General features: G+C 73.8%; 54 protein-coding genes and 1 pseudogene (1 of these 55 running past the window's edge). 19 read left to right on the plus strand and 36 right to left on the minus strand.

What is annotated here, in order from left to right; all coding sequences use genetic code 11:
* The first annotated feature begins 117 nt into the window (after positions 1-117).
* The 3 genes and pseudogenes from G7070_RS02450 (at position 118) to G7070_RS02460 (ending at position 3,072) form a co-directional block, all read left to right on the plus strand.
* A complete protein-coding gene (locus G7070_RS02450; protein ID WP_246227243.1) occupies positions 118-513 on the plus strand; it encodes a uridine kinase in 396 nt (131 codons plus the stop codon).
* Between the two features lie 39 nt (positions 514-552).
* Positions 553-1,554 carry an NAD-dependent epimerase/dehydratase family protein gene (locus G7070_RS02455; RefSeq protein ID WP_431977964.1) on the plus strand — a complete coding sequence of 334 codons (1,002 nt, stop codon included), beginning with the start codon at positions 553-555 and terminating at the stop codon, positions 1,552-1,554.
* Between the two features lie 82 nt (positions 1,555-1,636).
* Positions 1,637-3,072: pseudogene (locus tag G7070_RS02460) on the plus strand (sugar porter family MFS transporter).
* 53 nt (positions 3,073-3,125) lie between these two features.
* On the opposite strand, the gene G7070_RS02465 reads toward G7070_RS02460, so the two are convergent.
* The 5 genes from G7070_RS02465 to fabG all read right to left on the minus strand — a co-directional run bounded on the left by G7070_RS02465 (position 3,126) and on the right by fabG (position 7,371).
* Positions 3,126-4,376: an SPFH domain-containing protein gene (locus G7070_RS02465; RefSeq protein WP_166231708.1), complete on the minus strand. Its 1,251-nt coding sequence runs from the start codon at positions 4,374-4,376 to the stop codon at positions 3,126-3,128.
* 115 nt (positions 4,377-4,491) lie between these two features.
* Positions 4,492-4,965 (minus strand): NfeD family protein, encoded by a 474-nt coding sequence (locus G7070_RS02470; RefSeq protein ID WP_206079902.1) that lies wholly within the window; start codon positions 4,963-4,965, stop codon positions 4,492-4,494.
* Between the two features lie 4 nt (positions 4,966-4,969).
* Complete coding sequence (locus G7070_RS02475; RefSeq protein WP_166231710.1) at positions 4,970-5,782, minus strand: ABC transporter ATP-binding protein; 813 nt, start codon at positions 5,780-5,782, stop codon at positions 4,970-4,972.
* Positions 5,783-5,820: 38 nt separating this feature from the next.
* Positions 5,821-6,594, minus strand: a complete 774-nt coding sequence (gene fabI / locus G7070_RS02480; protein ID WP_166231712.1) for an enoyl-ACP reductase FabI — start codon at positions 6,592-6,594, stop codon at positions 5,821-5,823.
* 57 nt (positions 6,595-6,651) lie between these two features.
* A complete protein-coding gene (gene fabG / locus G7070_RS02485; protein ID WP_206079903.1) occupies positions 6,652-7,371 on the minus strand; it encodes a 3-oxoacyl-ACP reductase FabG in 720 nt (239 codons plus the stop codon).
* A 42-nt stretch (positions 7,372-7,413) separates the two neighbouring features.
* Here fabG and G7070_RS02490 point away from each other — a divergent pair, with 42 nt between their 5' ends.
* The 8 genes from G7070_RS02490 (at position 7,414) to G7070_RS02525 (ending at position 15,663) form a co-directional block, all read left to right on the plus strand.
* Entirely contained in the window at positions 7,414-7,818 is a 405-nt protein-coding gene (locus G7070_RS02490; RefSeq protein WP_166231716.1) for a DUF3099 domain-containing protein, read from the plus strand.
* Positions 7,818-8,753: an SURF1 family cytochrome oxidase biogenesis protein gene (locus G7070_RS02495; RefSeq protein ID WP_166231718.1), complete on the plus strand. Its 936-nt coding sequence runs from the start codon at positions 7,818-7,820 to the stop codon at positions 8,751-8,753. Before G7070_RS02490 ends, G7070_RS02495 begins: the two co-directional genes overlap by 1 nt.
* Before the next feature lie 10 nt (positions 8,754-8,763).
* Positions 8,764-9,522, plus strand: coding sequence for an SDR family NAD(P)-dependent oxidoreductase (locus G7070_RS02500; protein WP_166231720.1), 759 nt, complete (start codon positions 8,764-8,766; stop codon positions 9,520-9,522).
* Positions 9,523-9,774: 252 nt separating this feature from the next.
* Entirely contained in the window at positions 9,775-10,587 is an 813-nt protein-coding gene (locus G7070_RS02505) for a putative RNA methyltransferase (RefSeq protein WP_166231722.1), read from the plus strand.
* Positions 10,588-10,907: 320 nt separating this feature from the next.
* Complete coding sequence (cysE, locus tag G7070_RS02510; protein ID WP_166231724.1) at positions 10,908-11,459, plus strand: serine O-acetyltransferase; 552 nt, start codon at positions 10,908-10,910, stop codon at positions 11,457-11,459.
* Positions 11,460-11,475: 16 nt separating this feature from the next.
* Positions 11,476-12,204 carry a glutamine amidotransferase gene (locus G7070_RS02515; RefSeq protein WP_166231726.1) on the plus strand — a complete coding sequence of 243 codons (729 nt, stop codon included), beginning with the start codon at positions 11,476-11,478 and terminating at the stop codon, positions 12,202-12,204.
* Positions 12,205-13,328: 1,124 nt separating this feature from the next.
* A complete protein-coding gene (locus G7070_RS02520; RefSeq protein ID WP_166231728.1) occupies positions 13,329-14,720 on the plus strand; it encodes an HNH endonuclease signature motif containing protein in 1,392 nt (463 codons plus the stop codon).
* A gap of 547 nt (positions 14,721-15,267) precedes the next feature.
* Positions 15,268-15,663, plus strand: a complete 396-nt coding sequence (locus tag G7070_RS02525) for a hypothetical protein (RefSeq protein WP_166231730.1) — start codon at positions 15,268-15,270, stop codon at positions 15,661-15,663.
* 20 nt (positions 15,664-15,683) lie between these two features.
* On the opposite strand, the gene G7070_RS02530 is transcribed toward G7070_RS02525, so the two are convergent.
* Complete coding sequence (locus G7070_RS02530; RefSeq protein WP_166231732.1) at positions 15,684-15,980, minus strand: chorismate mutase; 297 nt, start codon at positions 15,978-15,980, stop codon at positions 15,684-15,686.
* Positions 15,981-16,042: 62 nt separating this feature from the next.
* Here G7070_RS02530 and G7070_RS02535 point away from each other — a divergent pair, with 62 nt between their 5' ends.
* Both G7070_RS02535 and G7070_RS02540 read left to right on the plus strand, forming a co-directional pair.
* Positions 16,043-16,999 (plus strand): diacylglycerol/lipid kinase family protein, encoded by a 957-nt coding sequence (locus tag G7070_RS02535; RefSeq protein WP_166231734.1) that lies wholly within the window; start codon positions 16,043-16,045, stop codon positions 16,997-16,999.
* A 9-nt stretch (positions 17,000-17,008) separates the two neighbouring features.
* Positions 17,009-18,241, plus strand: a complete 1,233-nt coding sequence (locus G7070_RS02540; protein WP_166231736.1) for a phosphatase domain-containing protein — start codon at positions 17,009-17,011, stop codon at positions 18,239-18,241.
* Positions 18,242-18,253: 12 nt separating this feature from the next.
* Here G7070_RS02540 and G7070_RS02545 read toward each other — a convergent pair whose 3' ends face one another.
* From G7070_RS02545 to G7070_RS02595, 13 genes are all read right to left on the minus strand, one after another.
* Positions 18,254-20,143 (minus strand): penicillin-binding transpeptidase domain-containing protein, encoded by a 1,890-nt coding sequence (locus G7070_RS02545; protein ID WP_166231738.1) that lies wholly within the window; start codon positions 20,141-20,143, stop codon positions 18,254-18,256.
* Positions 20,144-20,145: 2 nt separating this feature from the next.
* Positions 20,146-21,252 (minus strand): GuaB3 family IMP dehydrogenase-related protein, encoded by a 1,107-nt coding sequence (locus G7070_RS02550; protein ID WP_166234904.1) that lies wholly within the window; start codon positions 21,250-21,252, stop codon positions 20,146-20,148.
* Positions 21,253-21,257: 5 nt separating this feature from the next.
* Complete coding sequence (guaB, locus tag G7070_RS02555; RefSeq protein WP_206079904.1) at positions 21,258-22,778, minus strand: IMP dehydrogenase; 1,521 nt, start codon at positions 22,776-22,778, stop codon at positions 21,258-21,260.
* 70 nt (positions 22,779-22,848) lie between these two features.
* A complete protein-coding gene (locus G7070_RS02560) occupies positions 22,849-23,745 on the minus strand; it encodes a DUF1731 domain-containing protein (protein ID WP_166231742.1) in 897 nt (298 codons plus the stop codon).
* A gap of 24 nt (positions 23,746-23,769) precedes the next feature.
* A complete protein-coding gene (locus tag G7070_RS02565) occupies positions 23,770-24,513 on the minus strand; it encodes an MptA/MptB family glycosyltransferase (protein WP_166231744.1) in 744 nt (247 codons plus the stop codon).
* Positions 24,514-24,518: 5 nt separating this feature from the next.
* Positions 24,519-25,175, minus strand: coding sequence for an MptA/MptB family glycosyltransferase (locus tag G7070_RS02570; protein ID WP_166231746.1), 657 nt, complete (start codon positions 25,173-25,175; stop codon positions 24,519-24,521).
* A 196-nt stretch (positions 25,176-25,371) separates the two neighbouring features.
* Complete coding sequence (gene groL / locus G7070_RS02575) at positions 25,372-26,961, minus strand: chaperonin GroEL (protein ID WP_166231748.1); 1,590 nt, start codon at positions 26,959-26,961, stop codon at positions 25,372-25,374.
* 26 nt (positions 26,962-26,987) lie between these two features.
* Positions 26,988-27,284: a co-chaperone GroES gene (groES, locus tag G7070_RS02580; RefSeq protein WP_166231750.1), complete on the minus strand. Its 297-nt coding sequence runs from the start codon at positions 27,282-27,284 to the stop codon at positions 26,988-26,990.
* A gap of 190 nt (positions 27,285-27,474) precedes the next feature.
* Positions 27,475-27,849 (minus strand): THUMP-like domain-containing protein, encoded by a 375-nt coding sequence (locus G7070_RS18235; RefSeq protein ID WP_246227245.1) that lies wholly within the window; start codon positions 27,847-27,849, stop codon positions 27,475-27,477.
* Positions 27,789-28,343, minus strand: coding sequence for a hypothetical protein (locus G7070_RS18240; RefSeq protein ID WP_246227247.1), 555 nt, complete (start codon positions 28,341-28,343; stop codon positions 27,789-27,791). Before G7070_RS18240 ends, G7070_RS18235 begins: the two co-directional genes overlap by 61 nt.
* On the minus strand, positions 28,340-28,630 hold the full coding sequence (locus G7070_RS18245) for a DUF8688 domain-containing protein (protein WP_246227249.1): 291 nt from the start codon (positions 28,628-28,630) through the stop codon (positions 28,340-28,342). Before G7070_RS18245 ends, G7070_RS18240 begins: the two co-directional genes overlap by 4 nt.
* A 2-nt stretch (positions 28,631-28,632) precedes the next feature.
* The gene (locus G7070_RS02590) at positions 28,633-29,022 is read right to left on the minus strand and encodes a hypothetical protein (RefSeq protein WP_166231752.1); all 390 of its coding nucleotides are present in this window, start codon (positions 29,020-29,022) and stop codon (positions 28,633-28,635) included.
* Positions 29,019-29,417, minus strand: coding sequence for a hypothetical protein (locus G7070_RS02595; RefSeq protein WP_166231754.1), 399 nt, complete (start codon positions 29,415-29,417; stop codon positions 29,019-29,021). The genes G7070_RS02590 and G7070_RS02595 overlap by 4 nt, the downstream gene beginning before the upstream one ends.
* Positions 29,418-29,639: 222 nt before the next feature.
* Here G7070_RS02595 and galE point away from each other — a divergent pair, with 222 nt between their 5' ends.
* Positions 29,640-30,662, plus strand: a complete 1,023-nt coding sequence (galE, locus tag G7070_RS02600; protein ID WP_166231756.1) for a UDP-glucose 4-epimerase GalE — start codon at positions 29,640-29,642, stop codon at positions 30,660-30,662.
* A gap of 63 nt (positions 30,663-30,725) precedes the next feature.
* On the opposite strand, the gene G7070_RS02605 is transcribed toward galE, so the two are convergent.
* Together G7070_RS02605 and G7070_RS02610 are read right to left on the minus strand one after the other, a co-directional pair.
* Entirely contained in the window at positions 30,726-32,468 is a 1,743-nt protein-coding gene (locus G7070_RS02605; protein ID WP_166231758.1) for an NAD-dependent malic enzyme, read from the minus strand.
* Positions 32,469-32,478: 10 nt separating this feature from the next.
* Positions 32,479-33,117: an arsenate reductase/protein-tyrosine-phosphatase family protein gene (locus tag G7070_RS02610; protein ID WP_166231760.1), complete on the minus strand. Its 639-nt coding sequence runs from the start codon at positions 33,115-33,117 to the stop codon at positions 32,479-32,481.
* A 149-nt stretch (positions 33,118-33,266) separates the two neighbouring features.
* Here G7070_RS02610 and G7070_RS02615 point away from each other — a divergent pair, with 149 nt between their 5' ends.
* Together G7070_RS02615 and G7070_RS02620 are read left to right on the plus strand one after the other, a co-directional pair.
* On the plus strand, positions 33,267-33,788 hold the full coding sequence (locus G7070_RS02615) for a YveK family protein (RefSeq protein ID WP_166231762.1): 522 nt from the start codon (positions 33,267-33,269) through the stop codon (positions 33,786-33,788).
* A gap of 23 nt (positions 33,789-33,811) precedes the next feature.
* The gene (locus tag G7070_RS02620; protein ID WP_166231764.1) at positions 33,812-34,936 is read left to right on the plus strand and encodes a CpsD/CapB family tyrosine-protein kinase; all 1,125 of its coding nucleotides are present in this window, start codon (positions 33,812-33,814) and stop codon (positions 34,934-34,936) included.
* A 1,212-nt stretch (positions 34,937-36,148) separates the two neighbouring features.
* On the opposite strand, the gene G7070_RS02625 is transcribed toward G7070_RS02620, so the two are convergent.
* The 15 genes from G7070_RS02625 to glmS all read right to left on the minus strand — a co-directional run bounded on the left by G7070_RS02625 (position 36,149) and on the right by glmS (position 51,909).
* Positions 36,149-37,138, minus strand: coding sequence for a hypothetical protein (locus tag G7070_RS02625; protein WP_166231766.1), 990 nt, complete (start codon positions 37,136-37,138; stop codon positions 36,149-36,151).
* 535 nt (positions 37,139-37,673) lie between these two features.
* Positions 37,674-38,828 carry a glycosyltransferase gene (locus G7070_RS02630; RefSeq protein WP_166231767.1) on the minus strand — a complete coding sequence of 385 codons (1,155 nt, stop codon included), beginning with the start codon at positions 38,826-38,828 and terminating at the stop codon, positions 37,674-37,676.
* 19 nt (positions 38,829-38,847) lie between these two features.
* Positions 38,848-40,161, minus strand: a complete 1,314-nt coding sequence (gene tviB / locus G7070_RS02635) for a Vi polysaccharide biosynthesis UDP-N-acetylglucosamine C-6 dehydrogenase TviB (RefSeq protein ID WP_166231768.1) — start codon at positions 40,159-40,161, stop codon at positions 38,848-38,850.
* A complete protein-coding gene (locus tag G7070_RS02640) occupies positions 40,158-41,363 on the minus strand; it encodes a glycosyltransferase (protein WP_166231769.1) in 1,206 nt (401 codons plus the stop codon). The genes tviB and G7070_RS02640 overlap by 4 nt, the downstream gene beginning before the upstream one ends.
* A complete protein-coding gene (locus G7070_RS02645) occupies positions 41,360-42,352 on the minus strand; it encodes an MraY family glycosyltransferase (protein ID WP_166231770.1) in 993 nt (330 codons plus the stop codon). The genes G7070_RS02640 and G7070_RS02645 overlap by 4 nt, the downstream gene beginning before the upstream one ends.
* Positions 42,349-44,271, minus strand: coding sequence for a polysaccharide biosynthesis protein (locus tag G7070_RS02650; RefSeq protein ID WP_206079905.1), 1,923 nt, complete (start codon positions 44,269-44,271; stop codon positions 42,349-42,351). Before G7070_RS02650 ends, G7070_RS02645 begins: the two co-directional genes overlap by 4 nt.
* A 146-nt stretch (positions 44,272-44,417) precedes the next feature.
* A complete protein-coding gene (locus tag G7070_RS02655; RefSeq protein WP_166231771.1) occupies positions 44,418-44,918 on the minus strand; it encodes an NUDIX hydrolase in 501 nt (166 codons plus the stop codon).
* Between the two features lie 3 nt (positions 44,919-44,921).
* Entirely contained in the window at positions 44,922-45,482 is a 561-nt protein-coding gene (locus tag G7070_RS02660; protein WP_166231772.1) for a hypothetical protein, read from the minus strand.
* Between the two features lie 90 nt (positions 45,483-45,572).
* Positions 45,573-46,538, minus strand: a complete 966-nt coding sequence (locus tag G7070_RS02665) for a DMT family transporter (protein WP_166231773.1) — start codon at positions 46,536-46,538, stop codon at positions 45,573-45,575.
* Between the two features lie 9 nt (positions 46,539-46,547).
* Positions 46,548-47,591: a tRNA (adenosine(37)-N6)-threonylcarbamoyltransferase complex transferase subunit TsaD gene (gene tsaD / locus G7070_RS02670; RefSeq protein WP_166231774.1), complete on the minus strand. Its 1,044-nt coding sequence runs from the start codon at positions 47,589-47,591 to the stop codon at positions 46,548-46,550.
* Positions 47,588-48,031 carry a GNAT family N-acetyltransferase gene (locus G7070_RS02675; RefSeq protein WP_166231775.1) on the minus strand — a complete coding sequence of 148 codons (444 nt, stop codon included), beginning with the start codon at positions 48,029-48,031 and terminating at the stop codon, positions 47,588-47,590. Before G7070_RS02675 ends, tsaD begins: the two co-directional genes overlap by 4 nt.
* The gene (tsaB, locus tag G7070_RS02680) at positions 48,028-48,672 is read right to left on the minus strand and encodes a tRNA (adenosine(37)-N6)-threonylcarbamoyltransferase complex dimerization subunit type 1 TsaB (RefSeq protein WP_166231777.1); all 645 of its coding nucleotides are present in this window, start codon (positions 48,670-48,672) and stop codon (positions 48,028-48,030) included. Before tsaB ends, G7070_RS02675 begins: the two co-directional genes overlap by 4 nt.
* Positions 48,669-49,640, minus strand: coding sequence for a tRNA (adenosine(37)-N6)-threonylcarbamoyltransferase complex ATPase subunit type 1 TsaE (gene tsaE, locus G7070_RS18250; protein WP_246227251.1), 972 nt, complete (start codon positions 49,638-49,640; stop codon positions 48,669-48,671). The genes tsaB and tsaE overlap by 4 nt, the downstream gene beginning before the upstream one ends.
* Before the next feature lie 80 nt (positions 49,641-49,720).
* Complete coding sequence (locus G7070_RS02690; protein ID WP_166231779.1) at positions 49,721-50,068, minus strand: holo-ACP synthase; 348 nt, start codon at positions 50,066-50,068, stop codon at positions 49,721-49,723.
* On the minus strand, positions 50,065-51,909 hold the full coding sequence (gene glmS / locus G7070_RS02695; RefSeq protein WP_166231781.1) for a glutamine--fructose-6-phosphate transaminase (isomerizing): 1,845 nt from the start codon (positions 51,907-51,909) through the stop codon (positions 50,065-50,067). Before glmS ends, G7070_RS02690 begins: the two co-directional genes overlap by 4 nt.
* On the opposite strand from glmS, the gene coaA reads away from it, so the two are divergent.
* The 3 genes in view from coaA to G7070_RS02710 are tightly spaced (at most 52 nt apart) and all read left to right on the plus strand, a layout consistent with a single transcriptional unit that may run on beyond the window.
* Positions 51,908-52,897 (plus strand): type I pantothenate kinase, encoded by a 990-nt coding sequence (coaA, locus tag G7070_RS02700; protein ID WP_166231783.1) that lies wholly within the window; start codon positions 51,908-51,910, stop codon positions 52,895-52,897. The genes glmS and coaA overlap by 2 nt on opposite strands.
* Positions 52,898-52,949: 52 nt before the next feature.
* Entirely contained in the window at positions 52,950-54,281 is a 1,332-nt protein-coding gene (locus tag G7070_RS02705; RefSeq protein WP_166231785.1) for an SWIM zinc finger family protein, read from the plus strand.
* A protein-coding gene (locus G7070_RS02710) for a DUF7824 domain-containing protein (RefSeq protein WP_166231787.1) crosses the window boundary here: on the plus strand, positions 54,278-56,613 show its 5' portion. The gene runs 856 nt beyond the window's last position; the window shows 2,336 of its 3,192 coding nt (coding positions 1-2,336); its start codon is at positions 54,278-54,280; its stop codon lies off the right edge, out of view. Before G7070_RS02705 ends, G7070_RS02710 begins: the two co-directional genes overlap by 4 nt.

The raw sequence follows: 56,613 nt of genomic DNA on the forward strand, positions 1-56,613 counted from the left end.
GGGGCGCTGCCCCTGCGGCTGGACGACTTCTACCGCGACGCCGACGCGCCGGGGCTGCCGCACGCCCACGGCATCGTCGACTGGGACGACCCGGCCACGTGGGACGGCGACGCCGCGGTGGCGGCGCTGCGGTCGCTGCTGCGCGACGGCCACGCCGAGGTCCCGACGTACTCGATCGCGGAGTCGCGCCGCACCGGCTCCCGGACGCTCGACCTGCAGGGACGCCCGCTCATCATTGCCGAGGGCATCTTCGCCCTCGACCTGCTGCCCCTGGCGCTCGCCGCCGGCCTGCCGGTGACACCGCTCTACCTCGACCGCGACCGGACCCTGGTGGCCGCGCTGCGGCTGCGCCGCGACCTGGCGCAGCACCGCAAGCCGCCTGCGGTGCTGCTGCGGCGCGGCTGGGCGCTGTGGCGCGCCCAGCCCGCCCAGCGGGAGCGCGCGGTCGCCGCGGGCTTCGCGCCGACCTCGATGCGGGCGGCCACCCGGACGCTGGCCGGCGGGGCCGGCTGACCACCGGCCAAGACGGGAGCGCGGCCCCGGCCGGGCACCCTGGCACAATCTCCGCCATGCGCATCCTGCTCACCGGGGAACCGGGACCATCAGCCGTGCGGTCGTGAGCCGGGCCCTCGCCGACGGGCACGAGCTGACGGTGCTCAACCGCGGCACCCGGGAGGCCCTGCCGGCGGGGCCGAGCACCTGGTCGCCGACGCCCACGACGAGGCGGGCCTGCGCGCCGCGCTCGGCGGGCGGGAGTTCGACGCGGTCGTCCAGTTCGTCGCGTTCACCCCCGACCAGGTCGAGCGCGACCTGCGCGTCTTCGACGGCCGGGTGGGCCGCTACGTCTTCATCAGCTCCGCGTCCACGTACGCCAAGCCGGTGAGCCGGCACGTCATCACCGAGGACACCCCGCAGTCCAACCCGTTCTCGCAGTACGCGCGCGACAAGATCGCCTGCGAAGAGGTGCTGCGCGGCTCGGACGGCTCGCTGCCCTGGACGATCGTGCGGCCGTCCCACACCTACGGCGAGCGCGGCGTCCCGGTGAACTTCCACTTCGGCGAGCCGTGGGCGGTGCTGCAGCGGATCCGCGACGGCAAGCCGGTCATCGTGCAGGGCGACGGGGAGTCGCTGTGGACGTTCACCTGGAACGAGGACTTCGCGGTCGGGCTGGTCGGCCTGCTGGGCAACCCGGACGCCGCGGGCCGCGCCGTCCACATCACCTCCGACGAGTCGATCACCTGGAACCAGGCGTTCGCGACGATCGGCGCCGCCCTGGGCGTGGCGCCGCGGCTGCGGCACGTGTCGACGCCGATGCTCGTCGCGCTCCGCCCCGACCTGGAGGCGCCGCTGACCGGCGACAAGTCGAACACCGTGGTGTTCGACAACACCCTCGTCAAGCGGCTGGTCCCGGGCTTCTCCGCCCCGACCACGTTCGCCGAGGGCGTCCGGCGGGCCTGCGCGTGGCTGGAGCAGCACCCCGAGCACCGGCGCACCGACCCCGGCTTCGACGCGTTCTGCGACGACGTGGTGGCCCGGGTCGACGCCTGGGGCTGAGCCGCGGAGGGGGTTGTGCGGAGGGTGACGGGTCCTATACTGCTCGCACCTTCTGCGACCACCCCACCGTGAGGAGGCCCCGATGGACGCGGGCAGCACGCACCACTCCGACGTACCCGAACTCGACGACGAGGGCGGCAAGGGCGTCATCAGGATCGCCGCCGTGGCGGCCCTCGGTGGCCTGCTGTTCGGCTACGACAGCGCCGTCATCAACGGCGCGGTCGCCGCCATCGAGGCCGACTTCGAGGTGAGCCCCACGGTCCTCGGGTTCGCGGTCGCCTCGGCGCTGCTCGGCGCCGCGGTCGGCGCGATGAGCGCTGGCCGGATCGCCGACCGGATCGGCCGGCTCAAGGTGATGCGGATCGCGGCCGTGCTGTTCCTGGTCAGCGCGATCGGGACCACCTTCGCACCCGACATCTGGCTGCTGGTGCTCGGCCGCGTCGTCGGCGGGCTGGGCGTCGGCATCGCGTCGGTGATCGCTCCCGCCTACATCGCGGAGACGTCGCCGGCGCGCATCCGCGGGCGGCTGGGCTCGCTGCAGCAGCTCGCGATCGTGTCCGGCATCTTCCTGTCGCTGCTGGTGGACTACCTGCTGGCGAGCCTGGCCGGGGGCGCCAACGCCCCGCTGTGGTTCGGCATGGACGCGTGGCGGTGGATGTTCCTCATGATGTCGGTGCCCGCCGTCGCGTACGGCCTGCTGGCCACCACGATCCCCGAGTCGCCGCGCTACCTGGTGGCGACGCACCGGATCCCCGAAGCCCGCGCGGTGCTCACGCAACTGCTGGGCGAGAAGAACATCGAGATCAAGGTCGAGCGGATCCGCGCCAGCCTCGAGCGCGACACCGAGCCGTCGTGGCGCGACCTGCGCTCCCCCGCCGGGCGGGTCTACCCGGTGGTGTGGATCGGGCTGCTGCTCAGCGTCTTCCAGCAGTTCGTCGGCATCAACGTGATCTTCTACTACTCCAACATCCTGTGGGAGGCGGTCGGCTTCAGCGAGGACCAGTCCTTCCAGACCAGCGTGTTCACCTCGGTGGTGAACATCGCCACGACGCTGGTGGCGATCGCGCTGGTGGACCGGATCGGCCGCAAGCCGCTGCTGATGATCGGCTCGATCGGCATGACCGTGACGCTGGGCACGATGGCCGTGATCTTCGGGACCGCGGACACGTCCTCGGGCCAGCCCGCGCTCGTCGGGGCCGCGGGCCCGATCGCCCTGGTCGCCGCCAACCTGTTCGTGGTGTTCTTCGGGATGAGCTGGGGCCGGTGGTCTGGGTGCTGCTGGGCGAGATGTTCCCCAACCGGATCCGCGCCGCCGCGCTGTCGCTGGCGGCCGCCGGCCAGTGGACGGCCAACTGGCTGATCACCGTCAGCTTCCCGACCCTGAAGGACTTCTCCCTCGGGCTCGCCTACGGCCTGTACGCCACGTTCGCGCTGCTGTCGCTGCTGTTCGTGGCGCGGTTCGTCAAGGAGACCAAGGGCCGGTCCCTGGAGGACATGGACGACGCCATCGCCGGGTAGGCGATGGCGTCGTCGGGGCGGCGGTGCCGCGGTGTCGGAGCCCGGCGTCCGGGTCAGTTCTCCGGGTCGCCCTCGGGGGCCCGGAAGTCGGGCTGGGGCGAGGGCTGCTGTGCCGGGGACTGCGGGTCCTGGTGCAGCCGGGCCGGCTCGGGCGCGACGTCGTCGACCGGGTCGTCGGCGATCAGGTCGGCCACCGGGTCGGCGGCCTCGTTCCGGCCCGGCGTGAGCGCGTTCCGGGCACCGTTGTCGCCGTGCTCGAGGCGCGCGGCCTCCTGGATGGCCGCCTGCACCTTGGCCTGCGACTGGTCCTCCTCGGCCTTCTTGGCCTGCGCGATCTCCGCGAACACGTCGACCCGCTCCGGGGCGGTGAACTTGCCCGAGGCGGTCGAGGTGAAGTTCTTCACGGCGTCGCCGACCGAGCCGCCGCCCAGCCCCTTCAGGGCGTCGTTGAGCTCGCTGGGGATGATCCAGACCTTGTTGGCGTCGCCCTGGGCGAGCTGCGGCAGCATCTGCAGGTACTGGTAGGACAGCAGGGCCTGGTCGGGCTCGGCGGCGTGGATGGCGCCGAACACCGTGGTGATGGCCTGCGCCTCGCCCTCCGCGCGCAGCATCGCCGCCTGCCGGTCGGCCTGCGCGCGCAGGACCGCGGACTCCCGCTCGCCCTGGGCGCGCAGGATGCTGGACTCGCGGTCGCCGGACGCCGACAGGATCTGCGACTGGCGCTGGCCCTCGGCCAGCAGCACCTGGGCGCGCTTCTCGCGCTCGGCGCGGGCGCCCTTCTCCATGGCGTCGCGGATGGTGGCCGGCGGCTCGATCGAGCGCAGCTCGACGCGGTTGACCTTGATGCCCCACTTGCCGGTGGCCTCGTCCAGGACCGAGCGCAGCTTCTGGTTGATGTCCTCGCGGCTGGTGAGGGTCTCCTCCAGGTCCATGCCGCCGATGATGTTGCGCAGCGTCGTCTGGGTGAGCTGCTCGATCGCCTGGATGTAGTTCTGCGCCTCGTAGGCGGCGCGGACCGGGTCGACGATCTGGTAGTAGATGACCGAGTCGATGCCGACCATCAGGTTGTCCTCGGTGATGACGCCCTGGGGCGGGAACGGCACGACGGCCTCGCGCATGTCCATGGTGTAGGCCACCCGGTCGATGAACGGCACGATGAGGTGCAGGCCGGGCTCGATCGTGCGGTGGAACTTGCCGAGCCGCTGGATAATGCCCAACTGCTGCTGTTGGATGACGCGGACCGACAGCGCCAGGGCCACGACCGCGACCACGGCGATGATGATGGCGAGGATCAGAAAGGGCATCGAAGCCTCCTTGAAGGACTGGTGCCTTCACCCTATCCACGTGGGCGAAGCGGCGCGGCGGAGGACGACGAACGCCCCCACCGCGTCGGGCGGCGGCCGCCCGGGGCACGCGGGGTCAGGACTGGTCGCGGCTCAGCGGCTTGTGCCGCGGCAGCACCAGCACGGTGAGGCCGTCGACCTCCATGACGTCGACCTCGACGCCGCCGGGGATCGCCTCGCCGTCGTAGCTGCGCGCCGACCAGGTCTCGCCGTTGACGTTGACCTCGCCGTCGGCGGCCGTGATGGCGCCCACAGACTTGCCCGTGGCCCCCAGCAGCTGGTCGAAGGTGCTGCGGTAGCCGGGCCCCTTGTGCAGGCGCTTGAGGATCTGCGGGCGCAGCAGCCCGAGCAGCGCGACGGCGACGACCACGGCGACCAGCACCTGCAGCCACAGCAGCGCCGGGAAGAACAGCGCCACCCCGGCCCCGGCGAGCGCGCCGCCGGCCAGCATCAGCAGGGTCATGTCGAGGGTGAGCATCTCCGAGACGGCCAGGCCGCCCGCGGCCACGAGCCAGATCACCCAGAAGTTCGCCTGGAACCACTCCAACATGGCACTACTCCTGTCCGGACGTCGTCGGATGGACGCGGCGGGCGCGGGCCGACCAGCGGCCGTCCTGCTGCGTCACGACCAGGGGCAGGTCGAAGGTCTCCGAGAGCCTGTCGTCGGTCAGTACCTCGTCGATGGGCCCCGCGGCGACGACGCGGCCGCCCTTGAGCAGCAGGGCGTGCGTCATGCCGGCCGGGATCTCCTCGAGGTGGTGGGTCACCAACACGGTCGCCGGGGCGTACTCGTCGGCGACGATCTCGCCCAGGGTCTCGACCAGCGACTCGCGTCCGGCGAGGTCGAGGCCCGCGGCCGGCTCGTCCAGCAGCAGCAGTTCCGGGTCGGTCATCAGGGCCCGGGCGATCTGGACGCGCTTGCGCTCCCCCTCGCTCAGCGTGCCGAAGGTGCGCTTGCCCAGCCGGTCGATGTGGAGCTGGTGCATCAGCTGCCCCGCCCGCTGGAAGTCGGTGGCGTCGTACTGCTCGGTCCACCGCCCGACGACGGCGTAGCCCGCCGACACGATCACGTTGCCCACCGACTCCGAGCGCGGGATCCGCTCGGCCAGGGCGGCCGACGTGACGCCGATCCGGGGACGCAGCTCGAACACGTCGACCGCGCCGAGCACCTCGTCCAGGATGGAGGCCATGCCCGAGGAGGGGTGCATGTGGGCGGAGATGATCTGCAGCAGCGTGGTCTTGCCCGCGCCGTTGGGGCCGATGATCACCCAGCGGTCGGATTCGTCGATGACCCAGTTCACCTGGTCGAGCAGCGTCGCGCCGCCCCGGACGATGCTGACGTCAGCGAGCTCTACAACCGGTGCCATGCCTCCAACCTACCGGGCGCGACGCGCGCGCACCGCGCTCACGCGCCCGTGGAGTGCAGCCCGCCGTCCACGTGGATCATCTCGCCGGTCGTCGCGGGGAACCAGTCCGACAGCAGGGCCACCACGGCCTTCGCGGTCGGGGTGGCGTCCGCGGCGTCCCAGCCGAGCGGGGCGCGGTCGGCCCAGATCTCGTTGAAGGACGAGGAGCCCGGGATGGCCTTCTTGGCGATGGTGTCCACCGGGCCCGCCGCCACGATGTTCGACCGGACGCCCTCGGGCCCCAGGTAGCGGGCCAGGTAGCGGCTGGCGGACTCCAGGGCGGCCTTGGAGACGCCCATCCAGTCGTAGGCCGGCCAGCTGACGCGGGCGTCGAAGGTCAGGCCGACGACCGAGGCGGAGCCGCCGAACAGCGGCTTGCACGCCATGGTGAGCGCGACCAGCGAGTACGCCGAAATCTGCATGGACGCCGACACGTCGTTGAACGGAGTGGACAGGAACGCCCCGCCCAGCGCCGTCTCGGGGTTGGCGAAGGCGATCGAGTGCACGACGCCGTCGAGGCGCTCCACGCCGTGCTCGCGGAGCTGGTCGGCCAGCCCGGCCAACTGCTCGTCGTTGGTCACGTCGAGGTCCAGGACGGCCGGCACGGGGTCGAGGCGCTTGACGATGCGGTTGGTGAGGCTGAGCGCGCGCCCGAAGTTCGACACGAGCACCGTGGCGCCCTCGGCCGCGGCGATCTCTGCGACCTTGTAGGCGATGGACGACGTCATCGTGACGCCGGTGACCAGGACGGTCTTGCCCTCGAGGATTCCCATGGCTGTGCTCCGGTTCAGGTTGTCTGGGTGTGCGGTGGGTCTGGGTGCGCGGGGCGGTCAGTGGCCCATGCCGAGGCCGCCGTCGACGGGGATGACCGCCCCGGTGACGTAGCCCGCGGCGTCCGAGGCCAGGAAGGCGACGACCGAGGCGACCTCGGCCACCTCGCCGAGGCGTCCGGCGGGGATCGCCGCCCGGTAACCGGCGACCGTCTCCTCCGGGAGGACGTCGGTCATCCGGGTCTGGATGAAGCCCGGCGCGACCACGTTGGCGGTGATGTTGCGCCCGCCCAGCTCGCGGGTGAGCGAGCGGGCCATGCCGACCAGGCCGGACTTGGTGGCGGCGTAGTTGACCTGGCCCGGCGAGCCGTACAGGCCAACGACCGAGCCGATGAAGATGATGCGGCCCCACTTGCCGCGCAGCATGCCGCGCGAGGCGCGCTTGGCGACGTTGAACGCGCCCTTGAGGTTGACGTCGACCACCTGGTCGAAGTCGTCCTCGCTCATGCGGAGCAGCAGGGTGTCCTTGGTGATGCCGGCGTTGGCCACGACCACCTCGACGGGGCCGTTCGCCTCCTCCGCGGCCTTGAAGGCGGCGTCCACCGACGCGGCGTCCGTCACGTCGCAGGCGATGCCGAGCGCGCCCTGGGGGGCCTCGCCGCTGGTGCTGGCCGCGGCCACCTTGTGGCCCTGCCTCAAGAACTCCTCGACGATGGCGCGCCCGATGCCGCGGGCGCCGCCGGTGACCAGGATGCTGCGTGGTTGTTCCGTCACCCGCACACCGTAGCGTGAGGGCTTCAGTAGGCGAGTTAGGCTGACTGCATGGCAGGACGGGGCGCGGGGGCACGCCCGTCGGTGATCACCGACGCGCGGATCGGGACCTCGCTGTCCACCGAGCAGCGGACGCGGCGGTACCTCATCACGATGGGCATCCGCGTGGTGGCGTTCTTCGCCGCCGTCGTGGCGCCGTTCCCGTGGAACGTGGTGCTGTTCCTGGCCGCCGCGATCCTGCCCGGATTCGCCGTGCTGCTCGGCAACGCCTCCGACAACCACGCGCCGCCGGTGGCGCGCCCGCTGGAGGGCGAGCAGCGGCTGGAGCTGACCGCCGGGGACATCGTGCAGGGCAGCGTCGAGGACGAGGACGCCCCCGAGGGGGACCCCCGCGCGGCCGGGGAGGCGACCGGCGCGAACCGCCCGGACGACGACGTGGAAGGCAGGGACGGTTGATGGGGCGGGTGTGGTTGCGCTGGCTGTTGCTGGCGGCGTTCGTGGTGGCGATCGGGTTCACGTTCGTGAGCCTGGGCAACTGGCAGTTGGACCGCCTGGACCAGCGTCGGGACCGCAACGCGAACGTGGTGGCGCACGAGCAGGCGGCGGTGCTGCCGTTCGAGCAGGCCTTCGACCACCCGATCACCGAGACCGACCAGTGGCAGCGGGTGCAGGTCACCGGCACATTCCTCGCCGACCGGCAGCTGCAGGTCCGCTACCGCTCGCTGGGGGACCAGACCGGCTGGGAGCTCGTGACGCCGCTGCAGACGGCCTCGGGGCAGACGGTCCTGGTCGACCGCGGGTTCATCGTCCGGCCCGCCGCCGAGGACTTCCCGCGCGTCTTCCCGGCTCCCCCGTCCGGCGAGGTCACCGTCGTGGGTTACGTGCGCCGCAACGAGCAGGGCAAGCCGAACGCCACCACCCCGACCGAGAACACCGTCCGGCTGATCAACTCCGACGCCATCGCGCCCTGGCTGGGGCGTCCGCTCGTCAACGGCTACATCAGCGCGCTGACCGTCGACCCGCCGCAGTCCGAGGGGTTGGCGCCGATCACCCCGCCGGCACTGGATGAGGGACCCCACCTGTCGTACGCCCTGCAGTGGTTCTCGTTCGCCGCCATCGCCGGCTTCGGGCTGGTGGTGCTGATCCGCAACGACGTGCGCGACCGCAAGCGGGCGGCCGCTCGGGCCGCCAAGGAGGCCTCCGCCGGTCGGCGGTCGGACGCGGACCCGCGCGACGGGCAGCGGGTGGACGCCGACCCGCACAACGGGCGACCCGCCGGGGACGTCGTGGCCGCCGGCGAAGCCTCCGACGCCGGGTCGCCGGAACGCGAGCGCGACGACGCGCGGGTGGCTAGCCTCGAAGAGGATCCCGCACGACCCCGCACGCACTAGGAGGCACCCCATGGATCTCGGACTCTCCGGCAAGGTCTTCGTCGTCACCGCCGCATCCGGCGGACTCGGCCGCGCCACCGCCGATCAGTTGGTCGCCGAGGGCGCCCGGGTCGTGCTCGTGGCCCGTCGCCCCGAGCCGCTCGAGGAGGCCGTCGCCGCGCTCGGCGCCGACGCCGCGGTCGCCCTGCCCGCCGATCTCAGCGACCCCGACACCTCGGCCCGCGCCTGCGCCCTGGCCCTGGAGACCTGGGGACGCCTCGACGGCGCCATGATCAGCGTCGGCGGCCCCGCCAAGGGCGAGGTGCTCAACACGCCCGACGACACCTACCGGTCGGCGTTCGACACCGTCGTGGTGGCCGCGGTGCGCGCGGCCCGCGACGTGGTCGCGGCCGCCACGGGGCCGGTGGCGCTCGCCTTCGTGCTCTCGACGTCGGCCAAGGAGCCGCTGGCGGGGATGGCGCCCTCCAACGTCACCCGTCCCGGCCTCGCGATGCTGATCCGCGAACTCGCCGACGAGTTCGGGGCGTCCGGCTCGCGCGTCGTCGGAGTGATGCCCGGCACCGTCCAGACCGACCGGATCAACTGGCTCGCCGCCCAGACGCCCGATCCGGAGGCCGCGATCACGGACATGGGCGCGGCCGCGCCGATGGGACGCGTCGGGCAGCCGTCCGAGTTCGGCAAGGTGGCCGCCTTCCTGCTCTCGGACGCCGCCTCGTACGTCACCGGCTGCCTGGTCCCCGTCGACGGCGGCCGGCTGCGCGGCCTGTGAGCGCGGCCCCGGTTCTCGTCCCGGTCCTGTCGAGACGCCATCCGCCCGTGGCGCTGCGCCCGGTCGGCATCCTCGCCGGGCCGCAGGCGGCCGCCGCCGCGCCGGCCTACTGGGTGCCGCCGCGACCTCCGTCGGCTACGGAACGACCACGCGGCTCGAGGTGTCCACCCCCGCGACCACCGTCGGGGGCGGGGTGACCACACGGCTCGAGGCGTCCACCCCCGCGACCGCCGTCGGGGGCGGGGTGGCGGCGTGACGCTGGCCGCGGCGTCCGGGCTGCTGATGTGCCCGACCTGCCGCGAGCCCCTGACGCTGGCCGACGGCGGGGCGGCCTGCCGCGCCGGGCACCGGTTCGACGCGGCCCGGCAGGGCTACCTGAACCTGCTGGGCGGCCCGCAGCCCGCCAACGCCGACACCCCGGCGATGGTCGCCGCCCGCGAGCGCGTCCTCGCGTCGGGTGCGTTCGACGCCCTGGACGCCGCGCTGGCCCGGCGCGTCCGGGAGCCCCGCACGATCCTCGACGTCGGCGGCGGCACCGGGCACCACCTGGCTCGGCTGCTCGACCGCTCCCCCGCCGCCCGCGGCGTCGGACTGGACGTGTCGGTCCCCGCCGCCCGGCGCGCCGCGCGCGCCCACGAGCGGGCCGCCTCGGTCGTGGCGGACGCCTGGGGGACGCTGCCGCTGCGCGCCGGACGCTTCGACGTCGTCACCTGCGTGTTCGCGCCCCGCAACTTCCCGGAGTTCGCCCGCGTCCTGGGCGACGCGGGCCTGCTGCTCGTGGTCACGCCCGATCCGGCCCACCTCGCGACGATCCGCGAGCGCTACGGGCTGCTGGGCATCGACGCCGACAAGGACGACCGGCTGCTGCGGGCGGCGTCCGGCTGGTTCGAGCCGGTGGCTCGCCACCGGGTGCGCGCCCGGATCGACGGCGACGCGTCCCTGACGTCCGACCTGATCGGGATGGGGCCCAACGCCTTCCACGGCGTCCCGAGCGAGGTGGAGGCCACCGCGACCGAACTCGCCGTGAGCGTGTGGGTGCTGCGGCGACCGAGCGCGCACGGCTGACGGACACGGCGTCGGGAGCCGCGTGGGCACCCCCGCCCGGGGCCATCGAACGCATCCAGACGGACGCCGCCCGCGCTGGGGTGCGAAATCCACAGCAAGTCCCGCCAGCCGGTGCATCGCGGGCGACCCGCGCCGACCTTCGGCGCAGTGGGGGGATGCCACCGCCCGCTCGGGTCGGCCCACGGCGTCCGGGCGAACCCCTGCCGCGACTGCGCCGGTCGGCCGAGCCGACGGCCCGACCGGCTGAGATGCGCGGCGGCGTCTCGACGCGTGCGGGTAGGTTGCCGGGAGAGAAGGCGCCACGATCGATGGGACCCAACATGACCACCTCACCTCTGCGTTCGGTGTGGCAGCGCGTCGACGAGGACCTCGAGACTGCGCTGCGCGAGGACCCGGCAGCGGTCAACAAGCTGGAGATCGCCCTGCTGTACCCCGGCGTCCACGCGGTGTGGGCCTACCGGCTGGCGCATTGGCTGTGGACCCGCCGGCCCACCCTGCGGCCGCTGGCGCGGCTGATCTCGCAGGTCGCCCGGTTCGCCACCGGGGTCGAGATCCATCCCGGCGCCGTGATCGGACGCCGGTTCTTCATCGACCACGGCATGGGCATCGTCATCGGGGAGACCGCCGAGGTCGGCGACGACGTGCTCATGTACCACCAGGTCACCCTCGGCGGGCGCAGCCGCGGCCGCTTCAAGCGCCACCCCACCATCGGCGACCACGTCCTACTCGGCGCGGGCGCCAAGGTCATCGGCCCCATCACCGTCGGGGCCGGCAGCAAGGTCGGCGCGAACGCGCTGGTCGTGCACGACGTCCCTGCGAACTCGGTTGTGACCGGGGTGGTCGCCAACACCCAGTCCGACCCGGTCGCCTGAACTCCGTGGAGCCCTGATGAAGCCCTTCCTGCACCTGTCGATCCGCGACCACGACGGCGCCGCGGCGGCCGAGCTCGACGCCCTGCGGCTGCTGGGCGGCCTGGGGCCGTCGGAACTGGTCCAGGCACGGGTCGAGCAGGTGCGACTCCCCCGGCTGCGTCCGGACGACTACGCCGGGCTCATCATCGGCGGCGGCCAGTTCAACACCTCGGACGAGCTGAAGACCGACGTGCAGAAGCGCGTCGAGGAGGATCTCGGCCACGTCGTCGACGTGGCGATCGACCACGGCGTCCCGCTGCTCGGGCTCTGCTACGGGCTCGGCGTGGTGACCACGCACCTGGGCGGCGTCGTGGACCGCACCTACGGCGAGGGCGCCGGCGCCGTGGAGGTGACCCTGACCGAGGCCGGGCTCGCCGATCCCCTGTTCGAGGGGCTGCCCCCGATCTTCCGCGCCTTCACCGGCCACAAGGAGGCCTGCTCCGAGCTTCCCGCGGCGGGCGTCCTGCTGGCGTCCGGCCAGGCGTGCCCGGTGCAGGCGTTCCGGGTGGGTGAACGCGCGTACGTCACCCAGTTCCATCCCGAACTGGACGCCGAGCGCCTGATCGCCCGCATGGCGATCTACGCCCACGCCGGCTACTTCCACCCCGACGAGTACGGCCAGCTCTGCGCGGACGCCCGCGCCGCCGATGTCGGCAGCCTTCCCGGGCGGATGATCGGAAACTTCGTCGAGCTGTTCCGCAGCTGACTTCGGCACCGGTGGCCGCCGAGCGCGCCGTTCGTCGCGCCCTCACTCAGCAGCCCGGTCCCTGGGGTGTTCGTCACCCTGCGTCCAGTTCCTCAGGGGTCTCGGCCAGGCGCTGAGCGGGGCCCCGCAAACAACGTCCGAGCCCGACGGTCGCCACATTCCCTAGATGCGGGATCGTTTGCCGGGAAATGCCGGACAGATCCGCGGCACACCGCGATACTCCGAAACGTCCGCCCGCTGAATTGACTTTTCGTTCGGTTGGCTAGGGCGGCGGGCGGCACTGGCCCCGCGGGTCACGCGAGCGATGCGCACCGGCCGACCACGCCATGGCGCCCGACATGCTGATTCGCCCGAGGTGTGTCGGCTTCGCCTCGCGTCGGGCCGTGACGGGCGATCGCCTCAGTCGTCGCCTCGACGACGCCTTGTGTCCACCGTGGCTCGACCGCGTGCCTCCCAGCTACGTCTGAGGGGCACCCCACCGCTCGCCCCTCCCGCCGCCGCGATAGACCGCGCCCACCATGCCGGTCGGCGCCCACCCCCTGGGGCGAACCTTGCGAACCGGTCGAACGGACCGATGCGCCGCGAAACACACTCGAGGGAAGTTCGGGGACGCGCGCGCCATCACGCCCAACGCCCGAACGCGGGCCGCTGAACGCGGCGCCGAGGATGCCTTGGGCCGCCTCCCCGGGACGAGGCGTTCGACCCCCACCGCGCTGCCCACGTCGCACGATTCTCAACCTGATCTGGCTGTCGCTCGGCGGCATCCGGCTGGCCCTGGCTAGCCGATCGACCAGCCGCACCCGCAACCGTCCTGCGTGAACTGCCCCGCGCCCGCGCGCTCGACCCGGGCGCGTCATGGGGCGGTGATCGAGAGCGCCTCTTCTGCTTCGGAGTGGCCCCGTCGTCGGCCCGACGAACCGTCGGACACACTCATCGCGGGGGCGACACTCAGAGCCATTCTCTGGGGAGGTACAACGCCGAGCCGGCCCCACCTCTTTGTCGCGGAGGGCTCGCACCGAGGTTCTTCGCGCGTTCGGACGGCGCCCTTTCACCCGCCGCGATCCCACAACTCTTACAGGACAGGTGCACCAAGAAATGTCGGAGGCGACTCGTACCGTGTTTTCATGGAGACGTTGATCCGGACGCGAAGTGAGGCATTCCTGGTGAATGTCCTCTCCGGTCTGGATGACCTCGACCCTGACGGTTTGGATCGGGCGCTGCTCACCGACGCCGAACGCGTCACGCTCGCCGAGCAGGCGCTCGCCGCCGCGGGCCGGCTGCAGGCGCTGGCCGGGGTGTTGGTGGCTGAGGCTGATCGGGTCGCGGCCCCACAGACGGTGGTCGGGGTGGGCACGCTGTCATGGCTGCACGACGCGCAGCGGATGACCCGACGCGAAGCGGGCCGGCTGTTGGCCTCAGCCCAGGAACTGTCGAGCCGGCCCGTGCTGAGGGAGGCGACCCTCACCGGGGCGGCGACACCCTTGCAGGCGCGCGCGGTCACCCGGGTGCTGGCCCAGTTGCCGGAGCATCTGCCCGACCACACGATCCGTGAGGCGGAAACCATGATGGTGGGGTTCTGCGCTCAGTTCGATTCCCACGAGCTGGGTCGGCTGGCCCGGCATCTGCTCGAAGTCATCGCCCCCGAAACCGCTGAGGAGTCGTTGGAGCGACGCTTGGAGCGCGAGGCGCGGCACGCCCACGCGGTGCGGCATCTGACCTTCACCCCTGATGGGATGGGGTCGGTCCTGATCAAAGGCAGCCTGCCGACGGTGGAAGCCGAACTGTTGCGGGCGCAGGTTGAGGCGATCGCGCACCTGCACCACCGGCGTGCCCTTGACTGCGCCGACCCCCTTGTTGAGAAGGCGACCCCGGCCCAGCGCCGCGCTGATGCGCTGATCGAGCTCTCCCGCGCCGCCGCGGTGCACCAGGACGCCCCGAACCATGGTGGCGACCGGCCCCGCATCATGGTCCTGATCGACCATGACCGGCTCATCGACGACTGCCGGAAGGCGCAACTGCTCGACTCGGGTGCCGACCTCACACCCACGCAGCTGCGGGTACTGGCCTGCGACGCCGGCATCCTGCCCGTGGTCATGAACGGTGCAGGCGAAGTGCTGGACGTGGGCCGGGCGAACCGGCTGGTCACCCCCGCCATCCGCGCCGCGCTCGTCGCTAGGGATCGCGGCTGCGTGTTCCCCGGGTGTGATCGGACCGCGGCCGCGTGCGATGCCCACCACATCACTCCCTGGCAACGCGGCGGTGTGACGTCGCTTCCGAATCTGGTGCTCCTGTGTCGGCATCATCACAACACGGTCGAACCCGACCACCGGCATCCCGACACCCGCTGGCAGATCCGACTCGACGATGGCGTGCCGGTCGTGATCCCACCGACAAGGGTGGACCCACGGCAACGCCCCCGCCGCAACCACCGCCACCACAAAGCCCCACCCGGCCCCGAGCAGGGATCCGGTGCGTCGCAGCCGCCGCTCAGCGCACTGCCGCGCGGACCGGCCTAGCCGATGGCCTCCCATGGCGGACGGCGCTCACGGCCAGACCACCTTCCCGGTCTGCCCACACTGCCCGCGGGAGAACGACGTCCATGAACGCCAACCTGCCCACGTCGTGAACGCCAGCCTCCCCCCCTCACGGACTCCAGTCTTTCCACCTCGTGAACGCCAGCTTGCTGGCGTACGGTGCACGGTTCGCCACTCTTCCCCCGGGCAGATGGCGCTAGCGACGGCGAAGGCCTCAGCCCTCGATGACAGCGAACCCCGCGGACTGGTTGGCGGGATCAACCGCCGCTTGCGGGCGCCAGGCGCCCCTGGACGCCCCTCTGCGACGCAGGTCTGCCAGGCAGATCATTGTGAGTCGGTGCATGCCACAACGGGAGCCCGCGAGTCATGGCCAGGATCAGGACCGCCTCGCAGCCACCGCATGACTCAGGCCATCCGGGGCGCCGTGGCAGCGCTGGCAGGCCATTCTCTCAACCTGGCGAGGAATGTGCCTCAACCGCCGAGGAGAGCATGTCTGGACGCACCCGACCCCGGTGAGCACAATCGGCACATGCAGCGGAGAGGCGACGACGTGGTGAACAGCGCGGCGCGACGTCGGGCGCTGGCCATCGTGGTGGCTGGCGCCGTGTGGTGCGTGGGGTTGGCCGCGGTCGGTTGGGCCGGCATGGACACGCTCCCGATGCTCCCGGCCGCGGGAGTGGCGGTCGTCGCGGCCGGTTTCGCCGCCGCGCGGCTGGGCTGGCCAGCCAGCCTGGTGGTGATGTGGGCGGCCACCGTGGCCGCCGCGGTCGCCTGGTTGTGGGGCTGGACCGATGCCGGCGTCGCGGCGCTCGCGTCCGTCATGGTCGGCACCCTGTGCTGGGCGTTCTGGGCTACGAGCGCCGCGGCCCTGGCGGCCGCGCTACGGCTGAGCCGGGGCGAGTCCGCTTCGCTGTGGGCGCGCTGACCCCGGGCCGAGACGAGCCCTCAGCCCTCCTGCTCGCGCGCGATCTGCTCGTGGTGGCGGACCACCTCGGTGACGATGAACGTCAGGAGCTTCTCGGCGAACTCCGGGTCGAGCCCGGCCTCGTCGGCCAGTCGGCGCAGCCGGGCGATCTGCTCCTTCTCGCGCGCCGGGTCCGCGGGCGGCAGCCCCGTGGTCGCCTTCAGGTGACCGACCCGCTGCGTGATCTTGAACCGCTCGGCGAGCAGGCAGATCAGCGCCTGGTCGAGGTTGTCGATGCTGGCGCGCAGCGCCGCCAACTCCGCAGGGATCTCGGTCATGGACCAACCCTAGTGGCGCGGACTGCGGCGCATCCGGAGCGACCACGGGCACAATGGGAACCGTGAGCGACGCCGCAACCCGCGCCTCCGGGACGCTGTGGGCGATCATGAACCCCGCCGCCAAGGGCTACGCGGCGACGCGCCGCATGCTCGAGAGCGCGTGCCGCGACGCAGACCTGCCGGAACCGGTCATCGTCACGACCACCCCGGACGCCGACGGCTACCCCCAGGCCCGCGAGGCCGTCGCGGGCGGCGCGCGCACCGTCGTGGTCGCCGGCGGCGACGGCACCGTGCGGGAGGCCGTCCGGGCGGTCGCGGGCACCGGCGTCGAACTGGGCATCCTCCCCATCGGCACCGCGAACCTGTTCGCCTACAACCTGCGGCTCCGCACCCGCCAGCCCGGCCTGGCGGTCGACCGGGCGCTGTTCTCCCCCGCCCGCGCCGTGGACGTCGGCTGGGCGAGCTGGCGCGACGTGGACGCCGAGGGCCGCGTCGGCGCCCCGACCCCCGAGCGGCCGTTCCTCGTCATGGCCGGCCTGGGCTACGACGCCGCCACCGTCCGCGCCACCAGCCCCGAGCTGAAGCGCTACCTGGGCTGGCTGTCGTATCTGGCCAGCGGCTCGCGCCACCTGCTGTCGCGTCCGCTCGCGATGCGGGTCTCGCTGGACAACGCCCCCGGACGCCGCCTCCGCACCTGGACGCTGCTGGTCGCCAACGCCGGCCGGATCCCCGGCGGCATCGAGGTGTTCCCCGACGCGGTCCCCGACGACGGCGTCCTGGACGTCCTCGAGGTGCCGCTGCGCAAGACGGCCCAGTGGGGCGGCATCGCGTTCGCCGGCCTCACCCGGCACCGCGTGGACACCACCGCGCTGCGCTACACCCGCGCCAAGACGCTGTGGGCCGTCCCCGACGACCCCGCCCCGCTGCACCTGGACGGCGACATCGTCGGGCGCGTCGCCGACCTCCGCGTCCGGGTGCAGCGCGGCGGCCTGCTCGTCCGCACGCCCGAGACTTCCTAGACTGTCGCCGTGCCGATCGACCTTGACCTGCTGAACGCCCTCCTGCTGGGTCGCACCGACCGCGACGAGGAGGCCACCGTCCTGACGCTGCTGCGCCGGGCCTCCCCCGCAGACCTGGACCACGCGCTGGCCCACGTCGACGCCGCGGAACTCTTCGCGAGCCTCGACGACCGGCTGTTCGGACCCGACAACCGCACCGCGCTGCGGAACCTCATCCTGGAACGCCTGGAGTCGCTCAGCGTCCCCGCCCTGGCGAACGTGCTGTACGGCCTGCAGGCCGGCCACAGCGACGGCGCCGACCAGGAGACCATCGAGCGGGTCTTCCTCGGCACCCGGGGGTTGCAGCTCACCGAGCTCAAGAACGCGGTGAACGAGCGCCCGGACCACCACGACCTCGAGGCGCTGGTGTTCGGCGACGTCTCCGACGAGTCCATCCGTGCCTCGATCCTGGCGCACATCGCCGCCGAGGCCACCGGCGTCCACCCGGGCGAGGCGAAGGTGCTGTGCGACATCGACGACACCGTCAGCGCGGTGCTGCACGACCGCCGTTACCCGCGCGGCACCGTCTACCCGGGCGTCCTGGCCCTGCTGGACGCGCTGGACCGCGGCCCCACCGACGAGGCGTTCTCCCTCGGCGACCTCACGTTCGTGACCGCCCGGCCCGGCGACGTGTTCGGGCTGATCGAGAACCACACCCGCGCCACCCTGCGGCGCGCGGGGATCGCGTCGCACAGCGTCCTGACGGGGACGTTCGCCGCGCTGGCCAGCCACGACCTGATGGCGGCCCGCAAGGTGGCCAACATCACGCACTACCACGAGCTGTTCCCCGAGTACCGGCTGGTGTTCGTGGGCGACTCCGGGCAGGGCGACGTCACGGTCGGCGAGCTGATCCGCGAGCGGTTCCCGCACGCGGTGGACGCCGTCGTCATCCACGACGTCGTCGACACCCCGCCGGAGGTGCGCGAGCGCTGGGCGGCCCAGGGCGTCGAGGCGTTCGACACCTACGTGGGTGCCGCCGCGCTGCTGCACCGGCGCGGCCTGATCTCCGCGGACGCCGTGGCCCGCGTCGTCGACCAGACCCGCGCCGGCCTGGACGAGATCGCGTGGGAGTCCCCCGAGCAGGAGCAACGCGTCCGCGCCCTCGTGGACCGCGACATCGCCGCCGTGGCGCACGAGACGCCCGACGCCGCCGAAGCCCCGACGCCGCACGTCGCCGAGCCGCCCGGCACCACCTCCGCCTGAGGTCGGCCCGGGTCAGCGCCGCGCGGCGGCCTGCAGCAGCGACACGACCAGGGGTTCGGCGTCGGCGGTGCCGCTCGTGGCGTCCTCGGTGAACGCCGCCACCGCCAGGTCGCCCTGGACGGCGATCATCCAGCCGTGGAACCTCACCTGCGCCCCATGGCTCGCGGTGCCGGTCTTGGCCAACACGGGTTCGCCGGGCAGCGCAGCCAGGCTCGCGTGCCCGCCCTCGGTGACCACCGCCCGCATCAGCGTCCGCAGCTGCGCGGCCTCGGCCTCGGTCAGCGGGGCCGCCGTCGACTCCGGGGTGCGCCCCGGCTCGGGGACCAGCACCGGGACGACCGTGTGCCCGGCCGCCACGCTCGCCGCGACCGTCGCCATGCCCAACGGGCTGGCCAGCAGCTTGCCCTGGCCGATCATGGACGCGGCGTGGTCGACGCCGGCGGCCTCGGTCGGCACCGCGCCCAGGAAGCCGGGGAGGACCAGTTGCGGCTCGGCGGTCAGCCCCAGGCTGCCGGCGGCGTCCGCGAGGTCGGCCTGGCTCACCGTCCCGCGGGCGTTGATGAAGGCGCTGTTACACGAGAATGCGAAGGCGGTGCGCAGCGGCACCGAGCCCAGCGCCCCGGCCGGGTAGCCCTGCCAGTTGTCGAAGCGGTAGCCGTCGACGGTGATGCCGTCGCTGCACTCGACCGTCGTGTCGGGCGTGATGCCGTGGCGCGCCATGGCCAGCGACGTGACGACCTTGAACGTCGAGCCCGGCGCGTACTGGCCCATCGTCGCCGTCGAGAATCCCTGCGAGCCCGGGCCCACCGCCGCGGCGAGCACCGCGCCGTCCGAGGGCCGGATCGCGACGAGCGAGGAGGCCGGCCCGACCCCGGCGAGGATCTGCTCGGCGCTGCGCTGCAGCCCGACGTCGATGGTGGTCTGCACGTCGGTGCCGTTGAGCGGCTCGACGCGGAACAGCTCGGCGGCCTTGTTGTCGGGGTCCACGCGCTCGATGACGAAGCCGGTCAGCCCGGCGAGCACGTGGTTGCGCGCCTCCTGCAGCCCGCCGCGTCCGGCGAGGTCGCCGGCGCGGATGGTGCCGGCGGACGCCTCGACCTGCTCCGCGGTGGCCTCGCCGACCACGCCGAGCAGCGGGCGCGCGAACGAGGAGGTGAGGCCGAGCGGGAACGTGGTCCTGATGGCCCGGACGCCGGCCCACTCGCTGGCCCGCGTGGCCAGGGCGGACTCGGTCGGATCGTTGGCGCGCAGGATGCGCGCCTCGATGAACGCCTTCGCCCCCGCGCCCTGGACGCGGGCCACGTAGCGGTCGGGGTCGATGCCCAGCAGTTCGGCGACCGGCCGGGCGCTGGCCGCGGCGGACTCCGGCGTCGTCAGCGTCTTGTCGATCCCCACCCGGAACGCCTGGGTGTTGCCGGCGAGCGGCTCCCCGTCCTGGCCCAGGATCGCGCCGCGGACGGCGGAGAGTCGCGTCGCACGGAGCCGGTCGGTGCGTTCCAACCCCGGCGCGACGAGCGCGGGGCTGAAGGTGGCCTTCCAGTTCGGCCCGTCCGCCCGCACCAGCGCGATGGGGGTCGTGTACTCCCAGGGCGCCTTGCCGGCGTGGATCTCCCAGCGCCAGGTCAGGTCGGTCCCCAACGAGCCGTCAGGCAGCGTGCGCACCTCGCCGGGGGTGACCTGCGGACGCAGCGCGCCCATGCCCGAGTAGATCCGGCTCAGCTCCGCGCCGGCCGCCGGCGTGACGAACAGCGCGTCGTCGAGGGTGCCGGAGGCGAGCCCGGCCGCGATGGCCTGCACCGTCTCCTTCGCGCGCTGTCCCGGGAGGAACGCGAACCACCACACCACACCGGCGGTCGCCACCAGGAGGCTGAGGGCGACGGCCACGGCCAGCGCGCGTTTCATGGCTACGCGTGCACGACGATCTCGACGCGCTGGAACTCCTTGACCTCGGTGTAGCCGGTGGTGCTCATCGCCTTCCGCAGCGCCCCGACGAGGTTCATGGTCCCGTCCGGCACGTGCGAGGGGCCCTCCACGATCTCCGCCAGGGTGCCGACCCGGCCGACGCGGACGCGCTCGCCGCGCGGCAGGCGGGGGTGCCAGGCCTCGGGGCCCCAGTGCCAGCCCTTGCCAGGCGCCTCCGCGGCGCGCGCCAGCGGCGTCGCCACCATGCAGGCGTCGGCGCCGCAGGCGATGGCCTTGGCCAGGTCGCCCGAGCGGCCCAGCGCGCCGTCCGCGATCACGTGCACGTAGCGTCCGCCGGACTCGTCCATGTAGTCGCGGCGGGCCGCGGCCACGTCGGCGATCGCCGACGCCATCGGCACCTCGACGCCGAGCACGTGCCGGGTGCGGCCCGTGGCCGCGCCCCCGAAGCCCACGAGGACGCCGGCGGCGCCGGTCCGCATCAGGTGCAGCGCCGCCTGGTAGGTGGCGCAGCCGCCCACGATGACCGGCACGTCGAGCTTGCGGATGAACTCCTTGAGGTTGAGCGGCTCCTCCGACGCGGAGACGTGCTCCGCCGACACGGTGGTGCCGCGGATGACGAAGAAGTCGACGCCCGAGGACTCGACCACCGACGCGAACTCCTGCGCGCGCTGCGGCGACAGTGCGCCGGCGACCGGCACTCCGGCGTCCCGGATCTCCTGCATGCGGGCGCGGATCAGTTCGGGCTGGACCGGGGCGGCGTACATCTCCTGCATCCGCCGGGTCGCGGCGGTGGCGTCACTGATCTCGGCGAGTTCGGCGAGCAGCGGCTCGGGATCCTCGTACCGCGTCCACAACCCCTCGAGGTTGAGGACGCCCAGGCCGCCGAGGCGTCCGAACTCGATGGCGGTCGCCGGGGACATCACCGAGTCCATGGGCGCCGCCACGATCGGGAAGTCGAAGGTGAGGGCGTCGATGGTCCACGTCAGCTTCACGTCCTCCGGCGTGCGGGTGCGCCGCGTCGGGACGATCGCGATGTCGTCGAAGCCGTACACCTGGGTGGCGCGCTTGGCACGTCCGATCTCGATCATGTCGCTCACTTCGAAGAGTAGTTGGGGGCTTCGACGGTCATCTGGATGTCGTGCGGGTGGGACTCGCGCAGGCCCGCCGCGGTGATGCGGACGAACCGGCCACGCTCCTGGAGTTCGGGCACGGTGCGGGCGCCCGAGTAGAACATCGACTGCCGCAGGCCGCCGATGAGCTGGTAGGCCACCGCCGCGAGCGGGCCGCGGTAGGCGACCTGCCCCTCGATGCCCTCGGGGATGAACTTGTCGTCGGTGGTGGCGGAGGCCTGGAAGTAGCGGTCGGACGCGAAGCTGCCCTGGCTGCCGCGCGCCTTCATCGCGCCCAAGCTGCCCATGCCGCGGTAGGTCTTGAACTGCTTGCCGTTGATGAAGGCCAGCTCGCCGGGGCTCTCCTCGCACCCGGCCAGCAGCGACCCCAGCATGACGGCGTTCCCGCCGGCCACGATCGCCTTGGCGATGTCGCCCGAGTACTGCAGGCCGCCGTCGCCGATCACCGGGACGCCGGCGGGCCGGGCGGCGCGCGCCGCATCGTAGATCGCGGTGACCTGCGGGACGCCGACGCCGGCGACCACGCGGGTGGTGCAGATGGAGCCGGGGCCGATGCCGACCTTCACGGCGTCCCCGCCGGCGTCCACGATGGCCTTGGCGCCCTCGTAGGTGGCGACGTTGCCGCCGATCACGTCGACGTGCGCGGCCAGCGGCTCGTTCTTGAGCCGGCGGATCAGGTCCATCTCGGAGCGGCTGTGGCCGTGCGCGGTGTCGGTGACCAGCGCGTCCACGCCCGCCTCGACCAGCAGCATGGCCCGCTCCCAGGCGTCGCCGAACGTGCCGATGGCCGCACCGACGCGGAGGCGTCCCTGCGGGTCCTTGGTGGCCAGCGGGTACTTGTCGGACTTCACGTAGTCCTTGAGCGTGATCATGCCGCGCAACTTGCCGTCGGCGTCCACGAGCGGCAGCTTCTCGATCTTGTGCTTGCCGAGCAGCTTCAGCGCCTCGTCGGGCGCGATGCCGGGATGCCCGGTGACGAGCGGCATCGGGGTCATGACCTCGCCGACGGGGCGGCGGGGGTCGTCCTCGAAGCGCATGTCGCGGTTGGTGATGATGCCGACCAGGCGGCCGTCGGCGTCCACGACGGGCAGGCCGGAGACGCGGTAGGTGCCGCACATCTCGTCGACCTCGCCGATGGTGGCGTCGACCGTGGTGGTGATGGGCTGGTCGATCATGCCGGCCTCGGACCGCTTCACGCGGTCGACCTGGCCGGCCTGCTGGTCGGCGGTCATGTTGCGGTGCAGGATGCCCAGGCCGCCCTGGCGCGCCATGGCGATGGCCATGCGCGATTCGGTGACGGTGTCCATGGCCGAACTCATCAGGGGGATGCGGAGCTGGATGCGCCGGCTGACGTACGTGCTGGTGTCGACCTCCGCGGGGATCACGTCGCTCTCGTTGGGCTGCAACAGGACGTCGTCGAAGGTCAGCCCGAGCGGCGCGAACGGGGCCGGAACCCCTGCTGCCGTCAGATCGTCCAAAGCCATACCAACCCCACTTCTTCTCGACGCTCGTCCGCCCCCGAGCATACTCGGCGCGGCGGGGACGCCGGCCCGCTCAGCGGCCCCCGGACGCCCGGCCCGCGGCCTCAGCCAGCGCGGACGCCAGCGTCGGGTAGCGCCACTCGAAGCCCAGTTCGGTCAGCACCGCCGGGACGGCCCGGGTACTGGCCCACCACAGCTCCTCGCTCGCGTCGGCGCCGAAGCGGGCGCGCATGACGAGGTCGGGCACCGGCAGCGGGACGCGGCGCCGCTCGGCGCGCGCCCACTCCGCGACGAACTGCGCCTCGGTCACGGCTTCGGGGGCGACCAGGTTCAGCGGCCCCTCGACCGGCTCCTGGAGCAGCAGCATCACCGCACGGACCCAGTCGGTGAGGTGGATCCACGGGATGTACTGCCGCCCGGTGCCCACCCGGCCCCGCAGACCCGCCTGCCGGCGGGCGAGGTAGCCCCGGTCGCGGGCCAGGATCGCCGGGGTGCGCAGCAGGCCCGTGGGCACCGGGGAGTGCCGGGCGGCGGCCTCCCACATCCCGATCGCCTGCGCCAGGAAGCCCGAGCCGCGCGGCGAGTCCCCGGTGCGGGGCTCGGCGCCCGCGTCGGCGTAGAACCGCGTCGAGGACAGAGCCAGCAGCCGCTGGCAGCGGCCGTCGGGCTCGAGTTCGCTCACGATGCTGAGGGTGCCGGTCGCGCGGCTGGCGCGCAGTTCCTCCTTGACCGACGGCGTCCAGCGCCCCGTCATGGGGCTGCCGAACATGTTCACCGCGGCGTCGACGTCGGTGAGGCCCGCGCCCGCGATGCGTCCGGCGAGCGGCTCCCAGGAGCGCCGCTCGACACCGGCGGGCGCGGCGGCGCGCGGGACGCGTTCCAGCAGGACGACCTCGTCGCCCCGGCTCAGCAGCGCGTCGGCCAACCCGTCCACCAGGTGGGGTGGACCTTCGGTGACGGCGACGCGCATGCGGGCGATTGTAGACCGCTCCGCTCAGCCGCCGTGCCACAGGACGGTTTGGATGGCGTTCCAGGTGACGAAGGCCGTCGCGAACCCCGCGACCCAGCCCCCCTGACGCCGGGTGAGCGGCACCAGGCCGAGCAGCGCGAGGCTCCAGGGGAAGTACCACGGGTGCATCGACTGCCCCAGGATCGCCACGGCCAGCGAGCCCCAGCCGACGGCGGCCACGGGCCGGTCGCTGAAGCGGTACACGATCCAGGCCAGGACGCCGAGCAGCACCACGTTGGAGGCCAGCCCCACGACGGTGCGGTAGCCCGACGGGTCCCCGCCGAGCCAGGCGATGATGTCGCCGCCCCAGGCCGACAGCAGGGCGAACGGCGCCGGGGTGCCCGCCGAGCCCATCAGCGTGAGCCAGGCGGTCCAGCCGAAGCCCTTGCCGGTGACGAGGCTGAGCGCGACGAACGTCGCAACGGCGACGGCGGTGACGCCCGCGGTCCGCAGTCCGTAGGGCCACAGCCGGGCCGGCAGCGGGGTCGAGCGCAGCGTCGCGAGGATCGGCAGCCCCGCGACGGCCAGGACGGTGAGGCCGCCCTGCTGCTTCAGGGCCATGGCGGCGCCGACCAGCATCGGGGCGGCGACCCAGACCAGCGCGCGGGCGCGCCCCGGGCTCGCCGAGGCCGATTCGACCCCCACGACCGTCACCCAGATGGCGAACACGGACACCCCCGCCATCAGGGCGTCGTTGTGGGCGCCCCCGATGAAGTGGACGACGAGCACCGGGTTCAGCAGCCCCCACCAGTGCGCGCGGCCGGCGGCGTCCGGGTCGGCGGGGTGAGGAAGCGGGCGATCCGCGGCGCACAGGCGGCGATGAGGACGACGCCCAGGATCGCGGGGAGCCGCAGGGCGATGATGGACCAGTAGGGGTGGTTCCCGGTGCCCGCCACCACGAGCTGGTTCACGATCAGGCTCAGCGCGGGGTAGGCGACGCCGTGGCCGCGCCACAGCGAGTGCACCGACTCGCCGAAGGGCCCGAAGGCCGAGCCGAGCCCGTGCCGGTACACCGAGCCGCCGTTGTTCTCGATCCACCCCGAGTCGGCGTACAGCACGGCGTCGCCGGACAGCACGGGCGGGCACAGCAGCAGCGGCAGCGACCACACGGCCAGCAGCAGCCCCGGCCGGTCGATCGGCCGGACGCCGGGCCGCGGGCGCAGCCACCACCACAGGACGCAGAGCCCCGCCACCCCCGCGACGATGAAGATCCGGTCCAGCGGGAGCGGCAGCAGCAGGCCGACGGCGTCCACGGTGGGTTCGAGCCAGCCGAACCGGTTGAACGAGAACTCGGGGTGCGCCGACCCCCAGGCGATGAGCAGCGAGGCGGCGAACCCGGCCGCCGCGGCGACCCGGAAGGGCAGGCCGGTGCGTCGCTGCTGCGTGTCCACGAGCCGAGCCCTCCTCCCGACGCCCTCGTCAGGGGAGGGTGACGACGGCACAGCCTAGCGGGTCGCCCCCAAGGAGCCGCGGGGCGGTCGCCGGGGCCGGGTGCCATCGCCGGGCGCGCGGCCGTCGGCACCGGGGACGCCACGAGGGGCCCCGCCGAAGCGGAGCCCCTCGTGGGTGATCGACGCGGACGCGTGCTTACTTGTCGTCCTCGTCCTCGGGCTTCTCCACCACGATGGTCTCGGTGGTGAGCAGCAGACCCGCGATCGAGGCGGCGTTCGACAGGGCCGAACGGGTCACCTTGACCGGGTCGATGACGCCGGCCTTGATGAGGTCCTCGTACGTGCCGGTCGCGCCGTTGTACCCCATGCCGGGCTTGAGCTCGGAGACCTTGGAGACCACGACGTAGCCGGGCTCGCCGCCGTTCTCCGCGATCCAGCGCAGCGGCTCGACGACGGCCTTCTTGACGATGAGGGAGCCGGTCTTCTCGTCCGGAGTGTCGCCGATGCCGGTCTTGATGACCTCGGCGGCGTGCACCAGGGCGGAGCCGCCGCCGGCGACGATGCCCTCCTCGATGGCCGCGCGCGTCGCGCTGACGGCGTCCTCGATGCGGTGCTTCTTCTCCTTCATCTCGACCTCGGTCGCAGCGCCCACCTTGATGACGCAGACGCCGCCGGCGAGCTTCGCGACCCGCTCCTGGAGCTTCTCGCGATCCCACTCGGAATCGGTGCGCTCGATCTCGCCGCGGAGCTGCTCGACCCGGCCCTTGACGTCGGCCTTGGTGCCGGCGCCGTCGACGATGGTCGTGTTGTCCTTGGTGACGACGACCTGGCGGGCACGGCCCAGCACGTCGAGGCCGACCTGGTCGAGCTTGAGGCCCAGCTCGGGCGAGACGACCTGCGCGCCGGTGAGGATCGCGATGTCCTCCAGCATGGCCTTGCGGCGGTCGCCGAACGCCGGCGCCTTGACGGCGACGGAGTTGAAGGTGCCGCGGATCTTGTTCACCACGAGGGTCGACAGCGCCTCGCCGTCGACGTCCTCGGCGATGATGACGAGCTGGCCGTTGGCGCCGATGACCTTCTCCAGCAGCGGGAGCAGGTCGTTCATCGAGCTGATCTTGCCGGAGTTGACGAGGATGTAGGGCTCGTCGAGGACGGCCTCCATCCGCTCCGGGTCGGTCACGAAGTACGGGGACAGGTAGCCCTTGTCGAACTGCATGCCCTCGGTGAACTCGAGCTCGGTGCCGAAGGTGTTGGACTCGTCGACGGTGATGACGCCGTCCTTGCCCACCTTGTCGAACGCCTTGGCGATCAGCTTGCCGATCTCGGCGTCACGGCTGGAGATCGTCGCCACGGACGCCATGTCGGCGGTGGTGTCGATCGGCTTGGCGACCTTGGCCAGGGCGTCGTCGATGGCCTTGACGCCCTTCTCGATGCCGCGCTTGAGCTCGATCGGGTTCGCACCGGCGGCCACCGAGCGCAGCCCCTCGTGCACGAGCGCCTGCGCCAGGACCGTCGCGGTCGTGGTGCCGTCGCCGGCCACGTCGTTGGTCTTGGTGGCGACCTCCTTGGCCAGCTGCGCGCCGAGGTTCTCGAACGGATCCTCCAGCTCGACCTCCTTGGCGACGGTCACGCCGTCGTTGGTGATGGTCGGGGCGCCCCACTTCTTGTCGAGCACCACGTAGCGGCCCTTGGGGCCGAGCGTCACCTTGACGGTGTTGGCGAGAGCGTCCACGCCGCGCTCGAGGGAGCGGCGGGCCTCCTCGTCGAACTTCAGAGTCTTACCCATGTGATGTTCCTAACGGTTCGTCGAGGTCACTTGGTGACGACGGCGAGGATGTCGCGGGCGTTGAGCAGCAGGTACTCCGCACCGTCGTACTTGACCTCGGTGCCGCCGTACTTGGAGAAGATGACGACGTCGCCCTCGGCGACATCGAGCGGGATGCGGTTGCCGGAGTCGTCCACGCGGCCCGGGCCGACAGCGACGACCTTGCCCTCCTGCGGCTTCTCCTTGGCGGTGTCGGGGATGTACAGACCCGACGCGGTGGTGGTCTCAGCCTCCAGCGGCTGGATCAGGATGCGGTCTTCGAGCGGCTTGATCGTGACGGCCACGATGGTGCCCTTTCTGCGAATGGGCCCCGGTTCCAGGGCCCGTAACGGTTCTTCGATTGCGCCGCCCAGGCGTCGTCGCGGGTGCCGCCGTGGGCTGGCAGACTCGATGTTCGAGTGCCAGGAATGACTCTATCCACGCGCTGGCACTCGTTCAACCCGAGTGCTAATCGGCACGCCGCCGGCGCCCCGGTCAGGCGCGCGAGCAGACCAGCGCCAGGGCCCCGGACGGTGAGGGCGTCAGGATCAGCGTCGCCGCCGCGCGCCCCTTCGGCTTGAGGCGGCGCCGCAGCGCCGCGGGGTCGACGTCGAGCCCGCGCTTCTTGATCTCCAGCGTCCCGACGCCGCGCTCGCGCACCCAGGCCCGCAGCGCCTTCTCGTCGAACGGCAGCACCTCGGAGACGGCGAACGCCTCGGCGAACGGCGTGGGCAGATGATGCGGCGCGGTCAGGTAGGCGGCGTGGGCGTCCAGCCGGTCGGCCCGCAGCAGCCGGGCGAGTTCGTCGGTCAGCCCGGCGCGGACCACCGCGCCGTCCGGCTCGTAGACGAAGGCCTGCGGCGCCGCCACGTCGGGGGCCGCCGCCCCGGCGGCGACCAGTTCGGCGCCGTCGACGACGGCGGCGCGGCGTCCCGGCACCGCGGTCGGCCCCGCCCACAGCGCGCACTCCACGACGGTGCCGGCGTCGCTGACCCACTCGGCGTCCGCGTCGGGGGCAGCACGCGGTGCGGCACTCCGGGGCCGAGCTTGAGCGCGGCGGTCCGGCCGGCGCCGAGCAGGCCGAGCGCGAAGTCCCACGGCGGGCTGAGGTCCTCCAGCCGCCAGGTGCGGCCCGCGCCCGTGCGGCGGGCCGGGTCGGCGAAGACCCCGGCGTCCGGGTCGGACGCCGCGAGCGCGGGCCAGGCGTCCACCGCGTCGGCCACCTCGACGGGCCCGCCGAGGTTCGCCGCGGCGAGCACCGCGGTGACGGGATCGCGCTCGACGGCGACGACCCCCAGGCCGGCGTCGGCCAGCGCGAGGGCGTCGGCGCCGATGCCGCAGCCCAGGTCGACCACGCGGGTCACCCCGGCGGCGGCGAACCGGGCCGCCCTGCGCGCGGCGACGGCGCCGCGGGTGGCCTGCTCGAGCCCGTCGGGGTGAAGAACAGCTGTTCGGCGCGCCGGCCGAACTTGGCCGTGGCCCGGCGCCGCAGCGCCGCCTGGGTGAGCGCGGCGGCCGCCCGCTCGGGCGTGGTGAGCGCCCGCAGCCGCGTGGCGGCCTTCAGCGAGTCGGGGTCGGGTTCGGCGGCCGCCGCCGCCAGGACGGGGGCGGCCTGGGGCGAGACGAGCCAGCGCGCGGTCGCGACGTCCACGCTCAGCCGACGATGCTGACGACGACCACCCCGTCCGGGGTGCCCTTCTTGCCCAGCTCCCACGCCCAGTCGGCGACCTCGGCGACCTTCATCGACACACCGTACTTCTCCCGGGTCGCGGCCTTGACGGAGTCGTAGTCCTCCCCCTCGGTGACCAGCAACGCGCGGCCCTCGAGGACCGGCTCCTCGCGCAGCACGCGGCCCGAGGCGTTGGCCGCGTGCAGCGACACGACCGACGACAACGCCAGCCGCTCGGTCCAGGGCCCGCTCTCGGTCGTCCAGAGCCCGACCTTGTCCTGCGCCATGTGCACGACGAAGTTCGTGCTGGTGGTGCCCTCGCCCGCCGCGTCGAACGTCGTGACGTTCACCCGATCGGCGTCCCCGAGCCTCACGGACGGTCCCCGGGGGCCGGCGGGAGCTGCGGGTCGTCACCGGCGGGGGGCAGTTCGGCGCCCCCGTTGGTCGGGAGCGAGGCGTGCTCGGCCGCACCCTTGGCGATCGCGCTACGGCGCTGGCTGTTGACCTCGTCCAGGGCGTCGCGGCGGATCGCGCCCCTCGTCATGGTCGGCATCGCCAGCCCGATCCCCAGCGCCAGGCCGCCGAGCAGCGCCAGCCCGGCGACCAGGAAGATGTTCTGCATCGGGTCGTTGAACAGGTTGCCCGACTTGTTGGCGTTCGCCGCCGCGAGCAGCCGGGCGTTGTCCAGGAACACCAGGGACAGGTAGACGCCGCCCGCGACGAGCGCGGCGACGCCGACGATCGACAGGACGATCTTCACGATCTTCATGGGGGCGACACTAGTGACCCGGAGCCCCCACGTCACAGCCCCGGGGCGGCGATCCCCCGCGGCGGGTCGCTCCGGGCGTCCGGATCGCGCCGCCCCCCTGCGGAGCCGCGGCGGGCGCGGGTGAGGGAAGCGATCCCGCAGCGCCTGCCGCCGCGGCGCCCCCGCCGGGGAGGGCGGCGGTTAGACTCGGGACGACTCCATGTCGACCACGAGAGGATCCCCATGCGCGTACTCGTCACCGGAGGCGCCGGCTACATCGGTTCCCACACCACCCTGGCGCTGCTGGAAGCGGGACATGACGTGATGGTCGTGGACGACCTGTCCAACAGCTCGCCCGAATCGCTGCGGCGCGTCGCCGAGCTCGCCGGCCGCGCGCCCGAGTTCGTGCTGGCCAACGTCCGCGACGAGGCCGCTGTCGACGGGGCGTTCGCGTCCTTCCGGCCGGACGCCGTCATCCACTTCGCGGGCTGGAAGGCCGTCGGCGAGTCGACCGAGATCCCGCTCACCTACTACCGGGAGAACCTCGGCTCCACGATCACGCTGCTGGAGGCGATGGCCAAGCACGGCTGCTCCACGATCGTGTTCAGCAGCTCCGCGACGGTCTACGGCGACCTGTCGGAGCCGCCGTTCACCGAGGACTCCCCCACCGGCGCGACCAACCCGTACGGCCGCACCAAGCACATGATCGAGCAGATCCTGGCCGACGCGAGCGCGGCCGACCCGCGGCTGTCCGTCGGCGTCCTGCGCTACTTCAACCCGATCGGCGCCCACGAGTCGGGCCGCATCGGCGAGGACCCGCGCGGCATCCCGAACAACCTGCTCCCCTACGTCGCCCAGGTCGCCGCCGGACGCCGCGACCACCTGACGGTCTACGGCGACGACTACGAGACGGTCGACGGCACGGGCGTGCGCGACTACATCCACGTGGTCGACCTGGCGGCGGGGCACCTGGCCGCGCTGAACCACCTCGCCGACCACGACGGCTTCCACGTCTGGAACCTCGGCACCGGGACGCCGATCTCGGTGCTGGAGATCGTCCGGGCGTTCGAGAAGGCGTCCGGCCAGACCATCCCGTATGAGGTCGCGGCCCGGCGCGCCGGCGACGTGGCGGCGTCCTACGCCGACGCGCACCTGGCCGAGGACGAGCTCGGCTGGCGCGCCGACAAGACGGTCGACGAGGCGTGCGTGGACACCTACCGCTGGCAGTCCGCCAACCCGAACGGGTTCCAGGCCGCCGACGCCTGATCCCGCACGCGGGACGAGCCCGCGCCCGGATCGTCCGGGCGCGGGCTCGTGCGCGAGTGGGGGTCAGTCCTGCTCGGGGGCCACGCGGCGCTTGCCGTACAGCAACTCCGGGTAGACGGGCTGCCACATCCGGTCGAACACCTGCTCCACCGGGTCGGTGAGCGGCGTCTCGGCGACGCCGTCGGCCTCCGCCTGCCGCGCCACCGCGATCGCGACGGTCGCGGAGACCCGCCGCAGGTCGCGCACGCTGGGCAGCAGCGACTGCCCCTCCTTGCGGTACTGCACCAGGGACGCGACGGCCTGCGCCGCGGCCGCGATCATGCCGTCGGTGACGCGCGTCGCCCGGCTGACCGCGACGCCGAGGCCCAGCCCGGGGAACACGAGCGCGTTGTTGGCCTGGGCCACGTCGTAGGTGACGCCGTCGAGGGTGACCGGCGCGAAGGGCGAACCCGTCGCGATCCGCGCCCGGCCCTGCGTCCACTCGAGCAGGTGCGCGGGCGTCGCCTCGGCCAGCGTCGTCGGGTTGGACAGCGGGAAGATGAGCGGGTGCTCGACGTGCGCGGCCATGTCCGTGACGATCGCCTCGGTGAACGAGCCCGGCTGCCCCGACGTCCCGATGAGGACGGTGGGGTGCACGTTCGCCACGACGTCGGACAGGCCGATGCGGCCCGGGTCCTCGACGTCCCACGCCGCCACCTCGACGGACGAGCGCTCGTAGCGACGCTGGAAGTCCCGGAACCGCTTGGTCGGGTCGTCGGTGACCAGGCCCCGGCTCGTCGTCGCCCAGAAGAGGCCGCGGGCCTGCTCCTCGCTCAGCCCCTCCTGGCGCAGCAGGTCGACCAGCAGGTCGGCCACGCCGATGCCCGCGGTGCCCGCGCCGCTGATGACGAACCGCTGGTCCCGCAGCCGCTCGCCGTTGGCGCTGACCCCGGCCATGATCGCGGCGGCGACGACCGCGGCCGTGCCCTGGACGTCGTCGTTGAAGGTGCAGATCTCGTCGCGGTAGGTCTCGAGGATGCGGTGGGCGTTGTCGGCGCCGAAGTCCTCCCAGTGCACCATGGCGTGCGGGAACACCTTCTGCGCGGCCGCCACGAAGTCGGCGACGAACGCGTCGTAGCGCTCGCCCCGGACCCGCGCGTGGCGCAGGCCCAGGTAGAGGTCGTCGTTGAGCAGGCTGAGGTTGTTGGTGCCGACATCGAGCACGACGGGGACCATGCGGTCGGGGTCGAGCCCCGCCGCCGCGGTATAGACCGACTTCTTGCCGATGCAGATGAGGATGCCGCCCACGCCCTGGTCGCCGATGCCGAGGATGCCCTCGGAGTCGGTGACGATCAGCAGGTCGACGTCGTCGGCGCTCTTGCCGGTGGCCCGCAGCGACGCCTCGATGCGCTCGGGGGCGTCGATGGACAGGAAGACGCCGTTGACCTGCTGGTACCACAGGCTGAACTCCTGGATCGCCTCCCCGATGGTGGGGGTGTAGACGATCGGCATCAGCTCGTCGAGGTGCTCGCTGAGCAGGCGGTAGAACAGCACGGTGTTGCGGTCGCGCAGGCCCTGCAGGTACGCGAACTTCTCGATCGGCGACCCGGCCCGTAGGAAACGGGTGTAGGCCCGGTGCAGCTGGCCCTCGAGCGGGGTGACCCGCTCGGGCAGCAGCCCCTCCAGCCCGAGTTCCACACGCTCGGCGTGGGTGAACGCGGTGCCGCGGTTGAGGCGCGGGATGCGCAGGATGTAGCTCCCGTGGGTGTTGACCCGGATCCGGTTGCCGTGGTCGCCGGGAAGGACGTCATAGGGCCGCTCTGCCATGGGCGCAACACTAGCGGCGCCCCGCCGCTCCCCCGCCACGGGGGTCTCCCGGCGGACGCGGGGGCGGCGTGGCGCCGGCCCGCGCCGCCGCGCGGAGGCCGTCCAGCACGCGGGCCAGGTGCCGGTCGATGAGCGCCGCGGCCGCCGCCGCGGCCGCCTCGCCCCGCCTGTAGGGGTCGGGCACCTCGTCGTCGGGCGCGACGTCGCGGTGCCCCCACAGGTGCGGGGCGACGCCCGCCAGCGGCGTGCCGGGCGGCAGCAGCTCCAGGTTGCGCGCCGCCTGCCCGATCAGGAAGGTGCGGGGGCCGAGATCGATCCACTCCTCCAGGATGTGGGCGCGGTGCTCGGCCCCCATCGCCAGGATGAGGTCGGCGGCGGCGGCCAGGTCACGCGTCAGCGCCCGGGCCACGTGGGCGCCGGCGTCCGCCGGGGCGGCCACCTGGCGGGCCATGGGCGGATCCATCGGATGACCGGCCCACCCGCGCGTCCCGGCGGAACCCACTGCGATCCCCGGGATCCCCGCCGCCCGCGTCACCACGTCCGCGTAGGCCGACCGGCAGATGTTGGCGGTGCAGACGAACAGCACCCGGTAGGGCCGCTCGTGCCGGCGCCCCGCCGGCCCACCCGGCGTGGGGAACATTGTTTTCATCCGTGTTTCCTCGTCCTCCCAAGACGCATTGGATCACCCCCTTCGGTGCGTCTATTCTAATCCCGAACGCGGCGGCCCGCGCCCCGCCCACCTCCACGCACATCTCGATTCGACGCGGGCGAAGAATCAGCGGCCCGAAAGAGATCATCATGGAACTCCAGCAGTACCTCCGCGTCGCGCTGCGCTACTGGCGCAGCATCATCGCGGCGTTCCTCATCGTCGTGGCCCTGGCCTTCGGGGTCACCGCGTTGCAGCGTCCGACCTACGCGGCGGAGTCGTCGCTCTTCCTGACGGTCGACAGTGGGAGCACCGCTGGTGAATTATCTCAGGGCGCCACGTACGCCGAGAGGACCGTCACCTCCTACATCCAGGTGGCCACGACGGCCACGGTGCTCGAGCCCGTGATCGCCGAGCTGGGGCTCGGCGTGACCGCGCGGGAACTCGCGGCCCACCTGACGGTGATGTCGCCGGCCTCGACGCAGATCATCACCGTGACCGCCCTCGACCCCGACCCCGCCCGCGCCGCGGCGCTGTCCAACGCGGTCACGCGCTCGCTGCTGGCCACCGTCGATCGGCTGTCCCCCGTCGGCGCGGGCGACCGGCGCCTGGTGAGCGCCACCGTCATCGACGAGGCACTCCCGCCGACCAGCCCCGCCTCGCCGCGCCCCTGACCAATCTCGCCCTCGGCGCGCTGGTGGGGGCCGCCGTCGGCGTCGGGCAGGCGCTGGCGCGTCACGCCCTGGACACCCGGATCCGGACGGCCCGCGACCTGCAGCAGACGACCACCCTCCCGCTGCTGGCCTCGATCGGCCGCCGTCACCCCGATCCCGCCCAAGGCGGCGAGGGCGCCCACTGGGCCACCGCGGAGGCGTACCGGCGGCTGCGGACCAACGTGGGCTTCGTCGCGCTCGGCGGCGAGCGCCGCCGCTCGATGGTGATCACCTCGTCGGTCCAGGGCGAGGGCAAGACCCAGACCGCCGTCAACCTGGCGCGCGTGCTGGCCAGCGCCGGCGAGTCGGTCCTGCTCGTCGACGCCGACCTGCGGGCGCCCCAGGTGGCGCAGCGCATGGGGCTGGACGGTGCGCTGGGGCTCTCGCACATCCTGACGGGCCGCGGGACGCTCGACGGCCTGGCGATCCGGACCGAGCCCGCCGGCCTGGCCGTGCTGCCGGCGGGGGCCGTCCCCCCGAACCCGTCCGAGCTGCTCGGCTCGGACGCCATGGCGCACCTCATCACGGCCGCCGAGCGGTCGTACGACTACGTGCTGTTCGACGCGCCCCCGCTGCTGCCGGTGACCGACGCGGTGGTGCTGGCCTCCCAGACCGGCGGCGCGATCCTCGTCGCCCGCTCCGGCGTCGTGCGGCGCCCGCAGTTCGAGGGCGCGGTGGACCTGCTCAAGGCCGGCGACGTCGCGACCCTGGGCGTCGTCCTCAACGATGTGACCAGCCCCGAGAAGGGGCAGGAGGCCTACTACGGCCGCGATCACCGCCCCGCGGGACCCGGCGCAGCCGGTGCGCGGCGGGCGCGGCGGCGGCGGCTGACCTACCGGCGCGGCGGGCCTAGCAGGCCCAGCAGGATCCGCCCCGTCGGGCGGTCGAACACCGCGACCGCCGCCCCCAGCAGGGCGGCGGTCAGCGTCGTCACGGCGGCGGCGCGCAGCACCCAGCCCGCGACGCCCGCGCCGGAGGGGACCAGCGCCGCCAGGGCGGCCGCGATCACCCCGGCGCCCACGAGGACCGCCAGCCGGCGGGCCGCCGGCGCGCCGCCGCCGAGCCCGAGGCGTCCGCGGCAGTACCACTCGAGGACGGCGGTGCGGTAGATCGAGGACGCCACCGAGCCGAGCATCAGGCCGTCCAGGCCCAGCCACCACACCCCGAGCGGGGTGAGGACGCCGGCCAGCGCCAGCTCGATCAGGGCGCTGCCGCGGGTCTGCCGCAGGTGCCCCTGGGCACGCACCATCAGCGTGGGCGCCAGGCGGAGGTTCGCGGCGAACTCGTTGACGACGAAGGTCCCCATCAGGACGGGCGCCCAGTAGGACACGTCGGCGACCGAGCCGAGGTAGAGCTCCAGGAAGCCGGGGAACAGCGCGGCGAAGCAGACCGACAGGCCGACGGCGACCGCGGCGCCCGCGAGGGACGCCGCCTCGTAGCAGCGCCGGATCAGGTCGGCGTCCCCCGACGCCACGACGCGCCCCAGCGTCGCCGCCCCCGTCACGCTCACCATCTCCACCACCGAGCTGCCCACGCTGAAGACGGCCGCGTAGACCAGGAACACGCTGGCGAACTCGAACCCGAGCAGCACCGAGGCCACGACCGAGGGCAGGACGAACTTGATCAGCCGCGAGGTGGCGATGGCCAGCGAGTCCCACTTCTGGTCCAGGGCGGCGGTGTCGGCGGGCCCCTCGAGCCGCAGGTACGGGTAGGCCCGCCGCACCCAGGCGCGGGTGAGCAGCAGCCGGGCGAGCCCCGCCGCGGGGACGACGGCCACCACCGCGACGATCGAGGCGCCGCCCAGGATGAGGCCGACCTGGGCCGCCGTGACGAGCAGGTTCGTGACGATGACCGAGTTGACGATCACGTACGAGCGCTGATCGGAGTCCACGATGAGGTGGTATTTGAAGAAATACAGATGACCCGTCACCACGGTCAGGAGACTCAGTGCGGCCACCCCGACGGCCGGCCCGTAGAAGTCCGATCCGAGGAACTCCAGCGGAAACACGAAACAAAAGACAATCGCGATCAGGGCGAGCACGAGCCCGGAACGGACGAAGAATCGGTGCGCCGCCACGAATATGGCGCGCACGGCGTCGGAATCACCCCGGGAAAAGGCGCGGAACAAATGCGCCCCAGCCGCCGCGACGACGCCGCCCTGCAGCACGGCGAAATACGCCGCGATCCGCGCCACCGACGAGACGAACCCGTTCACCTCCGAGCCGTAGTGGACGATGAGGAGACGCGGCATCAGCAGCGAGATCACGATCCCCGCGAGTTGGGAGCCCAGGCTCGCGGCGACGTTCAGCAGCACCGACCGCCTAGCCACGCTTCGGTCCCGCCGAGCCGGACGGGTCGCCCCGGACCCGCACCTCCCCCAGCAGCCACACCATGGCGATCGGCAGCAGGAACTGGATCGCCATCTCGTTGGCCTGGATCGTCGCGTTCGACCCCATCAGCGTCCCCAGCCGCATCAGGACGAGCGATCCCAGGTACAGGTGCTCGACGCGGCGCGTCGCCAGCATCCAGCGCTCGACCGCGACCCCCACCAGCAGCAGCGCCACCGGGACCGTCCAGGCGAGCCAGGGGCCGACGTAGAAGCCGCCCTGGCCCACCGCCGGCAGGATCACGTCCATCTTGGTCGACTGGTAGAACTCCAGGTTGAAGTACTGGTTCGACGTCCGCGCCGCCCCGTCCCCGCGCGCCAGCAGGTTCAGGACCGGGACGGGCCGCACGAGGTCGTACAGCAGCGTGGTCAGACCCGCGTGCGCCCCGTACGTCTCCGCCATCCGGACCGAGATCGCGACGTTGTGGATGCCGCCGAGGTAGTGGTTGATGAGGCTCTCGGCGTTCCGCAGCGCGTGCTCGGGCCCGGAGTAGGCGGCGTAGGGGTCCCAGTAGTTGCGCGCCCGCGTCATGAACGCGTACACCACGACCAGCCCCGCCACCGCCGGGGCGGTGAGCCGCGCGCGGTGGCGGGGGAACAGCGCCAGGTAGGCCAGGATCGAACTGGCGGCCACGAAGAGGGCCGCCAGGCGGTTGGTGCCGTACAGCAGCACGCCGTTGGCCACCGTGGCCGCCACGGCCGCCCAGACGTAGCGGCGCGCGCCGGAGGCCTCGAAGCGGCGCCACGCCCAGATCAGCGCGGCCAGGAAGGCCAGGTGCTTGCCGGTGACCGCGACCATGATCGCCGCCTCGTCCAGCGCCGAGGTCGCCTTGAGGTCGACGCCGAACGAGCCGCCGGGCAGCACCGGCACGGTGAAGTACGCCCGCGCCGCCCCGGAGACGGCCAGTGCCGCCAGCCCGAGCATGACGCCCGGGACGTAGCGGCGTCCCTGACCCGCTCGCGGCCCCCGCGCTCCGGGCCCCCGGCGGGGCCCGCGACCGGACGGCGCGCGTCCACGACGAGGAGCGCGGCCGTGCAGGCGAGCAGTTCCAGCACCATCATGGCGATGGCGGTGTCGACGTGCCGCCGCGCCACGGTGGTGACCGCCCAGGTCCCGTACTGCTGTGTCACCGCGATCAGGGCCGGGGAGGCGACGTAGCGCAGGAGGCAGCCCGCGACGAAGACGACCCGCAGCGGGGTCGGTCGGCGCGACCACGAGCGGTGCAGGTGCGCCAGGTAGCAGACGCCGAAGGCCACCGGCAGGAGCCACAGGTCGAGGAAGCGCGGGTCGCGGACGCGCGCCACGATCAGGACGGCCGACCCGACCACGGCCGCCACGACGAGGATCGCCGAGACCTGGCGCGCGAGCAGCACCCCGTCGAGGCGGACGGCGACGCGCGCGCGCCGGGCCGGCGCCCCCGCCACGAGGGCGCTGCGCGACCGGGTGCGGGCCGGGGCACTCACCGGGACGCCCCCCGTGCGGCCTCGGCGTCGGCGCGGAACCGGCGCAGGAAGGCGTCGCGGCGCGCCGCGAGCTTCGCCGGACAGTACGGCCCTGCGGCGACCGCGACGTTCGCCAGGGCCATGCGCCGCAGCGCGTCGGCGTCCAGCCCGGCGATCCGGTCGGCCAGTTCCCCGGCGTCCCCGGCGGCGAACAGGTCTCGCCCGACCAGGAGCTCGGGGATGCCGCCGACCCGGGCGCCCAGCGCCGGGCATCCCACGCTCATGGCCTCCAGCAGGGCGCGCGGCAGGCCCTCCACCCGGGAGGGCTGCACGTAGAGGTCGCACTCCTGCAGCGCCGAGAGCACCTCCTGGTGCGGCAGCGCGCCCAGGAAGCTGACGTCGGCGCCCAGCCCGAGGTCGTCGGCCAGACCCGCGAGCCGGCGGGGGTCGCCGCCGCCCACGATCCGGTAGTGGGTGGCGATGCCCCGGTCCTTCAGCCGCCGCATCGCCCGCAGCACCGTGTCGTGGCCCTTGTAGGTCACGTGCACCGCGCCCACGGTGCACAGCACGAGCGGCGCCCGGCCCCGCCCGGCCCCGATCCGCGCCAGCCGGCGCTCCAGCACGGCGGCGTCCGGGTCGGGGAACACCACGTCGGAGCACGCCACCGCGACGCCCGCGGTCGGGTAGCGGCGCTGCAGGAAGCGGGACGTGACGTAGAGCACGTGGGTGGAGCGCCGCACGAGGGCGCGGGTCAGCAGGAAGAAGGCCGGGGCCGCGATCCGGCCGAGGACGCCGTGGTGGCGGTAGGCGTCCCAGGCGCAGCCGACGACCTCCACGAGCGTCGGCCTGCCGAGCCGACGGGCGCTGAGCCAGGCCAGGGCGCCGATCCGGCTGGGCAGCCGGACGACCACCGCCTCGGCGCGCGCCACCTCGGCGTCCAGCACGCGGCGGGCGCGCGGCAGCGGCCCCGCCGGCACGATGCGCACGTCGGGGTCGCTGAGGAGGCTCAGGCCGGCGGGCGGCGCGTCCTCGTGCCGCACCCGCCCGACGAACACCACCGGCCCCAGGGCTGTGGTGTAGCGGGCCAGCACCTCGTCGGGGAAGCTGCCCGACGTGGCGTGGCGGCCCGCGTGCTCGACGAAGATGTGGTCGTGGGCGAAGACGACCCTCACCGCGCACCTCCCCCGCGCATCACAGCCTCAGATCGGACTCGTGCGCGCCGATGACGTGCTTGAGGTCGTACAGGGTGTGCCGGCCCGGGACGCCGAAGCTGCGGACGCCGTCGACGCCCATCGCCCGGAACTCCCGGTGCGCGACCGCGATGATGATGCCGTCGTAGGCGCCCGCCTCCGGCTGCGCGATGGGCCGCACCCCGTACTCGGCCAGCGCGTGCGCCGGGTCGACCCACGGGTCGAACACGTCGACCGCGATGTCGTAGTCCTCGAGCTCGCGGATCACGTCGATCACCCGCGAGTTCCGCAGGTCGGGGGTGTTCTCCTTGAACGTCAGGCCCAGCACGAGGACGTGCGCGCCCCGCACCGGCAGTCCCTGCTTGGCCAGCCCCTTCACGAACTGGGCCGCCACGTAGGCGCCCATCGAGTCGTTCAGGCGGCGGCCCGCCAGGATGATCTCCGGGTGGTAGCCGACCGCCTGGGCCTTGTGCGTCAGGTAGTAGGGGTCGACGCCGATGCAGTGGCCGCCGACCAGCCCCGGGCGGAACGGCAGGAAGTTCCACTTCGTCCCGGCGGCGCGCAGGACGTCTTCGGTGTCGATGCCGAGCCGGTTGAACAGGATCGCGAGCTCGTTCATGAGCGCGATGTTCACGTCGCGCTGGGTGTTCTCGATCACCTTGGCCGCCTCCGCGACCCGGATCGAGGGCGCCCGGTGCGTCCCGGCGGTGACGATCGAGCGGTAGAGCGCGTCGACGAAGTCGGCGGTCGCCGGCGTCGAGCCCGAGGTGACCTTCATGATCGACGGGAGCCGGTGCTCCCGGTCGCCCGGGTTGATCCGTTCGGGGCTGTACCCGACGTGGAAGTCGACGTTGAAACGCAGCCCGCTGACCTGCTCCAGCAGCGGCACGCAGTCCTCCTCGGTGGCGCCGGGGTAGACCGTCGACTCGAAGACGACGACGTCCCCCGGCGCCAGGTGGCGCCCCACGGAGCGGCAGGCCGCCAGCACGGGGCCGAGATCGGGCCGCTTGTGCGCGTCGATCGGCGTGGGGGTGGTCACGATGTAGACGTCGGCGGCGTCCAAATCCGCCTCGTCGGCGGTGCAGCGGAGGTGGACCGCCGCGGCCAGTTCGTCGGGGGGCACCTCGAGCGTCAGGTCCTCGCCCGCCCGCGGTTCCGCGACCCGGCGCGGGTTGATGTCGAACCCGATGACCGGCTGTCGCTTGGCGAACTCGACGGCCAGCGGGAGCCCGACGTACCCCAGTCCGATCACCGCGATCGTGGCGTCCGACACCGCGCGGGCCGGGGCGGCCACGCCGGCGTCCGGGGCGCTCATGCCGCACCCCCGACCGCCGCGCGGGCCGCCTCGGGGGCCCCGACCCGGGACGCCCCCGCGCCGGTCATGACGTCCTGCATCCCGGTCCAGATCCGCTCCTGGGCGAACCGCTCCCGCGCGCGCTCCCGGGCCGCGCGCCCGAGCCGGCCGGCGCCCTCCGGGTCGTCGGCCAGCGCGTTGATGTGGCGCACGAGCGCGGCCGCGTCGCCCACGCCCATCAGCAGGCCCGTCTCCTGGTCCACCACCGTGTCCACCGCGCCGGTCGCGGTCGTGACGATGGCCGGGATCCCGGCCGCGGCGGCCTCCAGCACGACGGTCCCGAAGCCCTCCCGCAGCGTCGGCAGGCTCAGGACGTCCAGGGCGGGCAGGTGCCCCCAGACGTCGTCGGTCCACGGCACGCGGGCGAGCCGGTCGCCCAGCGCGGCGAACCCGGTCTCGAAGCCTTCCTCCTCCGTCGGGCCGACCACCAGCAGGCGGGCCCGGGGCGTCAGCTCGGCGGACGCGAAGGCGTCCAGCAGGGTGTGGATGCCCTTGTCGCGGGTCACCCGCCCCACGAAGCCGACCACGAAGTCGTCGGGGCGCAGCCCCAGTTCGCGCCGCAGGGCGTCCCGGTCGACCCCGGCGATCCGCGCCTGGACGGCCGCCACGTCGATCCCGTTGCTGCTGCCGTCGCCGATCGTCCACAGCTTCCCGGGCGACACGAGCCGGCGACGCAGCAGTTCGCGGCCCAGGGACGGGCTCACCGCCACCACGTCGGTGGCCAGCAGGCCGCAGAGCCGCTCGGCGCAGGCGAGCGCGGCGGCCAGCGGCCCGGAGGCGCCCTCGAGCCGCAGGCCGCGCACCAGGTACACCCGGCGCGGGACCCCGGTGAGCCACGCCGCCAGGATCCCCAGCAGCCCCGCCTTGGGGGTGCCCACGTTCACGACGGCGGGGCGCGCCGCCGCCAGGAACCGGACCCAGGCGGCCAGCGCCGCCAGGTCGGCCACCGGGGCCGGGTCGCGCCGCATGGCCAGGGGATGGAAGGCGACGCCCTCCCGCCGGGCGGCGGCCTGGGCGAGGTCGTCCGGGCTGGCGACGAGCGTCACGTCCCAGCCCTGCTCGCGCAGCCAGGCGAGCTGGCCGCGCAGCAGGGTGAAGGCGCTGAACCCGATGGTGGTCGCGTAGACCACCGAGCGGGCGTTCCGCGCGGGACGAGGGGTCATCGGGGTGTCCTTCCGATCAGACGGGGCAGCGCCAGGTAGGCCGAGCACACGACGGCGAGGACGAGGGCGCACAGGGGCGTGGGCCACGCGCCCGTGGCGCCCAGCAGCCCCACCGCCCCCGCGGCGGCGGTGAGGGCGGCGACGAGCCCGCCCACGGCCAGGTGCGACCAGCCCGCCGACGCGAGGCGCTGGTAGGTGTGCGTGCGGTGCGCGGTGAGCAGCGGGGCGTCCTGCAGCGCGCGCCGCGCGAGCGTCACGCCGGCGTCGGACCAGTAGATGAGCAGCGGGGCCACCGCCGCCAGCGGGTGGACGCCCCACGCCAGGCAGGTGAGCGACGTGGCGGCGAGCGCGGCGCCCAACAGGTAGCTCCCGGCGTCGCCGAGGAACAGCCCGGGCGGGATCAGGTTCCAGGGCAGGAACACCACGAACGCCACGGCGATGGTCAGCCCGGCCATCACGAGCCAGCCGATCCCCAGGGCCGCGCCCAGCAGGGCGAAGCTCCCGCCGGCGGCCAGCCCGTGCAGGCTGGAGATCCCGTTGACCCCGTCCATGAAGTTGGTGACGTTGACGTGCGCCGCGAACAGCAGCGCCACGGCCGGCACCCAGCCCCAGTCCAGCCCGAGCAGCAGCGCGAGGGCGGCGCCCACGGCGCCGCCGACGGCGAGCTGCAGCGAGAACCGCGTCCGCACCGACAGCCCCCGGACGTCCTCGGCGAGCCCGACCAGGCCCATCACCGCGGCGCTGCCCAGCACCACCCCCAGGAGCGCCGGCGCGTCGGGCGGCAGCATCAGCACGCCCCCGAGCCCCGCCACGGTCATGCCCAGCAGGCTCGCCAGCCCGCCGCCCCGCAGGGTGGGGTGCGCGTGCGACGACCGGGCGCTCGGCACGTCGACGGCCCCCGCCCGCAGCAGCAGCGGGCGGACGGCGGCGGGCGCCGCGAGCGCGACGCAGGCGCCGAGCAGCAGCGGCCCCCAGGCGACGTCGGTCATCGCGTCCCCCGGGCGCTCGCCGCGGCCCCGGACGCCGCGGGCGCCCGCCCGCCGCCGGCGGCGTCCTCGGCGAGCGACAGCGTCGGGTCGGGGTCGCCCACGGCCATCTGCGGGAGCAGCGCCGGGTCCAGCGTCGGGACGCCGACCTGGTCGATCAGCGGGTGCACGCTGCGCGCGCCGCGCTCGGCGGCGCTGAACAGCACCTCGTGCAGCTTCTCGCCGGGACGCAGCCCCGTGTACCGGATGGGCACCTCCACGTCGGCCTCGGCCATCATGCGCCGCGCCACGTCCAGGATCCGGACCGGCTCGCCCATGTCCAGCACCAGGACGCCGCCGGGGCTGCCCAGCGCACCCGCCTGCAGCACCAGCTCGCACGCCTCGGGGATCGTCATGAAGTACCGCGTCACGTCGGGGTGCGTCACCGTCAGGGGACCGCCGCGCGCGATCTGGGCGCGGAAGGTGTAGAGCACCGAGCCGCGCGACCCGAGCACGTTGCCGAACCGCACCGACAGCGCCCCCAGGCCCCGCTCGTGGGCGTACCAGGCGGTGAGCCGCTCCCCGACGCGCTTGGTCCTGCCCAGGGTGCTCGACGGGTCCGCGGCCTTGTCGGTGGAGACGTTGACGACCCGGCCGACGCCCACCGCGTGGGCGCAGCGCAGCACGTTGAGCGTGCCGAGGACGTTGGTGCGCCAGCCCTCGTGCGGGAACCGCTCGAGCATCGGGAGGTGCTTCAGCGCCGCCGCGTGGAAGACGGCGTCGGGCCGGTGCCGGTCGAAGACGGCCAGCAGCGCGTCCGCGTCGCGGATCTCGCACAGCACCGTGTCGTCGGTGTCCAGCAGGCCGGCGCCGTCGATCGACAGCTGGGTGGCGTGCAGCGCGGACTCGTCCCGGTCGAGCAGCACCAATCGCCGCGGCCCGAGCCTGTGGAGCTGGCGAGCCAGTTCCGAGCCGATGGAGCCGCCCGCGCCCGTCACCAGCACGACGCGGTCGGCGACGTAGCCGGCCACCGCGCTCAGGTCGGTGCTCACCGGCCGGCGCCCCAGCAGGTCGGCGACGTTGAAGGCCCGCAGGCCCTCCAGCGACATCCGGCCGCCGAGCATCTCCCGCACGGGCGGGATGACGACGAGCCGCAGCCGGTGCTGCTCGCAGACGGCCGAGACGGCCTGGAGCAGGTGCGGGGACGGCCTCGACACCGCGAGGATCACCGTCTCGGCCCGGCGCTCGGCGGCCCGCCGCGCGAGGTCGGCCCCCGTCCCCAGGACGCGGTGGCCCTCGACGCGGAGGAAACGCTTCGCGGGGTCGTCGTCCAGGTAGCCGACGATGGCGTAGGGGGCGTCGGCGGCGAGGTCGACCAGGCGCGCCACCTGATGGCCCGCCTCCCCCGCGCCGTACACCAGCGCGGGCGTCGCGGTCGCGGCGGCGTCGCGGTGCGCTCCCGACCCGGCCAGGAGCAGGCGCAGTGCCCAGCGCCCCGCCGCCATCACGACCAGAGCCATCGGGGGCACCGTGAGCGCCAGCCCGCGCGGCAGGTCGGTGGTCAGGGACAGCGCGGCCCCCAGGGGCAGCGCGGGCAGCAGGACGACGGCGCCCAGCCAACCGGCCTCGCTGAAGCTGCCGGTGCGGCTGCGGCCGCGGTACACCTGGGTGGCCAACCCGACCGTCACCTGCAGCGCGATCGCGAGGCCGGTGTAGAGCACGGTCCACCGCCACTGCGCGGGCGTGAGAACCAGGTCGTAGCGGACCGCGGAGAACGCCACCAGCGCCACCAGCCAGGCCAGGCAGTCCCACGCCACGAGGAGGACGCGGCGCCAGCGCGCCGGGAGCCGCAGGAGGTCGGCGGCGTGCAGCCGCCGAGGCGCCGAGGAGCGCGGGGCCGGCGGGGCGAGGGGCCCCGCGTCGTCACTGGTGATACGCGTCACGGCTGGAAAGGTAGTCGCGCCGACGGGCCCGAAAACCCGTCCCGGACGGTCCCGTACGACCCCGTACACCCGAAACGGGTCATGCCCTCGGTTTGAACCGTATCAGCGTCCCGACAAGGGGTGATCCGCGGTTTCCAGCGTCCGGGTCAGCCTTCTGGACGCCGTCGAAGCAGCGAGACCGACAGCCGCGGCCGGACGCCCGGCGCGACGTGGACGACGCCGTGGAAGGAGGCGACGTCCTCGTCGAACACGTGGGGCAGCCACTCCGCGTCGCCCGGGGACAGGCGCAGCCCCGTCAGTTCGGCGCGGGGCACCCAGTGCAGCGTCCCCTCCGCGTTGCGGGCCGGCGGTTCGCCCGCGAAGGCGTCGACCCGGAAGACGAAGCCGAACCAGTCCTCGCCGGCCCCGCGCGGTGCCGGCCAGCTCAGCGTCCCGCGCAGCGTCAACGCGGTCGCCTCGATGCCGGCCTCCTCCCGGAGCTCGCGCCGCAGGGCGGCGACCGCGTCCTCGTCCGGCTCGATCTTGCCGCCCAGCCCGTTGAACAGGCCGTACTGCTCGTCGGCGGGGTCGGCCGTGCGGTGCACCAGCAGCACCGCGTCGCCGCGCGTCACGAACGCCAGCACGCCGAGGACCGGGCGGAACGCCACCGCTCAGCCCTCCCCGTGACCGGCTCCCGCCGCACTCCCGGACGCGGCGCGCGTCGCCGGCAGCGGCGAGACGTCGTGCCCGGCCGGCGCGAGGGGCCCGGCGAGTTCGGACAGCAGGGGCAGCGCCGCCTCCAGGTCGTCCCCGAGCCGGCGCAGGCTCTGCCCGCGGTCGGACACCCAGACGGCGAACTCCCCCGCCGCGTCGCGCCGGGAGGTGTCCCACAGCAGATGGTGGCCGTTCTCGCTGATCCCGAAAACGACGAGGTGCTCCACCAGGTCCCACGAGCCGTCGGGCTCGATCACCCAGTCGAAGTCGTCGGCCCGGGAGTCGGCGTAGTCGGCGCGGACGAAGGCTGTCAGGGCATCGCCGGTGGCGGGCAGCCCGTCGGCGTGGCCCGGGAGCACGGGCGGGAGGACGAGCCACAGCCCGAACAGCCGACCCCAGCCCGCGTGGGCGACGAAGGCGCGGTAGCTGGGCGGGTAGGCGCCTGGCTGCTCGAGGGCCGCGGCGTCGACGTGCGCGCGGGTGGGCGTCCCGTCGATCCTCAGGTCGGCGATGCGCACTGGCGCTCCTCGGAAATCGGGCGGCGGGCGCCGCGGTGCGTCTGCCGGGCGTCGATGCTCGCCCCGGTGTCGCCCGATCATCCCACGGGCTCAGCCCTCGCGCAGGGCGGTGGACGGGGGCTCGGGGACGGGCGGGGGGACCTGGCCCGCGAGCTCGGCGGCCCGCTCCCGGGCGCGCTCGGCGCGGGAGGGCACCTGCGCCACCAGGATGCCCGCCATCATCAGGGCGGCGCCCAGCAGGCCGCGGGCGCTCAGCCGCTCCCCCAGGAACAGCGCGCCGCCCAGGGCTCCGAACACGGCCTCCAGCGCCATGATCATGGCGGCCACGGACGCCCGCGCGTGCCGCATGCCGACCACCTGCAGCGTGTAGCCGACGCCGGTGGAGACCAGGCCCGCGAACGCGATGGCGCCCAGCGCGTGCTCCATGCCCACGAACGGCCGTTCCTCGAACAGCGGCGCCGCGCCGGTGGCGAGCACCGCCGCCACGACGAACTGCGCCACCGACAGCCGGATGGGGTCCAGCGCGGACGCCGCCCGCCCCACCGCGAGGATGTGGAAGGTCCACACGCCCGCGCCGATCAGGCACAGCAGGTCGCCCAGCCCGATGCCCGACCCCGTCCAGGTCAGCAGGAACAGGCCGGGGACGGCCAGCGCGATGCCCAGCCAGGTGACCGGCGGCGTCCGGTGGCCGAACAGCCGCCCGGCGAGCGGCACCATCACCATGTAGAGCCCGGTCACGAACGCGGCGTTGCCGGCCGTCGTGTGCTCGATACCCACCTGCTGCAGCTCCGAGCCCGCGAACAGCAGCGCGCCGATCACCAGGCCGGGGACGACCACGGCGCGCCACGCCTCGCGCCGGGCGGCGGCGTCGCGGCCCTCGCGCCGGTCCAGGAACCACAGCAGCGGCAGCAGCGCCGCGGCGCCCAGGTAGTTGCGGGCGGCGATGAACGTGGACGCCCCCACGGCTTCGGCGCCCAGCCGCTGCGCGACGAACGCCAGCCCCCAGATCGCCGCGCACGCCAGCAGGAGCAGGTGCGAGCGGGTTCGCGCGCTCACGCGGACGCCTCAGACGACGACGGTCGAGACGGGCAGCCCGGAGTTCGCGCCGATCCCCAGGCTGCTGGCGGGCCGGCCGCGCCGGATCACCTCCGCGCCCAGGGCCGCCATCATGGCGCCGTTGTCGGTGCACAGCCCGGGCCGGGGACGCCGCACGGTGACGCCCGCGGCGTCCGCGCGCTCCTGCAGCAGGCCACGGAGGCGGGAGTTGGCCGCGACGCCGCCGCCCAGCAGGATCGTGTCGAGCCCGTAGTGGTCGCACATGTCCATGGCCTTGGCCGTCAGCACGTCGCAGACGGCCTCCTGGAAGGACGCGCACACGTCGGCCACCGGGATCTCCTCGCCGGCGAGCTCCCGGGTCTCGACCCAACGCGACACGGCGGTCTTGAGGCCGGAGAACGAGAAGTCGAAGCGGTGCCGGGCCAGGTCCTTGCGGCTGGTGAGGCCGCGCGGGAAGGCGATCGCGGTGGGGTCGCCGTCGGCGGCCGCCCGGTCGATCAGCGGACCGCCGGGGTAGCCCATGCCCAGCAGGCGGGCCACCTTGTCGTAGGCCTCGCCCGCGGCGTCGTCGATCGTCGAGCCCACCTCGGTGATCGCGCCGGTGATGTCGTCGACGACCAGCAGGGAGGTGTGGCCGCCGGAGACGAGCAGCGCGCCGAAGCGCTCGGGCAGCGGCCCGTGGTCGAGCAGGTCCACCGCGACGTGGCCGACGAGGTGGTTGAGCCCGTACAACGGCTTGTCCAGCGCGATCGCCAACGCCTTGGCGGCCGACAGGCCCACCACGAGCGCGCCCATGAGCCCCGGACCGGCGGTGACGCAGATGCCGTCCACGTCGGCCAGGTCGACCCCAGCCGCCTCGGTGGCGCGCCGCAGCGCCGGGACGATGGCCTGCAGGTGGGCGCGGGAGGCCACCTCGGGCACCACGCCGCCGAAGCGCACGTGCTGCTCCACCGAGCTGGCCACCTCGTTGGCCAGCAGTTCGGTCCCCCGGACGATCGCCACGCCCGTCTCGTCGCAGCTCGACTCGATCCCGATCACCAGCGGCTCGCTCATGCCGCACCTCCCAGCGGTAGTGCCATGACCAGGGCGTCGCGCCCGGGCCCGTAGTAGTTGGCGCGCGTCGCCAGCGCGACGAAGCCCACGTGGTCGTACAGCGCGCGGGCGGCCGCGTTGTCGGCCTCGACCTCGAGCATCACCTGGGACGCGCCCGCCTCGGCGGCCCAGGTCAGCCCCGCCAGCACCAGGCGCCGGGCGACCCCGGCGCGGCGGGCGTCGGGCGCGACGATCACACGGTTGAGGTCGGCGGTGTCGCCGGCCACGCTGAACGCGATGACGCCGGCGGGCCCGGTCGCGCCCGGTTCGATCAGGACGCACGCGCGCGGCGAGCCGATCTCCTCGGACCACGCGTGCTCGCTCCAGCGGCCGGTCGGGAAGGCGTCCTCGAGCGCGGCGATCGCGGCGGCGTCCTCCGGGCGCGCGGCGAGCGGGCTCATCGCGTCCTGCTCAGGCTGACCCGGGCCCGCGGCAGCGCGGACTTGCGGGCCGTGGAGACCTCGGCGTCCGGGCGGCGCAGGTACAGCGGCTCCAGCCCGGCGTCCGGCAGCGGGGTCACGGCGAGCCAGGCGGCGTCCAGGGTGGTCGGGCCGGACGGTTCGCCGACCAGGTGGGCGCCGGGGCCGGCCAGCGGCAGCGCCGGGACGTCCGCGGGCGCCGTGACGTGCGGGCCGTCGCCGCGGCGTCCGAATGCGTCGTAGCGCGCCCAGTACACCTCCTTGCGGCGGGCGTCGGAGACGACGACGAAGTCCTCGGGGGCGCCCCGGGCGGCCCAGGCTGCGGCGACGGCGTCCAGCGAGCAGGCGCCGGTGACCGGGATGCCGAGCACCTCGGCGAGCGTCGTCCCAGTCGCGACGCCGACCCGCAACCCGGTGAACGGGCCGGGCCCGACGCCAACGACGATGCCGGTCAGGTCGGACAGCGCGTGCCCGGCCTCGCCCAGGACGCGCTGCACGAGCGGCGCGAGTTCCTCGGCGTGCGCGCGGGCGTCGTCGACGCGCCCGGCGGCGAGGATCACGCCGTCGGCGACCAGCGCCGCCTCGACCACCGTCGAGGTGTCGAGCGTCAGGATCAGGGTCATGCGTCCTCCTCCAGGGCGGCGGCGAGCCGGGCGCGGTCCCAGCGGTCGCCGTGCGGGGTCACGAAGACCCAGCGGGTCTCGTCGTCGGGGTCGGTGCCGCGGCGGATGTCCACGTCCAGCCGGTCGGACGCCAGTCCCTCGGCCACGCCGGTCCCCCACTCCACGAGGGTGACCGAGTCGGCCAGGGACTCCTCCAGGTCGAGGTCCTCGAGTTCGGCGGCGTCGCCGAGCCGGTAGGCGTCCACGTGCACGAGCGTCGGCCCCCCGGTTCGCGGCGGGTGGATCCGGGCGAGCACGAAGGTGGGCGAGATGATCGGCCCGTCGACGTCGAGGCCGGCGCCGAGCCCCTGGGTGAAGGTGGTCTTCCCGGCGCCGAGTTCGCCCGAGGCGATGATCAGGTCGCCGGCGCGCAGCAGCCCCGCCAGGCGGCGGCCGAGCGTCCGCATGGCGTCGGCGTCGGCGGCGCGGGCGACGAGCGGCAGGGGGCGGCGCAGCAGGAGGTGCCCGGCCCGCTCCCCGTCGGTGGCGAAGCCGACGCGGCGCCAGCGCTCCACCACGTCGGGGTGGTCGGCGCGGGCCAGCAAGGTGAGCTCGGGTTCGCCCAGGTCGGCGCGGTGCTCCCCGATCACCTCGACCAGGAAGGTCGCGACACCCTGCCCGCGGAGCGCGGGCACCACGCCGACGCGGGTCAGGCACGGCTCGCCCTCCAGGGGCACGACCACGGCACCGCCGACGGCCTCGCCGTCGACCTCGGCGACGTAGCCCGTGCCGGCGGCCAGCCGCGCCCCGACGGCCGCCTCGTCGTCCGACAGCGCCGCGGCCGGCGCGCCGTGCACCGGACGCGCGGCGAAGGCCGCGTGCGAGACGGCCAGCAGGGTGGCCGCGTCCGAGGCGTCCGCGAGCCGCACGGTGAGCTCGCGTCCGTCGGGCAGCAGGGCGGCGGCGAGTTCGCGGACGGCGTGGGACATGGGCACCTGTTCCAGAAAAGGGGGAGCGCGGAAAGCGCGCCCGCCAGTCTACTCCCGCCTCGGGAGAGGACCCAGCGGGGTCAGCCCTCGACGACCACCATCGCGACGGCCACCCCGGCGTCGTGGCTGATGGAGACGTGGAGCCGGGAGACCCCGAGTTCCTCCACCCGGTCGGCCACCGTCCCGGTGACCACCAGGGACGGCCGCCCGGTCTCGTCGGCCAGCACCTCGCAGTCGCTCCAGCGCAGGCCCGCCGGGGCGCCCAGCGCCTTGGCCAGGGCCTCCTTGGCGGCGAACCGGCCGGCCATGGTCTGGTCGCTGCCGTCCTGCTCGGCCAGGGTGAAGACGCGGTCGGTGAAGCCGGGGCGGGCGCGCGCCTGGCTGATCCGGTCGACCGAGCACACGTCGACCCCGATCCCGAGGATCACTCGACGGTGACCGACTTGGCGAGGTTGCGCGGCTGGTCCACGTCGTGGCCCAGCAGGGTCGCCACCTCGCAGGCGAAGATCTGCAGCGGGACGGTCGCCAGCAGCGGCTGCAGCAGCGTGGACGCCTTCGGCAGCCGGATCAGCTTGTCGGCGTAGGGCTCCACCTCGGCGTCGCCCTCCTCCACCAGCACGATGGTGCGCGCCCCGCGGGCCCGCACCTCCTGGATGTTGGAGATCACCTTGTCGTGCAGCTGGTCGCGGCCCTGCGGCGGCACGACGACGAAGACCGGGATGCCCTCCTCGACCAGCGCGATCGGGCCGTGCTTGAGCTCGCCGGCGGGGAAGCCCTCGGCGTGCAGGTAGGCGATCTCCTTGAGCTTGAGGGCCCCCTCGAGCGCGACCGGGTAGCCGACGTGCCGCCCCAGGAAGAGCACCGACGGCACCTGGTGCAGTTCGCGGGCCAGCGCGTGCAGGTCCTCGGTGCCGTCCAGCACCTGCTGGATCTTGGCCGGCATCGTCTCGAGCTCGGCCATGATCGTGGCGATCTCGTCGCCGAACTTGGTGCCGCGCACCTGCGCCAGGTAGAGCCCCAGCAGGTAGCAGGCGGTCACCTGGGTCAGGAAGCCCTTGGTGGACGCCACCCCGATCTCGGGGCCGGCGTGCGTGTAGATGACGGCGTCGGACTCGCGCGGGATGGTGGACCCGTTGGTGTTGCAGATCGCGATCACCTTGGCGCCCTGCTCGCGGGCGTGCCGCACGGCCATCAGCGTGTCGGCGGTCTCGCCCGACTGCGAGATCGTCACGACCAGCGTGCGCGGGGTGATGATCGGGTCGCGGTAGCGGAACTCCGAGGCGATCTCGACCTCGCAGGGGACGCGCGTCCAGTGCTCGATGGCGTACTTGGCGACCAGGCCGGCGTAGTAGGCGGTGCCGCAGGCGACGATGACGATCTTGTCGATGCTGCGCAGTTCGGCGGGCGCGATCCGGATCTCGTCCAGGGTGAGCTGGCGGTCGGCGTCGAAGCGGCCCAGCAGCGTGTCGGACACGGCCTGCGGCTGCTCGTAGATCTCCTTGCGCATGAACCAGTCGTAGCCGCCCTTCTCGGCCGCCGACAGGTCCCAGTCGACGTGGTAGGGCTTGCCCTCGACCTCGTTGCCCTCGAAGTCGGTGCCGCGCCAGCCGTCGCGGCGGACCTCGACGACGACGTCCTGGCCCATCTCGACGGCCTCGCGGGTGAACTCGATGAAGGCCGCCACGTCGGAGGCGACGAACATCTCGCCCTCCCCCACGCCCATCACCAGCGGGCTGTTGCGGCGCGAGGCCACCAGCAGGTCGGGGTCGTGGGCGTCGATGGCGACCAGCGTGAAGGCGCCCTCCAGGCGGCGGCTGACCGCGCGCATCGCGTCGGCCAGGCCCGCGCCGCCGGCGATCTCGCGGGCGACCAGCTGGGCCGCGACCTCGGAGTCCGTCTGGGACAGGAACGCGACGCCCTGGGCCTCGAGTTCGGCGCGCAGCGGCGCGAAGTTCTCGATGATGCCGTTGTGGATGAGCGCCACCCGGCCGTCCGCGGAGACGTGCGGGTGGGCGTTGGCGTCGGTGGGCGCGCCGTGCGTGGCCCACCGGGTGTGCCCGATGCCGAGGTGGGACTCGGGGACGGGGTGCTCCGCCAGCTCGGCCTCGAGGTTCGTCAGCTTGCCCGCCTTCTTGCGCCAGACCAGCCCGTCATCCGCCTCGACCGCGATCCCTGCGGAGTCGTAACCGCGGTATTCCATGCGGCGCAGCGCGTCCACCAGGACGTTCTGCGCGTTCCTCGGCCCGACATACCCGATAATTCCGCACATGGGATTCAGCGTACCGGCCGCCCCCCACGCCGAGCGAGGCGAGGGCGTCGTGGATGAATACGGCCCCTACGTGCTCGCCGAGCGGGCCGTGTGGGCCGATCTCGCGACGCAGATGCCGGTGGCGCTCACCGAGGAGACGCTCGAGCGCGTCCGGTCCCGGCTGGACACCATCGACCTGGCGCAGGTACGCGAGGTGTACCTGCCGCTGACCGAGCTCATCCACCTCTACGTGGAGTACACCGGCCACCTCTACAGCAGCACGCACGACTTCCTGGAGGTCTCGGAGCGCCGCACCCCGTTCGTGATCGGCGTCGCCGGCTCGGTCGCGGTGGGCAAGTCCACCACCAGCCGGCTGCTGGTCGAGTTGCTGTCCCAGCTGCCGGGGCACCCGCGGGTGGACCTGGTGACCACCGACGGCTTCCTGCACCCCAATGCGGAGCTGGAGCGGCGCGGCATCATGAACCGCAAGGGCTTCCCCGAGAGCTACGACCGGCAGGCGCTGCTGAAGTTCGTGATGGACGTGAAGTCGGGCGCGCCCGTGGTGGAGGCGCCGGTGTACAGCCACCTCGTCTACGACATCGTGCCCGGCGAGAAGATCGTGGTGAGCCACCCCGACATCCTGATCATCGAGGGCCTCAACGTGCTGCAGCCCGCCCGGCTGCGCTCGGACTCCGACACCTCGCTGGCGGTCAGCGACTTCTTCGACTTCTCGGTCTACGTGGACGCCTCCGAGGACGACCTGCGCGCCTGGTACCTCGAGCGGTTCCTCAAGCTGCGCGAGACCGCCTTCCGGGACCCGCGCTCCTACTTCGCGAAGGTGGCCGCCCTGTCGGACGCCGACGCCCTGGCCTACGGCACCGAGGTGTGGGACACCATCAACGCCCCCAACCTGCGCGAGAACATCCTGCCCACCCGCGGCCGCGCCACCGCGATCCTGCGCAAGAACGCCCAGCACGACATCGAGTGGATCCGCATCCGCAAGATCTGATCCGGCGCCGAGACCCCGCCGGGGCGTCGGGGGCGGCCGCTAGGCTCCCGCCATGACGGAACGCGGTTATCACCAGGCGTCCGTGCTGGACGAGGCGGGCCTCAGCCTGGCCCTCGCCCCGGCACTCACCCCCAACGGGCCGGTCGCATCCCCGTCGTTCTTCCACGGGTTCGCGACCCACCCCCTCGTGCTGGCGCGCGGCCTGGTCACGCTGGCCGACATCACCGCCGCCCGCTACTTCCCGCTGGGCACCAGCTCGATGCGCGACCCCGTGCTCACCGCGCACGGCGATCGGCTGCGCGCCGAGGTGTTCTCCGCCTGCGCGGGGGTGCACGCCCGGCTGGACCTGCTCGGGGCCGGCTTCGACGGCGGCGAGATCGGGCACGGCACCACCAACGTCGACATCGGCCTGCACACCCGGACGGCCCTGTCCCGGGTGGGTCGCTCCGACCTGCTGCACGTCGACGTCGGGAGCGAGGGGCTGGCCGTGTCCAGCCCGGAGCGCACCGCGGTCGAGCGGCCGGTCGACATGCCCGATCGCTGGGTGCGTTCGCTGGGCAACACCGCCGAGATCCTGCACGGCCTGGTGCCCGTGCTCACGGTGGACGCCGCCGCGGCGCGCGCCTTCATCGCCGCGCTGCCCGCCGCCACCGCCGCGACCCGCGGCGGCTGGGTGACCCGGACGCGCACCGGGCTGCGGGTCGCGGCGCGGCCGTCGGGCCCGGCCGTCTTCCTGGCCGGGACGCACCGGCTGTCGGGGCTGAAGCGGATGCTGCCGCACGTGCAGGGCCTCACCCTGTACGGCCCCGCCGGCGGCGGCGAGGGCGCCTCCGCGGTCGAGGTGCACCTGCCCGCGGCCCGGCTCACGCTGGTGCTCACCGCCGGCGCCACCCGCGGCTTCTCCGGGGAGGGCGCCCTGCTGGACGCCCTCGCGTCCCCGACGGCGCTCGAGGACGCCGCCCTGGTCTCAGCGCTGCTGTCCTTCGAGCCCCGGATCGACGTCGCCCGGCTCGCCCGGGACGCCGACCTCACCCCGGACGCCGTCCGCGACGCCCTGGCGGTGCTGGCGTCCTCGGGCCGGGTCGGCTGGGACGGACACGAGGAGGCCTGGTTCCACCGCGAACTGCCCGACGCCCCCGACCGGGTCACCCGCGACAATCCGCGGCTGGTCGCCGCCCGCCGCCTCGTGGCCGCCGGCGGGGTGCGGACCGGCGCCGAGCCCGGCACCTGGCAGGTCGCGGGGGCGTCCGAGGGCGACTACCTGGTCCGCCGGGAGGCCGACGGCGACCGCTGCGCCTGCACCTGGTACCTGTCGCACCGCGGCACCCGCGGCCCGTGCAAGCACGTGCTGGCCGCCCAGATCTTCGACCAGGAGGCCCGATGACCGCCCTCGCCGACGCCGTCGCCGTGTTCCGCGAGCTGGGCTGGGCCGACGCCGACCTGAGCCGGGCGCTCGAGCTGCCGCTGGGCACCCCCGAGCAGCGCGCCGTCGCCAGGAAGGGCGTGGCCAAGGGCGTCTGGGGCGCGTTCGGCGAGGTCGGCCCGAACCGGTACGCCTGGGTGTCGGCGATCGGGGTCGACGGCAAACTGTTCCTCGTGTTCGCGCTGCGCCAGGGCGTCTCCGCCCGGCGTGCCGCCCAACTGCTGCGCGACGTCCGCACGACGGGCCTCGACCAGGCCCTCGCCGCGGTCTTCGAGGCCGGCAACCCGGGCGCGGTCGCCCGCGCCCTGTTCCCCGGCGACGGCGGCCAGCCCTGGACGGTGCAGGCCGCGCTGCGCCTGCTGGTACCCGGCGACGAGGAACCGCCCACCGGCCGGGCCTACCTGCGCGCGTGGACCCGGCTCGCCGAGAGGGCGTTGATCCACAACGCCGGCGGCAAGGATCTAGCCCGCTGGCGGTTCGCCGACCACGTCCGGGCCGCCATCGCCGCCGGGGTGCCGGCGGCCGGCTCCCCCGAGGCCGGGCCGATCGCGCTCGTGCTGGGCCGCGGCGTCGAGTTGGGCCTGCTGGAGCGCGACGAGGCCGTCGAGCTGAGCTTCGGCGGCCTGGACGCCTCCGCGCGGCCCAGCGACCGGATCACCTGGCTGGACACCCTGGCCGGCCTGGGCGTCACCGACGCCGACCTGCTGGAGCGCGCGGACGCCCTCGTCCCGCTGCTCGGCTTCGGCGACGCCGCGCTCATCGAGCGGCTGACCCCGATCCTGCTGGCCGGGGACGACGCGACCGCCGTGGACGTGGTGCTCGTCGCGCTGGCGGCCAAGACCAAGAAGACCCGCCGCGCCGTGCTGGAGGCGGCGGCGTCCCGTCCCCGTCCGGCGGGCGCCGAACTGGTGGCCGACGTCGTGGCCGGCCAGGCCGCGGACACCGACCGGGGCGTCGCCCGCGCCGCCGCCGCGCTCGCCGCGTCCTGGGGGCTGGACGCCGCACCGGTGGCCCCCGGACCGGCGCCGGTCACCGGGGCGTGGCGGCCGACGCCGCCGCTGTGGACGGTCCCCGCGTTCCGGGTGCCCGAGGCCACCCCCGGCGCGCTCACCGACGCGGCCGCGACCCTGACCGGGCGGGCGTCCACCGCCGTGCCCGACGTCGAGGTGGAGCGGTTCTGGGCCCTGGCGGTCGCGGTCGCCCACGCCGACGCCGAGGCGGCCCGCGCAGCCCTGCGCGGGGTGAAGCAGGAGTGGCGGATCGCCCTGGGCGCGGCCGCCAGCTGGGTGCGCGGCGAGCCCTGCGCGTTCGCCGACCGGCTGGCCGGCGAGTCCGAGTGGCAGACGACCGACGTCCACCTCGGCCTGATCCGAGCCCGCGACGCCCAGCTCGCCGAGCGGCTGGGCGAGCTCCCGGTGCTGCTGTCCACGCCGAGCCGGGACGACCTCAGCGTCCTGCCCGACGCCCTCACCGAACGCCTCGCCCGGTACGCCGTCGCCGGCGTGGCGGTCGCCGAGGCCGACCTGGTGCTGGCCGCCACCCGGCTCGACCTGCCCGCCGTCACCGACGCGCACCGGGCCGCCTGGCGCGACCTCGACGTGCCCGTCCTCGGCTCGCGGGGCCCGATCGCCGCGTCCGCCGGCCCGACGCTGGCGGCCTACACACTCGATCCGGTGCTGGAGCCCGCACCCAGCCCCACGGGAAGCGCCGACGGCCACGGCCAGGTGGTCAAGCCGGCCAGCCTCGCGGCCTTTCCGCCGCGGCTGGGGGGCGGCTGGTCGGGCGTGGAGCAGGGCGTCCACCCGGCCTGGGCTCGGGCCTTCTCGTCGGGCGACGACGGCATCCCGACGGGCACGGCGCTGCGCCAACTCGCCCGGCGCGCGGCGCCGCTGTCCGACATGCACGCCGCCGACCTGCTCACCGCGCAGCGCGACCTGCTCGACGCGGACCCCGACGGCGCCGCCCAGGCGGCGCTGGAAGCGTTCGAGCGCGGGCTGCTGCTCCCCGGGGCCGCGGACGCCGCCCTCCTCGCCGAACCGCCGACGGCGCTGGCATCCCTGGCGCTGGCCTGGCAGGACACCGCCCAGCTCGGCCTGGCCTCGGTGGTCTGGGGCGCCCTGGACGCGCTCGCGCTCGGATCGGTTCTGGCGCAGCGGCTGCAGCCCGGCACGGCCGAGGTGGTCGACGCCCTGGCCGCCCTGGCGCCCGAGGTGCGGGCGGCGGTGTCCGCCGGGCACGCGGACGCGGCGGTGTGGGACCTGCCCGGGCTGCGCCGGCTGGCCGAGCGGTCGGG

The organism is Propioniciclava coleopterorum, from assembly GCF_011393335.1.
In the GTDB taxonomy this organism is placed as follows: Bacteria; Actinomycetota; Actinomycetes; order Propionibacteriales; family Propionibacteriaceae; genus Propioniciclava; species Propioniciclava coleopterorum.

What these genes read in the sequence shown, in the direction of transcription:
- G7070_RS02515 (WP_166231726.1), top strand. Translation starts at nt 11,476, where the DNA reads ATGAAGCCCTTCCTGCACCTGTCGATCCGCGACCACGACGGCGCCGCG.
- G7070_RS02520 (WP_166231728.1), top strand. Translation starts at nt 13,329, where the DNA reads ATGGAGACGTTGATCCGGACGCGAAGTGAGGCATTCCTGGTGAATGTC.
- galE (WP_166231756.1), top strand. Translation starts at nt 29,640, where the DNA reads ATGCGCGTACTCGTCACCGGAGGCGCCGGCTACATCGGTTCCCACACC.
- G7070_RS02560 (WP_166231742.1), bottom strand. Translation starts at nt 23,745, where the DNA reads ATGCGCGTCGCCGTCACCGAAGGTCCACCCCACCTGGTGGACGGGTTG.
- G7070_RS02530 (WP_166231732.1), bottom strand. Translation starts at nt 15,980, where the DNA reads ATGACCGAGATCCCTGCGGAGTTGGCGGCGCTGCGCGCCAGCATCGAC.
- G7070_RS02545 (WP_166231738.1), bottom strand. Translation starts at nt 20,143, where the DNA reads ATGAAACGCGCGCTGGCCGTGGCCGTCGCCCTCAGCCTCCTGGTGGCG.
- G7070_RS02625 (WP_166231766.1), bottom strand. Translation starts at nt 37,138, where the DNA reads ATGCTCGGGCTGGCGGCACTGGCCGTCTCCGGGGCGGCGCGGGCGTAC.
- tsaD (WP_166231774.1), bottom strand. Translation starts at nt 47,591, where the DNA reads ATGAGCGAGCCGCTGGTGATCGGGATCGAGTCGAGCTGCGACGAGACG.
- guaB (WP_206079904.1), bottom strand. Translation starts at nt 22,778, where the DNA reads ATGGCTTTGGACGATCTGACGGCAGCAGGGGTTCCGGCCCCGTTCGCG.
- fabI (WP_166231712.1), bottom strand. Translation starts at nt 6,594, where the DNA reads ATGGGAATCCTCGAGGGCAAGACCGTCCTGGTCACCGGCGTCACGATG.
- G7070_RS02490 (WP_166231716.1), top strand. Translation starts at nt 7,414, where the DNA reads ATGGCAGGACGGGGCGCGGGGGCACGCCCGTCGGTGATCACCGACGCG.
- G7070_RS02550 (WP_166234904.1), bottom strand. Translation starts at nt 21,252, where the DNA reads ATGATCGAGATCGGACGTGCCAAGCGCGCCACCCAGGTGTACGGCTTC.
- G7070_RS02705 (WP_166231785.1), top strand. Translation starts at nt 52,950, where the DNA reads ATGACGGAACGCGGTTATCACCAGGCGTCCGTGCTGGACGAGGCGGGC.
- tsaB (WP_166231777.1), bottom strand. Translation starts at nt 48,672, where the DNA reads ATGACCCTGATCCTGACGCTCGACACCTCGACGGTGGTCGAGGCGGCG.
- groL (WP_166231748.1), bottom strand. Translation starts at nt 26,961, where the DNA reads ATGGGTAAGACTCTGAAGTTCGACGAGGAGGCCCGCCGCTCCCTCGAG.
- G7070_RS02470 (WP_206079902.1), bottom strand. Translation starts at nt 4,965, where the DNA reads ATGTTGGAGTGGTTCCAGGCGAACTTCTGGGTGATCTGGCTCGTGGCC.
- G7070_RS02465 (WP_166231708.1), bottom strand. Translation starts at nt 4,376, where the DNA reads ATGCCCTTTCTGATCCTCGCCATCATCATCGCCGTGGTCGCGGTCGTG.
- coaA (WP_166231783.1), top strand. Translation starts at nt 51,908, where the DNA reads ATGGGATTCAGCGTACCGGCCGCCCCCCACGCCGAGCGAGGCGAGGGC.
- glmS (WP_166231781.1), bottom strand. Translation starts at nt 51,909, where the DNA reads ATGTGCGGAATTATCGGGTATGTCGGGCCGAGGAACGCGCAGAACGTC.
- cysE (WP_166231724.1), top strand. Translation starts at nt 10,908, where the DNA reads ATGACCACCTCACCTCTGCGTTCGGTGTGGCAGCGCGTCGACGAGGAC.
- G7070_RS02640 (WP_166231769.1), bottom strand. Translation starts at nt 41,363, where the DNA reads ATGACCCCTCGTCCCGCGCGGAACGCCCGCTCGGTGGTCTACGCGACC.
- G7070_RS02615 (WP_166231762.1), top strand. Translation starts at nt 33,267, where the DNA reads ATGGAACTCCAGCAGTACCTCCGCGTCGCGCTGCGCTACTGGCGCAGC.
- G7070_RS02605 (WP_166231758.1), bottom strand. Translation starts at nt 32,468, where the DNA reads ATGGCAGAGCGGCCCTATGACGTCCTTCCCGGCGACCACGGCAACCGG.
- G7070_RS02595 (WP_166231754.1), bottom strand. Translation starts at nt 29,417, where the DNA reads ATGAAGATCGTGAAGATCGTCCTGTCGATCGTCGGCGTCGCCGCGCTC.
- G7070_RS02675 (WP_166231775.1), bottom strand. Translation starts at nt 48,031, where the DNA reads ATGAGCCCGCTCGCCGCGCGCCCGGAGGACGCCGCCGCGATCGCCGCG.
- G7070_RS02645 (WP_166231770.1), bottom strand. Translation starts at nt 42,352, where the DNA reads ATGACCGACGTCGCCTGGGGGCCGCTGCTGCTCGGCGCCTGCGTCGCG.
- G7070_RS02610 (WP_166231760.1), bottom strand. Translation starts at nt 33,117, where the DNA reads ATGAAAACAATGTTCCCCACGCCGGGTGGGCCGGCGGGGCGCCGGCAC.
- tsaE (WP_246227251.1), bottom strand. Translation starts at nt 49,640, where the DNA reads ATGTCCCACGCCGTCCGCGAACTCGCCGCCGCCCTGCTGCCCGACGGA.
- G7070_RS02495 (WP_166231718.1), top strand. Translation starts at nt 7,818, where the DNA reads ATGGGGCGGGTGTGGTTGCGCTGGCTGTTGCTGGCGGCGTTCGTGGTG.
- tviB (WP_166231768.1), bottom strand. Translation starts at nt 40,161, where the DNA reads ATGAGCGCCCCGGACGCCGGCGTGGCCGCCCCGGCCCGCGCGGTGTCG.
- G7070_RS02500 (WP_166231720.1), top strand. Translation starts at nt 8,764, where the DNA reads ATGGATCTCGGACTCTCCGGCAAGGTCTTCGTCGTCACCGCCGCATCC.
- G7070_RS02475 (WP_166231710.1), bottom strand. Translation starts at nt 5,782, where the DNA reads ATGGCACCGGTTGTAGAGCTCGCTGACGTCAGCATCGTCCGGGGCGGC.
- G7070_RS02525 (WP_166231730.1), top strand. Translation starts at nt 15,268, where the DNA reads ATGCAGCGGAGAGGCGACGACGTGGTGAACAGCGCGGCGCGACGTCGG.